This window comes from Brevibacillus sp. M2.1A, from assembly GCF_013284355.2.
Taxonomy (GTDB): Bacteria; Bacillota; Bacilli; order Brevibacillales; family Brevibacillaceae; genus Brevibacillus.
Genome location: NZ_JABSUY020000001.1, coordinates 2,733,300 through 2,790,970, shown reverse-complemented (window position 1 = coordinate 2,790,970; position 57,671 = coordinate 2,733,300). Strand labels below are relative to the sequence as shown.

Annotated in this window: 53 protein-coding genes, 1 riboswitch and 1 other annotated feature (2 of these 55 cut by a window edge); of the genes, 7 read left to right on the top strand and 46 right to left on the bottom strand. The window is 47.9% G+C overall.

Annotation, left to right across the window (positions count from 1 at the left end; genetic code table 11):
- The 10 genes from deoC to hemW form a co-directional block, all read right to left on the bottom strand.
- On the bottom strand, positions 1 to 480 hold the 5' portion of the coding sequence (deoC, locus tag HP567_RS13770) for a deoxyribose-phosphate aldolase (protein ID WP_048032270.1). It extends 186 nt beyond the left edge of the window; only the first 480 of its 666 coding nucleotides appear in the window; the start codon lies at positions 478 to 480; its stop codon lies off the left edge, out of view.
- Between the two features lie 4 nt (positions 481 to 484).
- Positions 485 to 913, bottom strand: a complete 429-nt coding sequence (locus HP567_RS13765; protein ID WP_017247721.1) for an NUDIX hydrolase — start codon at positions 911 to 913, stop codon at positions 485 to 487.
- Positions 910 to 2,268, bottom strand: a complete 1,359-nt coding sequence (mtaB, locus tag HP567_RS13760) for a tRNA (N(6)-L-threonylcarbamoyladenosine(37)-C(2))-methylthiotransferase MtaB (RefSeq protein ID WP_173611476.1) — start codon at positions 2,266 to 2,268, stop codon at positions 910 to 912. Before mtaB ends, HP567_RS13765 begins: the two co-directional genes overlap by 4 nt.
- A 107-nt stretch (positions 2,269 to 2,375) precedes the next feature.
- Complete coding sequence (locus HP567_RS13755) at positions 2,376 to 3,128, bottom strand: 16S rRNA (uracil(1498)-N(3))-methyltransferase (RefSeq protein WP_173611477.1); 753 nt, start codon at positions 3,126 to 3,128, stop codon at positions 2,376 to 2,378.
- A gap of 18 nt (positions 3,129 to 3,146) precedes the next feature.
- The gene (gene prmA, locus HP567_RS13750; RefSeq protein WP_173611478.1) at positions 3,147 to 4,088 is read right to left on the bottom strand and encodes a 50S ribosomal protein L11 methyltransferase; all 942 of its coding nucleotides are present in this window, start codon (positions 4,086 to 4,088) and stop codon (positions 3,147 to 3,149) included.
- 99 nt (positions 4,089 to 4,187) lie between these two features.
- On the bottom strand, positions 4,188 to 5,315 hold the full coding sequence (dnaJ, locus tag HP567_RS13745; protein ID WP_173611479.1) for a molecular chaperone DnaJ: 1,128 nt from the start codon (positions 5,313 to 5,315) through the stop codon (positions 4,188 to 4,190).
- A 150-nt stretch (positions 5,316 to 5,465) separates the two neighbouring features.
- Positions 5,466 to 7,295: a molecular chaperone DnaK gene (gene dnaK / locus HP567_RS13740; protein ID WP_173611480.1), complete on the bottom strand. Its 1,830-nt coding sequence runs from the start codon at positions 7,293 to 7,295 to the stop codon at positions 5,466 to 5,468.
- A 51-nt stretch (positions 7,296 to 7,346) separates the two neighbouring features.
- On the bottom strand, positions 7,347 to 7,889 hold the full coding sequence (grpE, locus tag HP567_RS13735) for a nucleotide exchange factor GrpE (protein WP_173611481.1): 543 nt from the start codon (positions 7,887 to 7,889) through the stop codon (positions 7,347 to 7,349).
- A 59-nt stretch (positions 7,890 to 7,948) separates the two neighbouring features.
- Positions 7,949 to 8,974, bottom strand: coding sequence for a heat-inducible transcriptional repressor HrcA (gene hrcA / locus HP567_RS13730; protein WP_088906868.1), 1,026 nt, complete (start codon positions 8,972 to 8,974; stop codon positions 7,949 to 7,951).
- 153 nt (positions 8,975 to 9,127) lie between these two features.
- Positions 9,128 to 10,270 (bottom strand): radical SAM family heme chaperone HemW, encoded by a 1,143-nt coding sequence (hemW, locus tag HP567_RS13725; protein WP_173611482.1) that lies wholly within the window; start codon positions 10,268 to 10,270, stop codon positions 9,128 to 9,130.
- A 379-nt stretch (positions 10,271 to 10,649) separates the two neighbouring features.
- Here hemW and ycaC point away from each other — a divergent pair, with 379 nt between their 5' ends.
- Positions 10,650 to 11,282, top strand: coding sequence for an isochorismate family cysteine hydrolase YcaC (gene ycaC, locus HP567_RS13720; protein WP_173611483.1), 633 nt, complete (start codon positions 10,650 to 10,652; stop codon positions 11,280 to 11,282).
- Between the two features lie 841 nt (positions 11,283 to 12,123).
- Here the strand turns inward: ycaC and HP567_RS13715 are convergent.
- The 7 genes from HP567_RS13715 to lepA form a co-directional block, all read right to left on the bottom strand.
- Complete coding sequence (locus HP567_RS13715; protein ID WP_173611484.1) at positions 12,124 to 12,669, bottom strand: hypothetical protein; 546 nt, start codon at positions 12,667 to 12,669, stop codon at positions 12,124 to 12,126.
- A gap of 319 nt (positions 12,670 to 12,988) precedes the next feature.
- Positions 12,989 to 13,189 carry a YolD-like family protein gene (locus tag HP567_RS13710; protein WP_229088021.1) on the bottom strand — a complete coding sequence of 67 codons (201 nt, stop codon included), beginning with the start codon at positions 13,187 to 13,189 and terminating at the stop codon, positions 12,989 to 12,991.
- Positions 13,190 to 13,731: 542 nt separating this feature from the next.
- On the bottom strand, positions 13,732 to 14,895 hold the full coding sequence (locus HP567_RS13705; protein WP_173611485.1) for a DUF3800 domain-containing protein: 1,164 nt from the start codon (positions 14,893 to 14,895) through the stop codon (positions 13,732 to 13,734).
- 163 nt (positions 14,896 to 15,058) lie between these two features.
- A complete protein-coding gene (locus HP567_RS13700) occupies positions 15,059 to 15,736 on the bottom strand; it encodes a virulence-associated E family protein (RefSeq protein WP_229088019.1) in 678 nt (225 codons plus the stop codon).
- 370 nt (positions 15,737 to 16,106) lie between these two features.
- Positions 16,107 to 16,451, bottom strand: coding sequence for a hypothetical protein (locus HP567_RS13695; RefSeq protein WP_229088017.1), 345 nt, complete (start codon positions 16,449 to 16,451; stop codon positions 16,107 to 16,109).
- A gap of 193 nt (positions 16,452 to 16,644) precedes the next feature.
- Positions 16,645 to 16,830, bottom strand: a complete 186-nt coding sequence (locus HP567_RS13690; protein WP_229088015.1) for a hypothetical protein — start codon at positions 16,828 to 16,830, stop codon at positions 16,645 to 16,647.
- Positions 16,831 to 17,996: 1,166 nt separating this feature from the next.
- A complete protein-coding gene (lepA, locus tag HP567_RS13685; RefSeq protein WP_173611486.1) occupies positions 17,997 to 19,814 on the bottom strand; it encodes a translation elongation factor 4 in 1,818 nt (605 codons plus the stop codon).
- Between the two features lie 237 nt (positions 19,815 to 20,051).
- Between lepA and HP567_RS13680 the strand changes: the two genes are divergently transcribed.
- Entirely contained in the window at positions 20,052 to 20,930 is an 879-nt protein-coding gene (locus tag HP567_RS13680; RefSeq protein ID WP_173611487.1) for a GNAT family N-acetyltransferase, read from the top strand.
- A 53-nt stretch (positions 20,931 to 20,983) separates the two neighbouring features.
- On the opposite strand, the gene HP567_RS13675 is transcribed toward HP567_RS13680, so the two are convergent.
- From HP567_RS13675 to HP567_RS13635, 9 genes are all read right to left on the bottom strand, one after another.
- Positions 20,984 to 21,988, bottom strand: coding sequence for a hypothetical protein (locus HP567_RS13675; protein WP_173611488.1), 1,005 nt, complete (start codon positions 21,986 to 21,988; stop codon positions 20,984 to 20,986).
- Entirely contained in the window at positions 21,958 to 22,506 is a 549-nt protein-coding gene (locus tag HP567_RS13670; RefSeq protein WP_173611489.1) for a sigma-70 family RNA polymerase sigma factor, read from the bottom strand. The genes HP567_RS13675 and HP567_RS13670 overlap by 31 nt, the downstream gene beginning before the upstream one ends.
- A 57-nt stretch (positions 22,507 to 22,563) precedes the next feature.
- Positions 22,564 to 23,577: a methyltransferase domain-containing protein gene (locus HP567_RS13665; RefSeq protein WP_173611490.1), complete on the bottom strand. Its 1,014-nt coding sequence runs from the start codon at positions 23,575 to 23,577 to the stop codon at positions 22,564 to 22,566.
- Between the two features lie 6 nt (positions 23,578 to 23,583).
- Entirely contained in the window at positions 23,584 to 25,758 is a 2,175-nt protein-coding gene (locus tag HP567_RS13660) for a CocE/NonD family hydrolase (protein WP_173611491.1), read from the bottom strand.
- A 24-nt stretch (positions 25,759 to 25,782) separates the two neighbouring features.
- Positions 25,783 to 26,826, bottom strand: a complete 1,044-nt coding sequence (locus HP567_RS13655) for a dipeptidase (protein WP_173611492.1) — start codon at positions 26,824 to 26,826, stop codon at positions 25,783 to 25,785.
- Between the two features lie 219 nt (positions 26,827 to 27,045).
- Complete coding sequence (locus tag HP567_RS13650) at positions 27,046 to 27,858, bottom strand: heme ABC transporter ATP-binding protein (protein WP_173611493.1); 813 nt, start codon at positions 27,856 to 27,858, stop codon at positions 27,046 to 27,048.
- Positions 27,855 to 28,868 carry a FecCD family ABC transporter permease gene (locus HP567_RS13645; RefSeq protein WP_173611639.1) on the bottom strand — a complete coding sequence of 338 codons (1,014 nt, stop codon included), beginning with the start codon at positions 28,866 to 28,868 and terminating at the stop codon, positions 27,855 to 27,857. The genes HP567_RS13650 and HP567_RS13645 overlap by 4 nt, the downstream gene beginning before the upstream one ends.
- A gap of 69 nt (positions 28,869 to 28,937) precedes the next feature.
- The gene (locus HP567_RS13640; RefSeq protein ID WP_173611640.1) at positions 28,938 to 29,957 is read right to left on the bottom strand and encodes an ABC transporter substrate-binding protein; all 1,020 of its coding nucleotides are present in this window, start codon (positions 29,955 to 29,957) and stop codon (positions 28,938 to 28,940) included.
- 169 nt (positions 29,958 to 30,126) lie between these two features.
- Positions 30,127 to 30,326, bottom strand: a riboswitch (cobalamin riboswitch).
- 16 nt (positions 30,327 to 30,342) lie between these two features.
- Entirely contained in the window at positions 30,343 to 31,434 is a 1,092-nt protein-coding gene (locus HP567_RS13635; RefSeq protein ID WP_229088212.1) for a M24 family metallopeptidase, read from the bottom strand.
- A 124-nt stretch (positions 31,435 to 31,558) separates the two neighbouring features.
- Between HP567_RS13635 and HP567_RS13630 the strand changes: the two genes are divergently transcribed.
- On the top strand, positions 31,559 to 32,329 hold the full coding sequence (locus tag HP567_RS13630) for an alpha/beta fold hydrolase (protein ID WP_173611642.1): 771 nt from the start codon (positions 31,559 to 31,561) through the stop codon (positions 32,327 to 32,329).
- A gap of 56 nt (positions 32,330 to 32,385) precedes the next feature.
- Here HP567_RS13630 and HP567_RS13625 read toward each other — a convergent pair whose 3' ends face one another.
- The 8 genes from HP567_RS13625 to gpr form a co-directional block, all read right to left on the bottom strand.
- A complete protein-coding gene (locus HP567_RS13625; RefSeq protein WP_173611494.1) occupies positions 32,386 to 33,291 on the bottom strand; it encodes an ABC transporter permease in 906 nt (301 codons plus the stop codon).
- 16 nt (positions 33,292 to 33,307) lie between these two features.
- Positions 33,308 to 34,318 carry an ABC transporter permease gene (locus tag HP567_RS13620; protein ID WP_370646706.1) on the bottom strand — a complete coding sequence of 337 codons (1,011 nt, stop codon included), beginning with the start codon at positions 34,316 to 34,318 and terminating at the stop codon, positions 33,308 to 33,310.
- Positions 34,319 to 34,410: 92 nt separating this feature from the next.
- Positions 34,411 to 36,066 (bottom strand): ABC transporter substrate-binding protein, encoded by a 1,656-nt coding sequence (locus HP567_RS13615; protein WP_173611495.1) that lies wholly within the window; start codon positions 36,064 to 36,066, stop codon positions 34,411 to 34,413.
- A 129-nt stretch (positions 36,067 to 36,195) separates the two neighbouring features.
- On the bottom strand, positions 36,196 to 37,167 hold the full coding sequence (locus HP567_RS13610; RefSeq protein WP_304502560.1) for an ABC transporter ATP-binding protein: 972 nt from the start codon (positions 37,165 to 37,167) through the stop codon (positions 36,196 to 36,198).
- An 18-nt stretch (positions 37,168 to 37,185) separates the two neighbouring features.
- Positions 37,186 to 38,154 carry an ABC transporter ATP-binding protein gene (locus HP567_RS13605; RefSeq protein ID WP_088906854.1) on the bottom strand — a complete coding sequence of 323 codons (969 nt, stop codon included), beginning with the start codon at positions 38,152 to 38,154 and terminating at the stop codon, positions 37,186 to 37,188.
- 313 nt (positions 38,155 to 38,467) lie between these two features.
- Positions 38,468 to 38,776, bottom strand: coding sequence for a YqxA family protein (locus HP567_RS13600; RefSeq protein ID WP_007727739.1), 309 nt, complete (start codon positions 38,774 to 38,776; stop codon positions 38,468 to 38,470).
- 5 nt (positions 38,777 to 38,781) lie between these two features.
- Positions 38,782 to 39,960 (bottom strand): stage II sporulation protein P, encoded by a 1,179-nt coding sequence (spoIIP, locus tag HP567_RS13595; protein ID WP_173611497.1) that lies wholly within the window; start codon positions 39,958 to 39,960, stop codon positions 38,782 to 38,784.
- Between the two features lie 140 nt (positions 39,961 to 40,100).
- On the bottom strand, positions 40,101 to 41,201 hold the full coding sequence (gpr, locus tag HP567_RS13590) for a GPR endopeptidase (protein ID WP_173611498.1): 1,101 nt from the start codon (positions 41,199 to 41,201) through the stop codon (positions 40,101 to 40,103).
- A gap of 178 nt (positions 41,202 to 41,379) precedes the next feature.
- On the opposite strand from gpr, the gene rpsT reads away from it, so the two are divergent.
- Positions 41,380 to 41,655, top strand: coding sequence for a 30S ribosomal protein S20 (gene rpsT, locus HP567_RS13585; RefSeq protein ID WP_005833151.1), 276 nt, complete (start codon positions 41,380 to 41,382; stop codon positions 41,653 to 41,655).
- A gap of 61 nt (positions 41,656 to 41,716) precedes the next feature.
- On the opposite strand, the gene holA is transcribed toward rpsT, so the two are convergent.
- The 4 genes from holA to HP567_RS13565 all read right to left on the bottom strand — a co-directional run bounded on the left by holA (position 41,717) and on the right by HP567_RS13565 (position 46,849).
- A complete protein-coding gene (holA, locus tag HP567_RS13580; RefSeq protein WP_173611499.1) occupies positions 41,717 to 42,754 on the bottom strand; it encodes a DNA polymerase III subunit delta in 1,038 nt (345 codons plus the stop codon).
- Positions 42,755 to 42,996: 242 nt separating this feature from the next.
- Positions 42,997 to 43,848 carry an anti-sigma factor family protein gene (locus HP567_RS13575; protein WP_173611500.1) on the bottom strand — a complete coding sequence of 284 codons (852 nt, stop codon included), beginning with the start codon at positions 43,846 to 43,848 and terminating at the stop codon, positions 42,997 to 42,999.
- Positions 43,848 to 44,393 carry an RNA polymerase sigma factor gene (locus tag HP567_RS13570; protein WP_012685711.1) on the bottom strand — a complete coding sequence of 182 codons (546 nt, stop codon included), beginning with the start codon at positions 44,391 to 44,393 and terminating at the stop codon, positions 43,848 to 43,850. Before HP567_RS13570 ends, HP567_RS13575 begins: the two co-directional genes overlap by 1 nt.
- 53 nt (positions 44,394 to 44,446) lie before the next feature.
- Positions 44,447 to 46,849: a DNA internalization-related competence protein ComEC/Rec2 gene (locus HP567_RS13565; RefSeq protein WP_173611644.1), complete on the bottom strand. Its 2,403-nt coding sequence runs from the start codon at positions 46,847 to 46,849 to the stop codon at positions 44,447 to 44,449.
- A 204-nt stretch (positions 46,850 to 47,053) separates the two neighbouring features.
- Here HP567_RS13565 and asnB point away from each other — a divergent pair, with 204 nt between their 5' ends.
- The 3 genes from asnB to comER all read left to right on the top strand — a co-directional run bounded on the left by asnB (position 47,054) and on the right by comER (position 50,704).
- Positions 47,054 to 48,979 (top strand): asparagine synthase (glutamine-hydrolyzing), encoded by a 1,926-nt coding sequence (asnB, locus tag HP567_RS13560; protein ID WP_173611501.1) that lies wholly within the window; start codon positions 47,054 to 47,056, stop codon positions 48,977 to 48,979.
- A 120-nt stretch (positions 48,980 to 49,099) separates the two neighbouring features.
- Positions 49,100 to 49,804, top strand: a complete 705-nt coding sequence (locus tag HP567_RS13555; RefSeq protein WP_173611502.1) for a ComEA family DNA-binding protein — start codon at positions 49,100 to 49,102, stop codon at positions 49,802 to 49,804.
- 66 nt (positions 49,805 to 49,870) lie between these two features.
- A complete protein-coding gene (gene comER, locus HP567_RS13550; protein ID WP_173611503.1) occupies positions 49,871 to 50,704 on the top strand; it encodes a late competence protein ComER in 834 nt (277 codons plus the stop codon).
- A 93-nt stretch (positions 50,705 to 50,797) separates the two neighbouring features.
- On the opposite strand, the gene leuS is transcribed toward comER, so the two are convergent.
- The 8 genes from leuS to yqeH form a co-directional block, all read right to left on the bottom strand.
- Entirely contained in the window at positions 50,798 to 53,215 is a 2,418-nt protein-coding gene (leuS, locus tag HP567_RS13545; RefSeq protein ID WP_173611504.1) for a leucine--tRNA ligase, read from the bottom strand.
- Positions 53,216 to 53,389: 174 nt separating this feature from the next.
- Positions 53,390 to 53,634, bottom strand: a binding site (T-box leader).
- Positions 53,635 to 53,673: 39 nt separating this feature from the next.
- Complete coding sequence (locus HP567_RS13540) at positions 53,674 to 54,423, bottom strand: class I SAM-dependent DNA methyltransferase (RefSeq protein ID WP_173611505.1); 750 nt, start codon at positions 54,421 to 54,423, stop codon at positions 53,674 to 53,676.
- A gap of 6 nt (positions 54,424 to 54,429) precedes the next feature.
- The gene (rsfS, locus tag HP567_RS13535; RefSeq protein ID WP_173611506.1) at positions 54,430 to 54,786 is read right to left on the bottom strand and encodes a ribosome silencing factor; all 357 of its coding nucleotides are present in this window, start codon (positions 54,784 to 54,786) and stop codon (positions 54,430 to 54,432) included.
- Positions 54,786 to 55,376: a bis(5'-nucleosyl)-tetraphosphatase (symmetrical) YqeK gene (yqeK, locus tag HP567_RS13530; protein WP_173611507.1), complete on the bottom strand. Its 591-nt coding sequence runs from the start codon at positions 55,374 to 55,376 to the stop codon at positions 54,786 to 54,788. The genes rsfS and yqeK overlap by 1 nt, the downstream gene beginning before the upstream one ends.
- Positions 55,360 to 55,953, bottom strand: a complete 594-nt coding sequence (locus tag HP567_RS13525; RefSeq protein ID WP_173611508.1) for a nicotinate-nucleotide adenylyltransferase — start codon at positions 55,951 to 55,953, stop codon at positions 55,360 to 55,362. Before HP567_RS13525 ends, yqeK begins: the two co-directional genes overlap by 17 nt.
- Before the next feature lie 14 nt (positions 55,954 to 55,967).
- Positions 55,968 to 56,258 carry a ribosome assembly RNA-binding protein YhbY gene (gene yhbY / locus HP567_RS13520; RefSeq protein WP_007727776.1) on the bottom strand — a complete coding sequence of 97 codons (291 nt, stop codon included), beginning with the start codon at positions 56,256 to 56,258 and terminating at the stop codon, positions 55,968 to 55,970.
- 29 nt (positions 56,259 to 56,287) lie between these two features.
- On the bottom strand, positions 56,288 to 57,139 hold the full coding sequence (locus tag HP567_RS13515) for a shikimate dehydrogenase (RefSeq protein ID WP_047072628.1): 852 nt from the start codon (positions 57,137 to 57,139) through the stop codon (positions 56,288 to 56,290).
- A 75-nt stretch (positions 57,140 to 57,214) separates the two neighbouring features.
- On the bottom strand, positions 57,215 to 57,671 hold the final stretch of the coding sequence (gene yqeH, locus HP567_RS13510; protein ID WP_173611509.1) for a ribosome biogenesis GTPase YqeH. The gene runs 665 nt beyond the window's last position; 457 of the gene's 1,122 nt are visible here — the last part of the coding sequence; its start codon lies off the right edge, out of view; it ends in the stop codon at positions 57,215 to 57,217.

The following is a 57,671-nucleotide window of genomic DNA, read 5'->3' as shown; positions in this document are numbered from 1 at the left end:
TCCACCTGTTGAGAATCCTGTGGAGGTTTTTACGTAATCAGCACCAGCCTCTACGGAGAGCTTGCACGCAACTACTTTTTCTTCTTCGGTCAAGAGGCAAGTTTCCAGAATCACTTTCAAGAGAATATCGCCAGCAGCTTGCTTCACAGCAGCGATGTCTTTTTTGACAGTTTCCAGGTCGCCGGATTTCAAGGCACCTACGTTCAGTACCATATCTACCTCAGTCGCTCCGTTTGCAATCGCATCGCGGGTTTCGGCTGCTTTGGACTCAATCGTGCTCGCTCCCAGAGGGAATCCGATAACTGTGCACACTTTCACATCGGAGCCTGCCAAGAGTTCAGCAGAGCGTTTTACCCAATAAGGGTTTACGCAAACAGACATGAAGTCGTGCTCTCTTGCTTCAGCGCACAGCTTGTCAATCATCTCTTGTGTAGCATCAGGCTTCAACAGCGTGTGGTCGATATATTTGTTCATGTTCATAGAACTACACCTCTATCCCTAATTGTTCGAATGCAAGGCGAAAAATGCTGTCATTGTTACGGTATCCTCGTTGCAGCTGCAAATCCCATGCTTCCTTTGCAGAATGCCAATGAACATCATTGATTTCTTCTAGCTGGACGGTGATCTCTGTGTTGTAGGCTTCCACCAAATAATAATGGACTTCTTTGTCGATGGATTCGCCCGTTACCGGATGCGTATACACGTAGGTGATCATGTCGAGCTTGGACCCCAATCGTCCTGCTACGCCTGTTTCTTCCAAAACCTCGCGCAGAGCCGTTTCTTCGATGGTCTCGCCCATCTCCTGCTTCCCTTTTGCGAGTGTTACTTTGCCATAGCGGTCTTCAATCAATAGGAGCATGTACTCTGTGTCTTGCTTCTGATATACAACGCCTCCTGCCGATATCTCCCTCATATAGCTCGCTCCTTCAGGTAAGGCAGCGCCTCTGTTTCCACTACACGAACAAAAGTTCCTTTGCAGTATTCCGAGCCTGGTTCATCCAGTCTGACCTTGCAAATCTTGCCGATCATGCTCTCATCGCCAGGGAAGACGACGTTCAGGTAGTTGTCCGAATAGCCCATCAGAAGACCGCTATCTGGTGCTTCTTTAAACGGACGCTCCGGAATGACTTCCAGTACATCTCCTACGAATTTTTTGGAGTATGCCAAGGTCAATTCCTGATTAAGCTCCAGGAGCTTCGCTACGCGCTCGTTCTTTTCCTCTTCCGGAATTTGATCCGTCATACGCGCTGCTGGTGTACCTGTACGCATAGAATACGGGAATACGTGCATCTCGGCAAAACCGATTTTCTTCATAAACTCGTATCCGTTCCAGAATTGCTCTTCGGTCTCACCTGGGAAGCCTACGATAACGTCTGTTGTAATCGCTGCTCCTGGCAATGCTTCGCGTACTTTGACCATTCTTTCGTAAAACTCAGCAGTGGTATACTTGCGGCGCATGCGCTTCAACACTTCATCATCGCCCGCTTGCAGCGGTACATGCAGATGGCGCACGACTCGATCGGAGTTGTTGATGACCTCGATCACTTCATCGGTGATTTGGCTCGCTTCGATTGAACTGATGCGGATGCGCTTGAGTCCCTCCACTTGGTGAAGGTCAAGCAACAGCTTGGCCAAATTGTAGTCTTCCAGATCCTCGCCGTAACCACCTGTATGAATCCCAGTTAAAACGATTTCCAGATAGCCCGCTTCCACCAGCTTTTGGGCCTGTTCGACGACGCTTTCCGGTTTGCGGGAACGCATCAGACCGCGTGCCCACGGAATAATACAAAACGTACAAAAGTTGTTGCAGCCTTCTTGAATCTTAAGGGAAGCACGTGTGCGATCCGTGAAGTTAGGAACATCCAGCTCTTCGAATTCGCGAGCTTTCATAATGTTGCCCACTGCGTTGATCGGCTTGCGTTCTGCACGAATTTGATCCACGTACTCGATCAGCTTCTCGCGTCCTTGTGTACCAACTACGATATCTACACCGGGAATTTGCGCAATCTCACTTGGAGAGGTTTGCGCATAGCAGCCAGTTACGGCTACGATCGCCTCAGGATTCCGGCGAATCGCACGACGAATCACTTGGCGGCTCTTCTTATCTCCGGTGTTCGTAACCGTACAAGTATTAATCACATAAACATCTGCATCATCTTGTTCAAAGTCGACTCTCTCATAGCCGTCTGCCTTGAACAATTGCCAGATGGCCTCTGTCTCATAGCTGTTTACTTTGCAGCCTAATGTATGAAAAGCAACGGTAGACATTGCCATTCCTCCTTTTCCGTGAAAAACGTCTCAACGTTTTTCATAAAAGTGGATGCGACCGCTTGCGGTCAACGAAACGATCATAACCGTTTCGTTCCTGCTCATCCTTAGCGAAGTGATGAAGCCTTTCGTTCAAATTGATAGGAAGCGCAGGCCAAGACGTACTGGCTTGCTGTTTCCGTGCGCAAAATACGCGGGCCGAGGGAAACCGTCAGGAACCCTTTGCTCTCTGCCTGAGCCACTTCCTCTGGAGAGAAGCCTCCCTCCGGTCCAACGAGGACGAGAAGTGAATCTCCCGCAGTCATCTCTTCTAGCACGTGATGAATCGTGGTACTGCCTTCTTTTTCATAGGCAATTGCGCAATGCGTATACGATTGGCCAGCTTCAAGTATCTCACGAAATGAAACAGGAGATAAAAGTTCTGGCAAAACAGCACGATGAGACTGTTCAGCAGCCTCCTTGACAATTTTGCGCCAACGCTCCAGTTTTTTCGCTTCTTTTTTGGCGTCTAGCTTTACAATGGTTCGCTCAGAAGAAAACGGGAAAAAGGAGTACGCCCCAAGTTCCGTCCCCTTTTGCAAAATCCACTCCAGCTTCTCGCCTTTTGGAAGCCCCTGACCAATTGTGACCCGGATCGGCAATTCTCGTTCTTCTTGAAGCATTTCCAATACTTCTGCCCGTACTTCCTTGGCAGAAAGATAGACCAGCTTGGCTCTTGCAGACCTGCCCGCTCCATCAGAAACAATGATTTCTTCGCCTTCCCGAGCACGCATTACATTTACGATATGGTGTACATCGTCTCCGACAATCGTTAGCTCATTCTCAGTAAAGGAATGTGGCTCGACAAAATATCGTTGCATCTCGCCAACCCCACTATTCTATCGTTTTTTTGCTACAATTGCTACCCAGTCATCGATGAAAATGGTTTCCACGACCTCAAGGCCTGAAGCCGCCAACGCCGCTTTCACATCCGCTTCGCGTGCAGCAATAATACCCGACGAGATGAAGGTTCCACCTGGCTTCAACACGCGGAATACATCGTCGGTGAAACGCACGATGACCTCTGCCAAAATGTTGGCCACGACCACTTCTACCTGCTCCTCGATGCCGTCAAGCAAGTTGTTTTGTCTCACGTTAATATGCTCGTGCACACCATTCAGTTCGGTATTGGCCTGCGCAGAACGAACGGCTACTTCATCCAAATCCATCGCCAGTACATCTTTTGCTCCGAGCTTGATGGCAGCAATACTCAAAATAGCTGTGCCTGTCCCAACATCATACACCTGATCGCCTTTGGCAAGATACTTCTCAAGTGCACGCAGACAAAGAATGGTCGTCGGATGTGTACCTGTTCCAAAAGCCATGCCTGGGTCCATCTCAATAATGATCTCATCTGGATGCTTTGGCTCGTACTCTTCCCATACTGGTTTGATGGTCATGCGTTCAGACACATGAACCGGTTTGTAGTATTTTTTCCAGGCGTGGGCCCATTCATCTTCATGGACATCGTTTACAGCAATCGATGCCTTGCCGATGTCCAAACCGTACTCGATCAACTGCGCCAATTGCTCTTTTAGCTCTTCTACAACGTCTAGCAGTTCGCTGCTGTCAACCGGCAGGTATGCTTTAACGAATACGCCCTCGGCCGGAAAATCATCAGGAGAAAGCTGGTAGATTTCGCCAAAAGGGGTATCCCACTCACGATAGAGCACCTCCGGGTCTTCAATTACGACACCATTTGCACCCAATTCATACAAGAGGCTTGATACCGCCTCCGTAGCCTCCGCTGTAGTATGGATACTGATTTCTGACCATTTCACGAATCTACCACTCCCCACATAAGCTCCCATTCGGGCTTTTCATTTAATCGACTTCGCTACATGAAACTTTAGGCAAAAAGCGGACAAAACCGCGACGGATTACTCGCCGCGGAATGCCCGTTTCATTTTTTCGAAAAAGCTTTCGTCTTCTCCTCCATGCTGTCCTGGCTTTTCTCCAGACAGTTCGGCGAGCTCACGCAACAATTCCTTTTGTTTATCGCTCAGCTTGGTCGGCGTAATGACCCGCACTTTCACATGCTGATCCCCACGGCCGTTTCCACGCAAATGCGGAACACCTTTTCCACGCAAGCGGAAGAATGTTTCTGTTTGGGTACCCGCTGGGATCTTCAACTTCACGCGACCATCGACAGTCGGCACTTCGATCTCATCTCCAAGTGCTGCCTGTGCGTAAGTAAGCGGAACCTCGCAGTAAATATCATTTCCTTCTCGCTCAAAAAACTCATGACTCTTCACGCGCAAAACGACGTACAAATCTCCAGGAGGTCCACCGTTTGCTCCCGGTTCACCTTCGCCTGTTACGCGCAATTGTGCTCCATCATCCACACCTGCTGGGATGTTGAGATGAATTTTGCGGCGTACCTTGACACGTCCACTTCCACGGCAAGTTGAACATTTTTCTTTGACAACTTTCCCTTTGCCTTCGCAAGTCGAGCAAACACGGCGATTGACGATTCGACCGAATGGCGTGTTCGCCACCACTTCTTGTTGTCCTGTACCATTACAAGTCTTACAAGTATCGACACCGGAACCAGGCTTTGCACCGGAACCAAGGCATGTATCACATTCTGCTTCTTTTGGAATTTCCACGTCCGTTTCTTTTCCAAAAATCGCGTCGATAAAGTCAATGCTGAGGCCAAATTGCAGATCAGATCCTTTGCGAGGTGCATTTGGATTCGAACGTCTGCCGCCACCACCGAAGAACATATCAAAAATATCTCCGAAGCCGCCCATGCCTGATCCATCAAAACCTCCGCCACCGAAGCCCTGATTCGGATCTTGATGACCAAAACGGTCATATTGCGCACGTTTTTGTGGCTCTGACAGGATGTCGTACGCATCCTTAACTTCTTTGAACTTTTCTTCCGCGTCAGCCTCTTTATTTACATCGGGATGGTACTGACGTGCCAGTTTGCGATACGCTTTTTTGATTTCATCAGCGTCCGCATCCTTTGCTACGCCCAGAACCTCGTATAAATCACGTTTCATCTCCTACATCACTCCCATGACAGTCAACTGTTATCATAGCATGTGACAGACTTGAAAAAAAGTCAAAGTCAGCATTCCGTGACTTTGACTTTCATGGGTCACATCGTGGGAAGTGAGGGAAGAAATCTCTCCCCTCACAATTCCAGCGTGTTACTTTTTATCGTCTACCACTTCGTAGTCAGCATCAACGACATTGTCTTTCTTCGGCTCTTGACCTTCAGCGCCGCCGCCTTGTGCTGCTTGCGCTTGAGCAGCCTGCTCATAGAGCTTCACCGAAATTTGTTGGATGATCTCGGACAGTTCATCTTTTGCTGTCTTGATCTCTTCGATGTTGCCACCCTCCAGAGCAGCTTTCACTTTATCTTTCGCAGCGTTAGCGCGATCGATTTCAGCCTGGTCGATCTTGCCTTCTACTTCTTTCAATGTTTTCTCGGTAGTGAACACGAGTTGGTCTGCTTCGTTGCGAACTTCTACTTGCTCTTTGCGTTGTTTGTCCGCTTCTGCATTCAACTCAGCATCTTTTACCATGCGATCGATCTCGTCGTCGGACAGACCGGAGTTAGAAGTGATCGTGATACGTTGTTCTTTACCTGTACCCAGGTCTTTTGCACGTACGTTTACGATACCGTTCGCGTCAATATCGAAGGATACTTCGATTTGCGGGATGCCGCGTGGCGCTGGCGGGATATCGGACAAGTTGAAGCGCCCGAGCGATTTGTTGTCGGCTGCCATTTGACGCTCCCCTTGGAGAACGTGAATTTCTACAGATGTTTGGTTGTCCGCAGCTGTAGAGAACACTTGGGATTTGCTTGTTGGGATCGTCGTGTTACGATCGATCAGCTTGGTGAATACGCCACCCAATGTCTCGATACCGAGGGACAGTGGCGTTACGTCGAGAAGAACGACGTCTTTTACGTCACCAGTCAGTACGCCCGCTTGAACAGCTGCTCCCAGTGCTACTACTTCGTCCGGGTTTACACCTTTATGTGGTTCTTTTCCTGTAAATTTCTTGATTGCTTCTTGTACCGCTGGGATACGAGTAGAACCACCCACCAGGATAACGCGATCCAGTTCGCTTGGAGTCAGACCAGCGTCTTTCAGTGCTTGACGAGTTGGGCCCATTGTACGCTCAACCAGCTCAGCAGACAACTCTTCGAATTTCGCACGAGTCAGGTTCATCTCCAAGTGCTTTGGACCTGTTGCATCTGCTGTAATGAACGGCAGGGAAATGGTCGTAGTCAATACACCAGAGAGGTCTTTCTTCGCTTTTTCCGCAGCATCTTTCAAACGTTGTTGAGCCATGCGATCCTTGGACAGGTCGATGCCATGCTCTTTTTTGAATTCGCTCACCAGGTAGTTCATGATGACATCGTCGAAGTCGTCTCCGCCCAGCTTGTTATCTCCGGAAGTCGCTTTTACTTCGAAGAAGCCATCGGACAATTCGAGAATGGATACGTCAAAGGTTCCGCCGCCCAAGTCGAATACGAGAACGGTTTGATCTTCTGTTTTCTCCATACCGTATGCAAGTGCAGCCGCGGTTGGTTCGTTCACGATACGCAGTACTTCCAAGCCAGCAATTTTACCCGCATCTTTTGTTGCTTGGCGTTGGCTGTCATTGAAGTAAGCTGGAACCGTAATCACTGCCTGCGTCACAGATTGACCAAGGTAGGCTTCAGCGTCTGCTTTCAGCTTTTGCAGGATCATAGCAGAGATTTGTTCAGGTGTGTACTGGTTGCCTTCCAGCGTTTCTTTATAGGTGCTACCCATGTGGCGCTTGATGGAGATTACGGTATTGTCTGGATTGGTGATCGCTTGGCGTTTTGCCGCTTCCCCAACGATGCGCTCGCCGTTTTTGAATGCTACCACGGATGGTGTGGTGCGGTTACCTTCCGCATTGGCAATAACGACTGGCTCGCCGCCTTCCATTACTGCTACACAAGAGTTGGTTGTTCCCAAGTCAATTCCGATTACGCGACTCATACAAAATGTCCTCCTAACACTTTACGTCTAGTGAATTTACGTTTTTTGAAATTACTCGTTCACTTGAACCATCGCCGGACGAACGACGCGGTCTTTGAACATATATCCTTTTTGCAGCTCGGCTACCACAACGCCTGATTCAAACTCAGGGTTTTGTGTTTGCATAACCGCTTGGTGGATGTGTGGGTCAAATGGTTTTCCTTGTGCTTCAATTGCAGCCAAGCCTTCTTTATCGAAAACTTGGACCATCTGACGATATACCATGTTTACCCCCTCTAAAAGAGAGTCTACTGTCATGGATTCCTTGTCAGCGGCAAGTGCTCGCTCGAAGTTATCGAGAACTGGCAGAAGCTCTTCCACGATTTTAAGTGAAGCGTACTTCGCCAGATCTTCCTGTTCTTTGCGAACACGGCGGCGGAGGTTATCCATATCAGCCATGGCGCGCAGCATGCGGTTTTGGTGATCCTCAGCCTGAGCCTTCCAGTGAGCAGCCTCTTGCTCCCAGTTCATCTCGGTTGCTTCCGCTTGGTCTGCATCCTTTGCTACTTGTTCTTCCTCGAGAGTCGGGTCTTGCGTTACTTTTTCCTCGCTCAACGTCACTACCTCCTGGCGGCATTTCCCCAGTCAAAAGACTGTTTAGCCATTCACTCCATTTATTTCTCAAACTGCGAAGTCAGCATGCGCGATAGTCCTTCCGCCAAATGGTTGAGCACAGTAATGACCTTGCCGTATTCCATCCGCGTCGGACCAAGTATCCCCACCATTCCTACCGGCTTGCCTCCAAGCGAATAAGAAGTGGTAATAATACTGCATTGCTTAATCGCGTCCAGCTGGTTTTCCTGGCCGATGCGTACCGTGAGACCATCACCTTGCATGCCGATCACATTCATCAATTGATCGTGCTGCTCTAATAGTTCGAGAATATCCTTGACCTTATCCACGTCTCGGAATTCCGGCTGGTTCATGATCTTGGTCGCACCGCGTAAGTATACCCGTTCTTCTTCTTGTGTCAGCGAGTTGTTGAGGAGCTGAAGGATTTCTTCATACTGCTCGGTATGACGTTGCATTTCACCGGAGATCTCTTGATAAAGACGTTGCCGAAGCTGCCATAGTGGCACGTCGGTCAGCTTTGCATTCAACAGATTGACGAGTCTCTCGATTTCCCCGGCTCCTATGCCTTCTGGAAGATCGATCAGCTTGTTCTCCACTCGTCCGGTATGTGTCACCACAATCGCGACAGCCTGTTCAGCATTGAGAGGAACGATTTGAATATGTTTTAACCGATGCTCAAAAATCTCTGGACCCAAGACAATCGCCGTGTAGTTTGTCAACTGAGAGAGAATTTGGGCGGTGTACTCTACCACTTGTTCTGCGTGGAGAATACGTTCGGCAAACAACTGTTTTAGTTTACCCAACTCAGCTTCCTCCAAAAGATGAGGCTGAATCAGGTTATCGACGTAGAAGCGATATCCTTTTGTAGAAGGAACACGTCCGGCCGATGTGTGGGGCTGTTCTAAGTATCCCAGCTCCTCCAAGTCAGACATCTCGTTGCGGATCGTTGCCGAAGAGAATCCGATGTCGTCCCGTTTGGAAATGGTTCGGGAGCCAACAGGTTCGGCAGAATGAATGTAATTATCGACAATCGCATTTAAAATCATTTGTTGACGGTCTGATAACATGGATGTCGCTCGCCTCCTGTTGGATTGTTAGCACTCATGCTTATCGAGTGCTAAATCTATATACTAAGGTATCAATAGTAGAAGGATTTGTCAACGAACTTGAGCTAGTTCCAGAGACAAAAAATCTCATTTTTCGCGAGTTTCGCTTTATCCTCAACGGAGAAAGCGCGCAAATACCTCATTTCCGAGCGGAAGCCCCTGCTTCGTCAGCTTCAAAAACCCGTCCTGTTCTTCCAGCATTCCTTTGGCTACCTCTTCTTCTATTATTGTCCCAAAAACATCATGAACAGTTGCGCCAAAACGGGAAGCAAACGCCGAAAGATCAACTCCTTCTCTCAACCGCAGTCCCAAAATCATCTGTTCCTCCATGGCATCCTCGCGCGGTACCTCGAATTGTTCTACACGCGGCAGCCCTTCCTTGCACTTCTGCAAGTAAATCGCAAGCGGGCCTGCATTCACGTGTCGGTGGCCGCACACATAGCCGTGGGCACCTGCACCCAACCCATAGTATTCACGATTGAGCCAATAGGTTTTATTATGTTTGCTCTCAAAGCCCGGTTTTGCAAAATTGCTGATTTCATACTGCTTGTACCCATGCCGCTCCATCTCTTCTATTAATACCATGTACATCTCGAGCTCCGTCTCTTCAGATGGCAGTGGCAGCTGATCCTTTTGGTAAAGGGTGTGGAACAGCGTGTTCTCCTCCACCTTGAGACTGTACGCGGAGAAATGGGTGGTGCCTAGCCCAAATGCCTTGTCCAATGTTTGACGGAAAATGTCGAGTGTCTGATCCGGCAATCCAAACATCAGGTCGATGCTGAAGTTGTCGAAGCCTACTTTTTTCGCATTGTCGATACTGCGGTACACGGCTTCCTGGTCATGGATTCGTCCTAGTCGTTTTAAGAGCGCGTCGTCAAAGGACTGCACACCAAAGCTCAGCCGATTGACACCCAGTTCACGCATGATCCGCAGCTTTTCCACGTCTGTCGTTCCCGGATTCGCTTCCATCGAAAACTCGATATCATCCGCCAAGTACTTGCCCAATTGCTTTTGTACCATTTCCAAAAACGCGCGCATTTGGGCATGATCGAGAAACGTAGGTGTCCCTCCGCCGACAAAAATCGTTTTCACCTGCTCGATCGGCTGCTGACTGAAGGTGATCTCCATTTCGCTTTTCAATGCGTCTAAGTAATCCCAAATGAGCTGCGGATTGTTCGTCACAAATGAGTTGAAGTCACAGTAGTAACATTTATTCGTACAAAAGGGAATGTGAATGTAAACCGATTGTGGCATCATGTCCCTTTCCCTCCTTATAAAATTGGGTTGTTCTAAAGAAGACTTTTTGACAACCTCTTTAATAGAAAAGACCTGACACAAGGTCAGGCATACTTCTTATCATCCATGCGTAAAACAGCCATATACGCCTTTGATCGACCTCGTTATTTTATTGTAACACAGTAAATGAGAGAATCGACTGCAAACATTGATACAGCAAGCATTTGTAACAGCTTGATTATCATAGTGTATTTTTCTATATCGAGTCAAACATGATAGGGAAGCGCAGGAATAAAACAAAATCTATCGTTTTAAGCAGTTTGTTCAAATTCGTGAATGAAACTTTTCATTTCGAATAGACATGTTAGAGTTGTTACTTGTTTTTGAGGAGGATTCTTAAATGACTGATCTCTATTCCCGTATTTCTAAAAATGATGCTGCTGTTCTTCTGATTGATCATCAAACCGGCCTTATCTCTGGACTTGTGCGTGATTACGGGGTTGATGAATTCAAGAACAATGTTCTGGCTTTAGCAAAGACCGCGAAATTTTTCAATTTGCCTGTCATTCTTACCACGAGCTTCGAGAGTGGTCCAAACGGTCCATTGATCAGGGAACTCGTCGAACTCTTTCCAGACGCGCCTAAGATTGCTCGTCCAGGACAGATCAATGCGTGGGATAATGAGGATTTTGTAAAAGCGATCCAGGCAACTGGCAAGAAGCAACTTATCATTGCTGGTGTGGTTACCGATGTCTGCGTAAGCTTCCCTGCACTTTCCGCTCTTCATGCAGGATATGAAGCATTTGTCGTCACCGACGCTTCTGGCACTTTCAGCAAACAGGTAGCGGAAGCCTCGTTAATGCGCATGGCACATGCAGGCGCGCAGCTTATGAACTGGTTTAGTGTAGCGTGCGAGCTACAACGGGATTGGCGCAACGACGTCGAAGGTTTTGGTGCTTTACTGGCTGCCCACCTTCCCGGCTATCAAAATGTAATCGAAAGTTATCAAGCGCAGAACGAACTTGTCAAATAGAACACACTTAGGGGTACCTCCATATTATTGGCGGTACCCCTTGCTATTACTTGCGTCCCTCATCCACCAAAAAGAAAGACGACAGAAGCAAATTTGAAAATTCTACCTGTATCGTCGCATTCTACATCCCAATTCATACCGTTAACCTTTGAATGACTTAGGTATGACGGTAAAAAAATCCCCCACCATTTTGCCAATGTGGTGGCAGTACGGTGGGGGGAGCTGCTACTTCTTATCATCCATGCGCAATGCAGCCATAAATGCTTCTTGTTGACCCAACGCATCATAATGCATCGTATCAAATCGAAGCGTATTCTGTAAACGTTGATGTGACAAGAATTTGTGAAAGCTTCAACATCATAGTGTATTTTTACATATCGAGTCAATCCGTCATCTATCCACCAGAAACGGTGGCTGTAGGGTGGATAGATATTTTCAGCTATACGATCTATATATAGATTAATGAAAACAACCCGCCCAGAAAAATGAGGCGGGTTGTTTGCTGCTATAATCCCTCTGTTCAGTTTATGCACGTCCGTTCGCCTGCTGCTTTGCACTGTATAGAAAATCGTTAAGCCTTACCTAACATTCAGCTTTTAAATGATGCACATTGTAGACGCACTCTTCCTACCGGCCTGGAACAGTCACAAGGACACGGTATAAAAAACCAACAGGGTGACTGTTGAGAGTGTATCTTGCCCCCGAACCGCCCGAACCAGCTCCGGTACTCATGGTGTTTCCGCTCTACCCACATCGAAACCATATCGAGCAGTATGCAAGTTGACGAGTTTGGTCAACAGTTCGTCAACAAATCGTCAACTTGCAACGAGCTCCTGCACACTTAACTGGCGCCTTTACTATGTTCACTAGTTAATGTTGTTTCATGCCTAATTTGCTCATCTTTTTTTACTACCTCTTCCGTGTTTTTCTTCTGTACTTTTTTTAACTCAAGCACTTGGTCAAAAGCTACAAGATGGGGGCCAATTTCTTTTTCATATTTCCTTTGAGGGGCACGCTTATAGAGTCCCCATCCAATTAGTGTTAGTATCCCTACCATTACCAGAATTGAAAAAGCAATCCTTACTGAGTTGTCCATTATAAGTTTATAAGCTTCATTTATCATCTTATAGTCTTTTGAGACATTAACAGACCATCCAAATGCCAATATAGTAGCAGTAACAAACCAGCCTGCCAGATTACTTACTGTGGTCAACAATCCACTCATTAAAAATGAAATATCGAGTTCAAAATTGGTTTCTTTCTTATATATGTAATGTGCGCGCATAACCCAAAATTCTTCCTGATTTCTGTCGTACATTTCACTGTACTTTGAGATTAACTCTCTAAAGGTTTCTTGGTTTACATTTTTTATTTTCTGATTGGTCACATTATCCCCCTATTGAATGTATCAGTCTTTTTAATTGTAATGTTATAGTAAATATAGATGCTTTTAACTATTATAAGTTCTTTCTCATTCTATTGGGTGGCTTGTTTGGTAATTTAATAAGGCGTCTTATTCAAATTTCGACCACTATTAAACGATTATAAAATTGTGATTTTTTCAATTACTTCATGCATTTACTTTTGTAATTCCATCAATAGAATCCACTTGCTATCTTCATCATTTACTAGTTTAATCCGCCCACCTTGCTGATCACTCCATTCCACTACTACCCACATGCTACAGGTGTTTCCGATCCCGCTTTTTACAGGCCCCACCCTGTTACTGTAATTGCGTAATCCTCTCGAGCGGAATCCCGGATAATATAATGAAAGGATTCCAACTCATCCTGCTCTATATCTGGCACAGAGATCAGTTTCTCATCCTCTTTCATCTGTAGATACAATTCCCGTTGTTCCGGCAATACAAACCTCATTGACAGCGGATTTTCTACCTTGTTTGCCATCTACCCGGCTCCTTTCTCTCCCATGCTTCAAGAACGGCCATGGTGTCAGGTTCAGAACGCTGCCCTTCAATGTAATCCTCTTTAGCTAGAACCTCCAACACAGTCATAAATCCCTCCGCGATTCCGTCCCGTCTTGGATGCACAATTCATCCACAGTTGGAGTCCTGCGCCGACCAGCCGAATAATTGGCGATTACACGCAAGATTTTTCGCTCGATATCAGACAGCCCGCTTCGGTCACCACCAGTTCAACAGCAATGATGTTTTCGATGGCAAAAACCCTTGGCGCTCTCCGGGTTAAACAATAAGCTATCAGCCGATCCTCTAAAATCTCCAGTGTAAGCAAGAGTTGTTTCGTTGCTTGGCCCTGGCTACCCAGGTAAATGATTTGGATGTTTTTCTGTTATGTTATAGCACGTTGTATCTCCCTAACCACTTCGTTCGCCTCTGAGACCAGAACGTTCGTTCTTGTTTTATATAGAAAGTAGCAACGTGCAAATAAAAAAACCTGGTTTGTCGTAAGCCAGGTCTGAATCATACAATTTATTCGAAGAAATGTACCATTGCGAAGTCTTGAGATTGGTCATTCTTAGCTCCCAAATCCAGCCGCAATAACTCTAAAACGTATTCTGCAAAGTGGTCTTTATGATTTCCCTCACCTTGCTTTGGATGGTTTAGTACCCGTGAAATACATCCAGTGTACAGGTCTGCCATCTGGATGTATACGTTTTGGAATGAGGGAACCGAGTTAAAGAGGTCAAGGGTTAGCTGATCATCGAATGCCAATCGAAACTGGGAATGCAAATGTTGCTTTAGTTTTGTTTCATATAATGCTTCTTGACCATCTTCTTCATCCTTGAAGAAGTTTACGATTCGCGGCAAAGCAAGACGGCCATTACTTACTTCATGTTCAATGCCTTGATGGACAACTTGGTAATGCAAGTCCATTATTATCTCATCAATCGGTCTTTTTATTTTCGTTTTATCTACAACAACAGCTTTAAAGCCTAGTGCGTCAGAGTTCTTTATCACCTCATCGAAGAACTCCTTATACAAGTCTAATTGATGCTTTTTCATTTCTGTAAAATGAAATTCATCTTTTGCAGAAAGACCTTTCTCGGTTTTCCATTTTGAGAAATGGTCCCTTACTTGTGTTTGCCTTGCCTTATTGATAACCCAAAGACTTCCGACAATAGCAAAATTGCCTGTTTTTCCACTTTCATCACAGTACATTGAAATAAGCGGAATTTCCGGTTTTGTTGCTAATTGCATTTCTTTTTCTGTTTCTTGTCTACTGCGACGAGATACTTGAACTTCTTCGTCAGCTAAGAACATTTTGAATTCGTTTTGGATTTTTGCTCGGGCTCTTGCAATTGATGTGAGCCTCTCAAGCTTATACATATCTTTTGGATCAATTACTGACCCGTTGTATATATCACTCTGGAATACTTCCCAGTACCGAGTTTGTAAAGTGATATCTGAATTCCGAGTTTCCTGGTAATGGTTTAATACGGAAGCAACCCGCGTAAGAAGATGATCCATATTACCTTGTGCCAGTTTCGAAACAAGGTGTTTCCTTTCTTTTTCTCGTTTTTCAAACTTTTTCTTCTCCTGTACACTTACCTTGTTGTCTTCACTGTGCGCTTCAACTTCTTGTTCAATCGGTTCCGCTAATGTTACATCATTTGGAGTAGATTCTTTGGTCAACTGGCACAGCCTCCAATCTGGTGTAAATACACAGTTTTACATATTATAGCACTATTTTCCTACAAGAAAAGACAAAAACTAATGATTGGGGGCTGTTGACAAAGACTGCTTGATAAATATTTATCTTTCTTTAATCTGGTTATAGAAAACCTACTTCATTATTTCAGGATGCCTGCGGTTTCTCGCAAATCATAAGCTGCGAAATGCGCCGTTCTACATGCGGGTCATCCTCCAAGTGAAGCCCTTGAATGCGTCCAACCTCGCGGTCAACCTCCGGTGATAGGACAAGCTCCTCACCAGATTTGTATGCCTGTAAAGCCTCCTCCCATATCTGGCCAATTTCATACTCAGTCAAATCGGCGAAGACGCTTTTTGTCCGCTTGTCCGGCTCCACGTTAACGGGCCAGAAGCGTCTATTCCCGGTCGGGTCCTTCAAGAAGTTCCAGTTATTTGTCGTTCCGAAAAACACGCACTTTCGCGGGAAATCCGCAATAACACGATCATAGGCAACCCGGTATTTATCGCTGCGCTTGGTAATGAACTGCTTGATCTCGTCTACCTCTGTTTTGTACATTCCGGCCAATTCCCCGAACTCAAACACGCATGCCGACTGTAGATGCTCTCCTGCCTCTTTGGTGTCAAAGGTTTTCAATGAGTCACTGAACCAGCGCAGCGCCAGCATTTGAATGATCGTGCTTTTACCGAATCCTTGGGGGCCAACCAAAACCAGCATAAAATCGAATTTGCACCCAGGTTCATACAAGCGCTTAACGGCTGCAATCATCATTTTGCGGGTCACTTCCCGCACATACGGCGTATCAGCAGACCCGAGGTACTCCACAAAAATCCGGTCAAGACGCGATACTCCGTCCCACTTCTACGCCTCCAAATATTCGATTATCGGATAGAAACGGTTGATATGCGCCACCTCTGTAAAAGCATTTTTCAATGTTGTACCTGACTTGATTTCATACGTTTTGCCGAATCAGTGTTCAAGCCGACGGTCATCGGCACCAAGCCATGGCTCATAGTCTTCATATGGCCGTTCCCGTCCTCGCCAGGGTAATGCCTTTCGGATGACCTCCGTATTACCGAAAGCGTAGTATGCCAGCACGCCTTTAAATGGGCCATGGCTCAGGATGATCTCCGCTTTCTTGGCCGTTGGCAACAGAAGTCCGGTCTTCTCATGAGTTTTCAGCTTTCCTATCCAATCAGCCTCCGGCTCCTTGTCGTTCTGCCTCTGTTCCAGCAAAATCGTCCGATAGCTCCGCCAAGCCCTCACGTTTTACTTGCGTATCCTGTGTGGCAAATGCGGTCATAGCTGTAAAACTCGGAAGCTTACTCACATTGGTTTTTTCACTGGCCTTGTCATCCAGCTTATCGAACTTGTGTAGCCTTACAAGGTCAAAAGCGTTTACCTCTCGACCACTACACGGGTCACTTTCATGGTGGGCTGGTTCGTATGCGTCTGTCAGAAAGGTTGCTATCGCCTCGCTGATCGAATAGCATCGGCAAAATGCTCCTATAACGCCTTGCTTTGATCGCGGGTCTTCCATCCGCTTTGCCGTCTGTCCCTGTGCCCTATCATCTTCACAGAGTGGTGATCACACCAATCGTCGTATTGAGCCAGCACGGCATCTACATTAACAGGATCGCCCTCGTAAACTTCTAATACTGCTTCAGCATCTATGGAACACGACGGTAGATACATCAAACGGTGGACATCAAACGTCGTCTTGTCGAAGTCTGCTAAGCCAGCTTGCGACTCACGGCAGCGTATTCGTCCGGACTCATTGCACGATCAACCAGTACAATCAAACGGTACTTTGGCTTTTTGGGCCGGTGGCTGTGTGTGGAGTAGACAACATAAGCTGAACCACCAAGCACGAGCTCCATAGTGAACAGAAAGTCCTCGTTGGCATGATCGACGTCCAATGTATCAGGCTGCGAGTGTCGACGTTCTCTTTTTTCCGATGACAGCCCCGGACAAGCCCGCCCACAAAAGCAGGCCCGTCTTTAATCTTGCCACGGTCAATGTTGTGCATCTTGTTGTACTGAGCCATCGTCTCAGACGTCCGGCGCACCTTTCGCAGACGGTCAACGAACTCTACCCACGTCAGGTATTCCGGCTTCCAAATTCGTGTCCGCACGATGCTTGCCGAATGATATATCAAGTTCGATGTCGTGCATTGGAGGTTCACCCTTTCTTGCAAATTATTTGAAACTGTTTTATTATTTAACTAGTACCAAGGTTGCCACCGGCGTTGGTTCGATTCCAGCACTCTCCTGCCTTGCGGCTCTAATGCAAAGCAAGTGGTTCCTCGCAAACTTTTATTCAGGTTTGCTCGGAGCTTCAATTGCAAACATCTTCTCTCTTTTACCAAAGAAAGGAATGGTGTTTATGAGCGCATTGATTACCTTGTTGTCCCTGGTGGCTTGTGGAGAGTTAGTGTAATTGGAAGCACGGGTTAACATAAGAAACTCAGGGGCAACACCAAACGCTATGCCGTCCATTATGGGCGGCTTATTTTTTTGTAACGCAGCAATTCGTCACAATAATGCTGACATTTCACTTCACATCAACTCCTTGATTGAAGATTGAAATATTTTAAAAAAATGAGTAATATTAGGTCGAAAGGAGTTGTCCAAATATGTCTTTACAGCCACTTTTTAATCCCGATTGTCAGGTAGTTCTGATTGTCACCAACCAATAATGATTCCCAACTTAGTTCTAACTGTCCACCAGATTGTAACTTACCGAATCCAGAATTCCCGCCATCGAATGAAGTCCCTCATCCCCCAACTCCTGTACCACTGCCCCCAATCAATCCACATCCACCAGCGATACCACCTGTAACCAATCATCCCTAACCACCACATCCTTGGTGATCACTCGATCCTCCCCAAGGTCGAGTTTTCATGTCACCAGAACGGAATATGCCAAAAAGAAAGACGACAAAAGCAGATTTGAAAATTCTGCCTGCGTCGTCGCATTTTATATCCCATTTCATGCCGTTAACCTTCGAGTAACTTATGTATGAAAAAAAAATAAATCCCCCACCATTTCGCCCATTGGTGGCTTTTTGGTGGGGGGAGAGCTGCTACTTCTTATCATCCATGCGCAATACAGCCATAAATGCTTCTTGCGGTACCTCTACGGAACCAACAGACTTCATGCGCTTCTTTCCTTCTTTTTGCTTTTCGAGCAGCTTACGTTTACGTGAGATGTCCCCGCCGTAACATTTAGCAAGAACGTTTTTACGCAACGCACTGATCGTTTCACGAGCAACAACCTTGTGTCCGATGGTCGCTTGAATCGGCACCTCGAATTGCTGACGCGGAATCAATTCCTTCAGCTTTTCGCAGATGACTTTTCCACGAGGATAAGCCGTGTCTTTGTGAACGATAAACGACAGAGCATCCACCACTTCGCCGTTGAGGAGAATATCCATTTTCACCAGCTTGGATGCTTTGTACCCACCTAGCTCGTAGTCAAAGGATGCGTAGCCTTTTGTACCCGACTTCAGCATGTCAAAGAAATCGTAAACGATCTCCGACAAAGGCATGTCGTACTTCAGCTGCACACGGTTCTCACCCATATACTGCATGTCAAGAAACTCACCGCGTTTACCTTGGCACAACTGCATAACATCACCGACGTATTCTTTCGGTACCATAACAGTCGCCGTAACGTAAGGCTCCTCGACCATTTCGATCTTTTGCGCTTCCGGCATTTTGGACGGGTTGTCGATTTCGAATACTTCGCCGTTCGTTTTGGTAATGCGGTAAATAACGCTCGGCGCGGTCGTAATCAAGTTAATGTTGAATTCCCGTTCGATGCGCTCTTGAATGATCTCCATATGCAGAAGACCCAAGAAACCGCAACGGAAACCAAAGCCAAGTGCTTGGGAAGTCTCCGGTTCAAACTGCAAGGACGCATCGTTTAGCTGAAGCTTTTCCAATGCATCGCGCAAATCATTGTACTCGTTCGTTTCGATTGGGTACAAACCGCAGAAAACCATCGGGTTGATTTTGCGATAACCTGGTAGCGGTTCAGGTGCAGGGCGATTTGCATCTGTAATGGTATCCCCCACACTGGTGTCTCCCACTGTTTTAATGGAAGCAGCTACGTAGCCTACATCTCCAACCGTTAATTCTTCTACTTGTGTTTGGCGTGGAGTCGATGTACCGATTTCGGTTACCTCGAACGACTTGCCTGTCGCCATCATCTTGATCTTCATACCTTTTTTCAAGGTTCCGTTAATGACACGAATGGAGGCAATAACGCCGCGATACGCATCAAAATAGGAGTCGAAAATCAAAGCTTGGAGAGGTGCATCCGGATCTCCCTCTGGAGCAGGTACTTTTTGCACAACAGCTTCCAGTACTTCCTTAATCCCGATACCCGCTTTGGCAGAAGTCAAAACCGCATCGCTGGCATCCAGACCGATCACGTCCTCAACCTCTTGCTTCACGCGCTCAGGCTCTGCGCTCGGCAGGTCGATCTTGTTAATAACTGGAATGATCTCCAGATTGCTGTCCAACGCTAAATACACGTTAGCCAATGTCTGGGCTTCGATCCCTTGTGCCGCATCCACGACGAGAATAGCCCCTTCACAGGCAGCCAAACTGCGGGATACTTCATACGTAAAGTCGACGTGCCCAGGAGTGTCAATCAGGTGGAGAATGTATTCCTCACCGTCATCTGCTTTATAGTTCAAACGCACGGCATTCAGCTTAATTGTAATCCCGCGCTCTTTTTCCAGCTCCATCGTGTCAAGAAACTGGGCTTCCATCTCACGTGCAGTCAAAGCACCGGTCAGCTCCAAAATGCGGTCTGCCAGCGTCGACTTTCCATGGTCAATGTGGGCGATGATGGAAAAATTTCGTATCCTTTTTTGTCTTTCACGACGATCCATGTGTTGTTCGTTCCCTCCCACGCGAATCCATTCAAACGTTCAGATTGCGCCTCGCAAAAAATACACTAACGGTAATTATAACAAACCGATGATATAAAGAGCAACCAAAGAGAATCAGGCATTTGCCTCCTTTTTCTCGAATCCAAACTTTCTCTGTGATAAAGTGGTAAAAGGTGGCGGAAGCATGAAACGATCTCTTTGGCAACACAGCCGCGAACACAAAGAAAGAAACGGAGAATGATCAAAGTGAACAGCGTTGACTCTGGCTTGCATTCCTTAACGATATCGGATATTCCCGGACTCATTGCCTTATCTGATTCCGTAGGCTGGGATTACGACGAAGCGGAAATTCACACAATTCTGTCTATCGGAACCGTTTTTGGTCACAAAGACGCGAGCGGCACCCTACTTTCATGTGCGGCGATCATCCCGTACGATGACAAGCTTGCGAGCATTGGCATGGTGATTGTCAATCCCTTGTCACAAGGCAAAGGCTATGGTCGCCAGCTCATGAAGGCGTGCATGGCGTCTGTTTCGACCGATACAACCATCATGCTCATTGCAACTCCAGAAGGAGAACCAATGTACAAAAATCTCGGGTTCCAGACAGTCGATCGTATTCGAAAGTTTATTGCTGAACGCTTTGTACCTAAAGCTCCTCCGCAAAACGAAGCCAATGATGAGTTTGCAATTGTGTCAATGGAGTTGGACGATTTCTCGAGTATGGTTGAATTGGACAAAGCAGCACTGGGTAGTAAACGCTCGCATTTTCTCGAGAAACGCATGAAACAAGCTAGTACCTGTCTGGTTGCCAAAAATCGCTCCGGCAAGGTCATCGGATATGGCTTTGCCGTTCAAGGCCCCGTCAACCTTATCGCTGGACCGATCGTCGCAGAAAATGCCGTCATAGCTAAACACATCCTGTACAAGCTGACACAATATCATACCGGACGCGTACGGATAGACGTACCGGATGAACAAGCAGCGTTTCACGCTTATTTGGAGCAAAACGGCTTCACTCAGGTTTCTCATCCCCCAGTGATGGTCGCAAATGCTAGTAACCTGCCCCGCCGCAATGGGACGTACTGGGCGATAGGTGCTCAAATATACGGATAGATATGAAAAGCGAAAAACGGACCTTTTTTAGGCTAAGGTCCGTTTTGTCATCCTTACTTTGTTTTTGATCGATTGTGAACTTGCTCGAGCACTTTAGATGGAAACAGTTTTTGCAGGCTGCTCTGGTAGTTGCTGCCTTCCTCGGGCATTTGGAAGTCCGTTACCCGATAATCATTCCCATTGTAGACGATTTGAAAGACCATCGGTGCACTGAGCGCGGAAGAATTGCTACCCGTTATTTTCACCCAAGCGTATACAATTCGCTTTGCAGCGTCTGGCGCTTCCACTCCCAGTAGCTCAACGTTCATCTCTCGATATTTTCCCAGCCACCCCAACTTATCGCTTTCCGTCTCCAAATACCGCTGAATGATAGACCCGACGAGCTGACGATTCGCAGGTGCTATCCCTTTTTTCACCTCAACAAAAACTTGTCCGAAATGTTTGCCTCCTGATCTTACTTCCAGCTTCCACTTTCCCGGTTCAGGCAACACGATCCCTGAAGGAAAATGACCATCTGCATCGTATAACGGGTCCATGACCTCGTAGCTGCCCAATGACAAACGGGCCCCATTGGCGTTGTAAGCAGAGATCTCTACTTTTTGTGTGTAATCCCCATTCAACAGCCATATCACCCGCTGCGTCTGTCCTTCATAGAAACCGTCCTGATCTGTCATGATCCGGACAGGTTTTTCTCCCAAATAAGAAAAGGACTGATTGTTGTAAGTGGAGGACAAAGAAGGCGACAGCTTCCACAAATCCGCTTCGACGATTTGTCCCCCTGGCAACAGGGAGGGTATACGTGCCTCTTGTTGTGGAGGTATCATCTCATGCTGTGCAGATTGTCTCTCCTCCTGAATGGGGAGCCCTAGCCACAATAGCAAGCCCACCGTCAGTACAATGCCCGGCAAGGCTAGCTTCCTCCGGCCAGTCATCCACCTAGTCCCAGATCTCACCCTCTGCTGTACATGCTCTTTCATCGATGCAGTAAACTGTACATCACGAAAAATGGTCTGATCTGCCCGTTCCTTTAAGCCCGTGAGCCATCGGTTTTCGTCCATTCCCAGTCCCTCCCCTCTCCCATACTCTGCCGTAGTTGCTGTCTGGCCCTATGCAACCGGGTTCTGACTGTCCCTTCCGTTACTCCTAGCACCTCTGCCACCTCTCCGATGGATAAATCCGCATAGTAATGAAGGGCAATCACTTGGCGATAGAGCGGAGGGAGCTGCAACACTTCTGCTACGAGTTGGTCCCTCTCGGCTCGATCGAGAACAAGACTTTCTGTAGAAAGCTCCCCATTCTGTCTCATCCACGAGCGGGGAAGGATATGACGGAACGACCAAGAACGCAAATAACCTTTGCACTCATTAACCGCGATTCGATATAACCACGTGTGCACACTGCTCTCCTGCCGAAAGCGAGGAAGATGCCGGTACACCTTAACGAATACATCTTGGGTAATGTCCTCCGCCAAGCTGCGATCCTTGACCAGAAAGGTGACGAGTCGAAGCACACGGGTCCCATATTCCCTCATGATTTGTTCAAACGCAGCATCAGTCGTCTGCTGCAATTTTTCCAAGGGCGCGACCTCCTTCACTCGCTATCATACTGGTTAGATGCAGCTACAAACTTTTTGTTACAAAGAGGAGGAAGAAATTTTTTTCGCCAAAATCGTCCAGCGGGTAGCTCCACCCGGTTTCCCGACAGGTTCAGCGAATGGATATCCCCCATGCTGCCAACGATCCATATCATAGCCCTCGTCCGCTTGACTCGACTCGAAGTCTTGCTTGTGGAAGACATTCTCTTTGCTATAGGTGACGCGAAAGCCTGATCCTTCCAGTAACAGCTCAAGCTCTGTAGGCAAAAGCAACGCCATCTCTCGCTCTACGCGATACCTCGGCTGCTCGATCTGATCAAGAAAAGTCTCATAAGTAAGCGTGTAGCGGAACTTTTGATCCAAGAGCGAGGTTTCACCTTCTACCTTTTGATATACCATTCGGTCTGGGAAAACGAATTTGCGTTGCATCGTTGTCCATTGATTTTTTACTGGCGGCAAGAGTAGATCAATTGCCACTGTTCCGTCCTCCATTATGTAATCGTGGATGACCGAAAGCAATTGACGTTGCTTGTCTCTACAGGTGGCCTGCTGAAAAATCCCTTCCGGAAGTAGCGCATGTGTAAATTGCCGATCAAGTTCCAGCTCCCACATATTTTGTTCTACCAGCTCCAACAGTTCTTCTTTCCCTTTTAACATGCGCCGTTTCTTTTTGGCGGCCATCGCAAGCATATCCGGGCTCCAATCAATCCCGCAGACGGACAAGCCATTCCGTGCCAGCTCAATGGCAATTCTCCCTGTTCCAACACCCAGCTCCAGCACCGAGACTGAAGATTGCTCCGCTTCCTGCAGCAACCAGTTTCGATAAAAAGCGATGCTAGCCTTCCCGGCAAACTGATCGTAATACGTTGCTTCTACGTTCGTGTACTTCGTTTCAGGAAGCGGCAAGTGCCGTCCTTCCTCATTCATCCCACAATCAGTACACACAGAACCTGCTAAATGAGGAAAAGGCACCCCGGGCGGGACGCCATTTTTCGTATCACCTAGCCACTCGTCGTAACGGAACTTGCATATTCTGCAACTATAAACAGTCATTATGATTTAGATACCTCCTGAAAATTGCTTGCTTCCCCCAGAATGCAAGAGAGGGAGTTTGATATGACTCGGATACTGGCTGTCATGATATATACGTTGCGAGGCAATGACCGTCTCGGTTTCCGTTGCCAGATCGTTGCCTGTATTCGGATTGGGGAACGAGAAGTTCTCGGCACCAGAAGTAACGGAGACGCGAATACGGTGACCTTTTCGGAAGACATTGGCGATCTTGGTCATGCGAATCTCATAGCGTTCGATGTGTTCTGGAACAAGTAGCTCTGGCTCCGCGAATGAGTGTCGGTAGCGTGCACAAATAATCCCGTCCGATAGACGAATCGAATTGCCTTCCTCGTCTACATCACATAGCCGGACCAGCCAATCAGTATCCCGCGCCGAGCTGGATGCGTAGATAATAGCCGAGATTTCTCCCGCGATGACGACTTCCTCTTCCAATGGCTCTGATGTGTAGACAAGTACATCTGCTCGTTCTTCCACATCACGATAGTTTTCCGGAACACTATTTTCATTTTCGGACAAATCCAACAGATACGGTGCTGCGTCTAGCGGATTATAACTGTATGTATCCACCGCTTGTTCATCCGGGATAGACAGGGTCAGTGTTCCATCTCCGCCGCTCGTATTGGCGTTTCCCCCACTGCTCAGATACAGATTCGTCAGCGTCGTCTCCGCTGGCGGCCAAGTCTGCGAGGTCTTCCATTCGTTTTCTCCCACCATGTAGTACTCAACCCGCGGCTCTTGATCGACGCCATTTTCCACTCCTTTTAGATAGCGGTCAAACCACCGTAGCTGCGTTATATCCAGATCGTAGCGGATGGCGTTGTTTCCAAAGGGCACATGATGGATTTCTCGTGTCGTATTCGCCTTGTGATACCATGGCCCCAAGATGAGTCTGGCGTGCTCTGGCACATTTCGGGAGACAACCTCCCATGATTCGCTCGTCCCCATCCCGTTGTCGTCATACCAGCCAGATACCAGAGTAGCAGGCACCTTTACCTGATCCGCATGCCGCTTCCAGTCCGACATGGTCCAGAACTCGTCACCATTCGGGTGTTCCATCCATTTTGTCCAAAACGGGATTTCTTTCCCCAGCACTTTTTGCGGGATGTCCTTGATCGGACGCACTTTGATGACCTCACTCCAGTCATCTCGGGAAAGAGCCGCGACATTTCGACGCTTCTCAGCCATCATGAAAATCCATGACAGGCCACCAAGAATCGTCCCCCCTTTGCGCGGGATGTCCACATAAGGTGTTCCTACTGTCACGTAGCTGAAAATCGCCTTCAGATGCGGATTTCCGCTTGCGGCCGCAGCCCATTGCACGTACCCCACATAGGAGCCGCCGAGCATCCCTACGTTGCCATCCGACCACTCCTGACTCGCGATCCAGTTGAGGCTGTCGTCTCCATCATTACGCTCATGAACGAGTGGAATCCACTCTCCTTCGGAATCTTCCCGTCCACGCGTATCCTGAACAACCAGCGCATATCCACGAGCTACAAAGGGCAACCGGCGAAAAATGCCATCCATCCGTCCATAGGGAGTGCGCATGAAAATCGTTGGAACCCGCTGTCCTTCCGCCAAGCCTGCGGGTAGCCATACCTCGGTAGCCAGCCGAACGCCATCTCTCATCGCTACATCATGCCTACCCAAATGATGTACGCCGTAGTTAACTTCAGACAGCGTAGGGTCTTGCCACATCGTAAGCGGAGTCAAATCTTCCCACCCTGTTTTCACCAATACGACACTATCACCACGACCTGTCAGCACCAACGCGATGACTTCGTTCTCACAAATGATCAAGTCAATTGGCTGCGCTGCTTCGCGCACCGCCCAGACCCAAGCTTGCTTTTGCCTTGTGGGCCCTGTTCCTTCGATGGATAGATGGCGTTGGTAGTGCCCTCCACTTCCCGGAAACACAACTGATTCGCTCTCCCAGTCAATTCGCTCCCATTCCGGAAGCTTCTGTGCCAGGGTAAGGAGTGGCAACTCGTAGGTTGCTTCCCCTTCAGCCAGTAGTAAAAACGGACCGTCAACCGCACCACCCGTATCCCAACCTGTGCTCCGATGCCAAACTTCCCCATCCTCAAAGCGTATATCAGCTACCTTGATGCCAGATTGATAATAGCCAAAAAAAGCTTGTTTGTGCCCAGTCTGTGCCACCCGTCATTCCTCCTGTTACCTGATCTACTTCCACACTTGCTGATACACTCTGAGGAAATTGCCACCCAAGATTCCTTCGATCTCTGCATCGGTGTATCTGCGCTTCAATAGCTCACGCGTAATTTCCGGCAGTGACGCATGGCCTTTTACTACGTCAAATGGCATCTCTTTCGTTTTGGCAATCTTGTCCAAGGGCAAATATTTCGTCAAATCATCGCACAGGTCTAAGCCAATACCGATGTACCTTGCTCCGACAAGCTTTTTCATATAGTCAACATGATCAATCAGTCTCTCGATAGTTGAGTCGGCACTGTTAGTCGCTGTAAACATGCTACACGCATTCAACCCGACGAGTCCGTCCTTTTCCGCAATTGCTTTGATCTGTTCATCTGTCAGATTGCGCATTGTCGGCACGATTGTTCGACTGTTGGAGTGAGAAGCGATCACCGGTTTTTCTGCGATCTCCATCACGTCCCAGAACCCTTCGTCATTCAAATGGCTCACATCGATGACGATACCCAGTTTTTCCGCTTCCTCGATAAGACGAACACCGAAATCGGTGATGCCTCCTTTTTTCCCTTCACGAACCGGTGCAAAAAAGCTGCCGTCCCCAGCAAAGTTGCGCCGACTCCAAACCAGCCCCATCATCCGTACTCCGAGCTCATAAAAGACACGCAAGAGACTCAAATCGTTATGCAGTGGCTCTGCCCCTTCCAACGACAGAATGAACGATACTTTTTGCTCCGCTCTTGCCCGTTGCAAATCACCCAGATTTTTGGCGATGACGATGTGCTCGGGAGACTCTGCCGCCTCTGCATGCAAAGCACTGATCTGGTTGAGCGCCTTGCGAAGACTCATCTCTGGTACAAAAGCATCCTCGACGAACACGGCTGCCACAATGGAATGCACGCCACCCTGCTGGAACCGTGGCAAGTACTCCGTCTCGATCATTTTGGTTCGACCATATCCACGCTGAATCTCCACATCCATCAGCAGATCAAAATGCCCATCCAAAACGTGAACACCGTCGTGAAATTTGCGCGCCTGTTCTCTCGTTACTTCCGTCATACGGGTCATCTCCCATCTTGTTCTATGAATTTTCTGATCGAAATAAATTTGGCTATATCCAACAAATTCGCGACGTATTGCACGGCTCCTCTGATCAATAAGAGACCCTTTCATCTAACTGGTGGAAAGATTGAATTTTCTGCCGTCGGCTTAACAAAAAAGGACGCCGACTAGGCATCCCCCTCTTATGAAAATCAAAGAAACTCAACTTGCACCTTATTAATTGGCTCCACTCATTACCTTCTGGATAGGTGGCTTTACACGGATCGCTTCCGAGTAGAAATACACATGCTTTTTTCCTGTAATAGGATGGGTCATCACTTCTGTTTCTACTCCGAAAACATCCCGGATCAGATTGGGTGTCAAGACCTCCTCTGGCGTTCCCGATGTAACGATTTCCCCCTCACAGATTACGTACAGCCGATCACAGTACATCGCTGCGATATTGAGATCATGCAGCGAAGACAAGACCGTAATCCCCAACGTTTTGACGAGATCCATGACCTGCAACTGGTATCGAACATCCAAATGATTCGTCGGCTCATCAAGAACAAGAAACTGCGCTTGCTGCACCAAAGCTCTGGCAATCAGCACCCGCTGCTTCTCCCCACCGGATAAACTGAAAAAGCTGCGATCAGCGTATGTATGCATCCCTACCCGTTGTAGTGCATCTTCACAAATCCGAACGTCTTCCGCGTTATCGGACTGAAATAGTCGCTTATGCGGGGCACGTCCCATATTCACGATTTCGGTCACCGAAAAATCGAATTCGACAGAGGTCTCCTGCCGTACTGCCGCCATTCGCTGAGCGTTTTGGCGTGAGGTTAGCTTGTATACGTCGTCGCCATCGAGTGAGATCCATCCCGAACGCGGCTTCAGTACGCGATAAATGCTTTTTAGCAACGTGGACTTCCCACTGCCATTCGGCCCGATCAGCCCCACAAACTCTCCAGAGCGCACCTCCAGACTGACGTTGTGCAGGATTCCCTTTTTCTCCAGTTCGACCGATATATTCTCAACCTGCAAATTCATCGTCCGCTACCTCCAAAGGAATAAGAACTCCGCAGCATCAACCAGATAAAGAATGGACCTCCACACAGTGCTGTCAAAATACCAATCGGCAGCTCTTCCGGTGCAAAGGCAAGCCTGGCAACTACATCAACCCAGATGAGAAAGATCGCGCCAAACAAAGCGCTGACAGGCAGAACACGTCTGTGATCTGATCCAACCATTACACGGACGATGTGGGGCATCATTAATCCGACAAAACCGATTGATCCCGCGATGGACACGATCACCCCCGTGAGCAGTGCCGTGATCACCAGGAGAAGCTTGCGGAATTGTACCGTATTCACCCCCAATGTCCCCGCTGACTCTTCGCCCATCAGCATCGCATTGAGCGAGCGGTATTGGGCCATTAAGACGATGAGACAGATGACGACAATCATTGTAGGGATCGTCAGGTATTCCCATTTCCCGCCAGCCAGACTGCCACTTAACCAAAACAGAACCGTCCCAATTCCATGCTCATTTGGCGCTGAAAAAACAAGCAGACTGGTAATGGCCGACAAGATCGCAGATATCGCAATTCCAGCCATGAGCAGGCGTACCGTCGAGTTTTGTCCACCAATACGGGATAGCGTAAAAATAAGAATGATGGACACAAGGGAGCCTGTAAAAGCGCCAAAGGATAGCGCATACTGCCCGTACATGCTGAATGCTCCAAAAATAATTACCGAGGTAGCGCCAACCGAAGCACCTGAAGATACGCCTAACACATACGGGTCAGCCAGGGAGTTGCGAACCAACGATTGAATCGCTACTCCCACGACAGACAGACCTGCGCCGACGATTGCCCCCAAGAGTACACGAGGAAAGCGAATATCCCAAATAATCGTTTGCTCACCTTTGGACCAATCCACTTCGATCCATTGGGTCAACATCGGAATTTTTGATAAGGCGATTTTCCATACCGTAGTCGGCTTAATCTCTACTGATCCCAGGGTAACTGCGAACGTAATCGAGAGGAAAAGTCCGACCAGTAAAGTAATGATGATATAAGGTAACTTGATCTGTTGCAGTGCTATTCCCTCCCTTAAAAGGGGCGTACTCTATTTGAATTTATCCGGGTAGAGTCCTTCCGCCAAAATTTTCAGCGCAATCGGTGCTCGAACACCTTCAGAAGCTGCGGACAAAGGCAATACCATTAGTCGTTGATTTTTAATCGCAGGGATATCCGCCAATTCTTTTTTACTCAAAAGGAAATTGCGTTTTTGCTCGACGGTTCTATCCCCGTAATCTACGATAATAATCACGTCTGGATTGCGACTTACTACTTGTTCCCAACTTACCTCTGCCCAACCCTTTTGAATATCGTCAAAAATATTCTTACCGCCTGCATTCTTGATTAAGGATGTCATGTAGTTGTTGGCTGCTGTGAATGGTTTATCTTCCCCGTTGTCGTACACGAACACTTTTAGTGGCTCGTCAATCTTGCCAATTTTACTCATTGTTTGATCCATTTCACTCTTCATTTTATGGATCAAATCATTGGCTTTGTCCTCCACACGGAAAATGCGTCCAATGTTCGTAATGTCCGCAAACACATCGTCGATAGTCGGGCCAGGCATGCTAGATGACGCTTGCAGATACGATTTGATGCCAACCTTTTCCAAATCTTGCATCGATCCTACGCCCTTTTCGCCGAATCCACTTTTCCATCCGGCGTATACAAAGTCTGGGTTCGCTGCCAGCAGCACTTCTTTCGTAGGATACTTGTCAGACAGTACCGGAATCTTGTCGTAATCTGCTTTTAACTCAGGAAGGATTTCATCATCCAGGTAAGCAGTTCCGACCATTTTATCAGCAAGGCCCAATGCCAGCATGATTTCGGTGACGTGCTGGTTCAAAGTCACTGCACGCTCAGGTGCTGTTGGATAAGTCATTTCGATACCATTATTGGTTAGTGTTACTGGCTTGCCTTCTGCTGCTGGAGCAGCTGTTTGTTCTGTTTTGGCTGGAGCCTGTGTTGTCGTAGTGGAGCCGCATGCCGAAACCAAAAGCATGGCAGCTGTCATAATACCGAAAGCTAGTCCTTTTATTACTGTATGCGTTTTGTTTGCCTTCATCATCTGTAATCCTCTTTTCTGTTTGGAAATGATGGCTTGAACCAAATCCTCCACAAAAAAGCACCCCCCATTTCAATCGGGAGGTGCATGACAAACGTAGATATAACTATAAGCAGGCATAAAGGCGCCCTTTCATAGACTGCTTCCACATCTGCCCCATCCTCGTGGGTCGATTGTATAGGATCGCATGGCAGGTCTCCTGGCTTACGGATCAACACACCCAGCTACCTTCCCATTTTTTGTCTTCCAAAAAACAGTGGCTATTTGCTAGGCACTCCTCGTTACAGTGGCGGGACCGCGCCGGTTTCTCACCGGACTTCCCTTTTAAGCTGACGGCATATGCCATCCAGCACCATTCGATACGTATTCAATTTTTATGATTTCTTCATTAGTTGATGGAAGTCAGTTTTTTCGGGAACTGCGTGAGTATTTCAACTCCCGTTTCCGTAACCAATACATCGTCTTCAATCCGCACGCCGCCTACACCTGGCAAATAGATGCCCGGCTCGATCGTAAAAACCATCCCTGGTCGAAGCACTTCTTGGTTCTGGCTGTGAACAGACGGATATTCATGTACATCCATCCCAAGTCCGTGCCCAAGACGGTGCATGAAGTATTCACCGTAGCCTTTTGCAGTGATGACATCGCGAGCGGTTTTATCCAAATGCGCAAAGGTCACACCCGGACGAATCTCAGCAATTGCCGCTTCGTTGGCCGCCAATACCGTCTCGTAAATCTCTTGCAGCTGGGCACTGATCTCGCCTACAGCAAAGGTACGAGTAATATCGGATACATATCCGTTTGCAGCTACTCCGATATCAAACAAAAGCAAGTCGCCTTCTTGCACCTGGCGGGTTCCTGGCTTTCCGTGTGGAAGTGCCGACTTCTCCCCTGCCAATACCATGGACGTAAAGGATGGGCCTTCTGCGCCCAAGCGCTTCATCTGGAATTCCAGCTCAGCTACGATTTCTGTCTCGGTCATGCCTTTCTGAACTTTCTTCAGGGTCTCCCGCAAGGAATCCTCGACCAACTGAACAGCGTATTTCAGACGATCCACTTCATCCACGGATTTGATCAAACGCATTTCACGGAGTGGCTCTTCCACGTCCACATAGCTTGACGCCAGAACAACTTGTCCAAGTGCTTCATAGCGCTCGACAGTCATATGACTTTTCTCAATACCGAGCTTCGCCAAGTTCGCTGGCAACACTTGCTTGAGAATTTCATACGGGTTTTGGATATCCGTATGTGTATGGATATCTTGAACGAACGAAGCTTCTGCCGCTGCTTCACGATCAAGAGCAGGTACAATCAAGGAAGGCTTTCCCTCAGCAGGAATAACAAGACCCATAAAACGTTCATGCGGGTCTGTAAAAAATCCGGTCAAATAGTAGACGTGCTTGGGAGAGGTAATCAACACCGCGTTCAGCTCTTGCTCTGTCAAAAACGTGTGGAGCTTCGAAATGCGCTCTTGAAACAACTTCTTCACCCTGCTTTCACCAATTATTCTATTGCGAGAATACCACTTCCCCATCAAAAAAAGAAGAGTTCAATTGAAAAATCTCCCTTGGATCGGACAACCTATAAGTGGGGTGAAAATGAAAATGGAACAAATACTCGTCCATCAGGATGGCAAACAGTTTGCTTTTCACATATCAGGAAAAGGCCAGCCGTTATTGTGTATCCATGCGCCATGTATCGGCTCTATCAATTTTGTTTATCAGCAAACACTCGCAGATACATATCAGCTCATTGTCCCTGATTTACCCGGACATGGCGACAGTTCTCCGATGGAGAAGCCCTTTTCCATTGGGGAGTTGGCAGAACGGCTCCATAAGCTGATCCCGGCACTCGGCATTGAGCGTCCCTTTATTTTGGGCTACTCCCAAGGTGCCTCTATCGCCCTTGAATATTGTCTTCGCTATCCTGATCATGCACAAGGCGGTATACTCGTGAGCGGATTTTCCGAAGTGAATGACCTGTATTTACATGGACGATTTTGGATGGCCCAGGCGTTGTCGATGCTTCACGGAGTTCCTCTTCTTGCCCGTTCCATTGCTTCCTCACATGTCGATAACCCAGAAATGCGCGAAAAATGGACGGCACACGCCTCCAAAACAGATCCTACTAGCGTGAAATACCTTTACGCTGCCGGACATCGATATCAATGTACAGAGCGCCTGAGCAACATCCAGCTTCCGATTTTACTTGCCTATGGCGAACGTGATCAACGGATGCACCATTATGCGCAGACGCTTAGCATGAAATTGCCAAAAGCAAGACTCGAAATGATCCCGAACGTAAAGCATCAAGTCATCACGAAAGCTGCTCCTGCTTTCAATCAGTTGTGCCGCACCTTCATGGAAGAAGAATAAACAAGAAAAGACAGAAGGACGGCATCACATTCCCTTCTGTCTTTTTTGCGATTGGACTAGCTTTTCATCCGCGGGTCAAGTGCATCGCGCAGGCCGTCCCCAATCAAGTTAAAGCCGAGAACGGTCAGCATGATAGAGAGCCCCGGAAAAATAACGGTCCATGGTGCTTTCTGAATGTACTGACGTGAATCAGCGAGCATTTTTCCCCATTCTGGTTCTGGCGCTTGTGCTCCCAGTCCAAGAAAGCCAAGTGCAGCTGCTTCGATAATCGCTGTTGCGATCCCCATTGTCCCGGTCACAATGATTGGTGCGAGACTGTTCGGCAAAATATGCTGCATGATAATCCGGGAATTTTTCATTCCGATTGCCCGTGCCGCCATGACGAATTCTTCTTCCTTCAAACTCAATACACGGGCACGTACTAGCCGTCCAAATGTCGGAATGTTAATAATCGCAATGGCAATCAAGGCGTTTTGCAAAGAAGGCCCCAAGATGGCAACGACAGCGATTGCCAAAAGAATACTTGGAAATGCAAGCATAATATCAAAGAGACGCGAAATGATCGTATCAATCCATCTGCCATAATATCCTGCCAAAAGACCGAGCAAGGTCCCTGCGAGAACGGAGCCAATGACAGAGAACGTCCCTACCCACAAGGAGATTTGCGCCCCATAAATAACGCGACTAAATACATCACGACCATTGTAATCTGTTCCAAACCAATGCTCTTCGGAAGGGGGCTTGTTTTTCATTACGAGCTGACCTTCGTCGTACGGATACGGAGCAATCCATGGAGCTAATACCGCCACAACAATGAAAAACAAAATAATCCCGAAGCCCACCAACGCCAGCTTGTTTTTTCGTAGTGTCCTCCATGCATCCTTCCAAGGAGAGACTACTTCTTCTTGCTTCACTTTTAAAGGTACTACCTGATCTTGTGGTTGTAATTGTGGTTGTGCCATGTCTCTTCGTCCCTCCTTAGCGATATTTGATGCGAGGATCGATATAGGCATACAGAAGGTCGACCAAGAGATTGATCAGGACGAAAATCGTCGCGATCACAAGGATACCGGATTGGATAACCGGATAGTCACGGTTTCCAATGGCGGTCACAATATAACGACCGACACCTGGCCATCCGAAGATCGTCTCTGTCAAAACAGCTCCACCCAGCAGCAACCCTGTTTGCAAACCAATTACCGTCAAAACAGGGATCATTGCATTTTTCAGCGCATGCTTGTACACGACCCAAAACTGTGTCAGCCCTTTTGCACGAGCGGTTCTGACGTAGTCGGCACGCATGACTTCCAGCATGCTCGAACGAGTGATACGTGCAATGATCGCCATCGGGATCGTACCTAATGCAATGCCTGGCAGGATCAAATGCTTGATAACTTCCCATAGCTGATCCCAGCGACCAGCCATCATCGTATCCAGTATATAAAAGTGCGTAATGGCCTCTACGGGATTACGCGAATCGTCGCGACCAACTGATGGCAGCCATTTCAGCTCTTGGGCAAACACCCACTGCTCCATCAAACCTAGCCAAAAAATTGGCATGGATACACCAACCAAGGCGATCAACATCGCACAGTAGTCAAACCAGGAGTTTTGCTTCCACGCAGAAAGAATCCCTGCATTTACACCGATAAACACCGCAATCAGCATACTCACAATCGTAAGTTCAGTCGTCGCCGCCAAATAAGGCATGATTTCATCTGAAATCGGCGCATTCGTTTGTAACGATTCCCCAAGATTTCCGCTCAAAATATCTTTCATATAATCGAAATACTGTATGTACCACGGATTATTCAATCCCAACGCTTCTCGTATGTCTGCAATCGCTTGTGGTGTTGCCTTTTCTCCCAAAATCGTCAAAGCCGGATCACCAGGGATGGCACGAATAATGGAAAAAACGATGATTGACATGCCCACTAAGACAGGAATGAGCATTAAAATTCTTCGAATGCTGTAAGCTAGCAATGCCATCTCCTCGCCTTCCTGCATAAAATAATCGCCAAATAATGAAAGAAGGGTAAGAAGAGGTATGCACTCCTCTTACCCTTTTACGATGAATCAGCTTACTTGAAATCTACCTTTTCCAAACTTTCAGACCCTTTTGGATGCGGGTTGTAATCTATGATATTCGCTTTTCCTGCCAATGCTGGTGTAGAGTGTGCCAGCGGAACCATTGGCACATCTTTGAAGATGATCTCTTGTACTTGTTTGTACATTTTTTCGCGCTCTGCTTGGTCTGGAGTGGACTGTGCTTTCATCATCAATTGATGTGCTTCTTCGTTTGCCCAGCGTGTATAGTTGTTGCTTCCGATGTTATTTTTGTCGAGCAAGACAGCCAGGAAGTTGTCAGGGTCGCCATTGTCACCTGTCCAACCAAGCATGAACATTTCTTGCTCACCCAAACGAGTCTTTTCCAAATACGTTGCCCATTCCATCGTCACGATCTCAGCATCAACCCCGATTTTCTTCAGGTCTTGCTGGATTGCTTCTGCAATCTTCACACCCTCTGGCATGTACGGACGTGGAACTGGCATTGCCCAAAACTTGATTTTAAAACCGTTTGGATGTCCTGCTTCGGCCAGCAATTGTTTTGCTTTATCGAGGTTGAACTCACGATCTTTAATATCGTTGTTATGTCCCCACATTGTTTTTGGCATTGGGTTGACTGCTGGTTCTCCAACCCCATCGAAGAAGGCAGTTACGATTTCAGGTTTGTTAATCGCATAAGCAATAGCTTCACGAACTTTTGGATTGTCGAGTGGCTTCTTCTCTACGTTAAAGCCGATGTATCCAATGTTATTAGTAGGACGAAGGAAGAGTTGCAAGTCTTTATTGTCTTTTACTGCCGGGATATCGTCTGTGTTTAGACCATCCATCAAGTCAATTTCACCAGATGCCAATGCAGTCAGACGTGCAGTGTTTTCTGGGATGACCTTGAACACCAATTTATCCAGCTTCGGATATCCTGGGTTCCAGTAATCAGGGTTTTTCTCGAGTGTGATGGTGTCGTTGCGCTTCCACTCTACGAATTTGAAAGGTCCTGTACCGATTGGATGCTCATTAAATTTCTTAACATCCTTTTTCAATGCCTCAGGCGAGCCAATCGCGAAAGGAGACATTGCCAGGTTGGCAAGGAATGGAGCCAGTGGACGATTCAACGTGAATTTTACAGTGGTCGGATCGACTGCTTCCACGGATTTGATGATATGAGTCGCGTCACCCTTGTAACCACCAAATTGGCTTACGTAGTACTCGAAGCCCTCTGGTGAATGCTGTGGATGGCTCTTGTCACTCCAGCGTTCAAAGTTGTATTTGACCGCCTCTGCATTGAAATCAGTTCCATCGTGGAATTTCACGCCTGATCTCAGTTTCAGCGTATAAACGAGACCATCAGGAGTTACTTCCCATTTCTCAGCCAACGATGGAGCGAGCTCTGTTGAGCCATCCGCAAAGCCAATCAATGTATCCATAACGTTCTCGGTTACCTTAAATGTCTCACCATCTGTTTGCGTGATTGGGTCAAGCCCTTTTGTGTCTGCACCGCGACCGACGATTAATTGCTTCGGTCCAGTTTTTGCAGGCTCAGTTGCAGGTGCCGGAGTTTCTGTCTTTGGTTGTTCTGCCGGCGCTTGTGTCGTAGAAGTGCTAGAGCATCCTGCAATCAGCATGGCCAGCGCCACTAGGCTAGTCATGGTTGCGGAGAGAACCCTCTTCTTCATGAAAACATCCCCCTTTTTCTAATGAATGGTCGCATGTTCCTTTTTGGTTGATGGTCGATACAATACCTCCTGCTTTGCATCCCCCCTTTACAAGACTTCCTATTCGGCAGGCAAACTCCCTTTTGTCGATTAGGACTTGTATAAGTGACAAGCAACAAAGTGACCATCGCCTGTGTCCGCAAATTCTGGGCGCACAGTACGACACTCCTCTGTCACATGGGGACACCTCGTATGGAAGGTACAGCCACTGGGAGGTTTTGCAGGGCTCGGCACATCTCCCTGGAGGATCACTCTATCTCGTACCGCATCAGGGTCTGGCGAAGGTACCGCCGACAGCAGTGCTTTCGTGTACGGATGGAGCGGATTGGAGTACAATTGGCTACTCGTCGTCAGCTCGACAATTCTGCCAAGGTACATCACGCCTACCCGATCACTGATATGACGCACAACACTCAAATCGTGAGCAATGAACAAATATGTAAGGCCGAATTCGCGTTGCAAATCCTGCATGAGGTTGAGCACCTGCGACTGAATGGACACGTCTAGTGCAGACACAGGCTCATCCGCAACGATCAATTTGGGTTTGAGCATCAGTGCTCTCGCAATGCCGATCCGCTGCCTCTGTCCTCCACTGAATTGATGCGGATAGCGGCTCGCGTGATAGCTGCTCAGACCAACGATCTCCAGCATTTCCTGCACGCGCTTTTTTCGCTCTGCCGAAGAACCCAAACCATGTACAATCAGAGGCTCTTCCAATATCTTCTCAATATTATGTCTAGGATTAAGTGAAGCAAACGGATCCTGAAAGACAATTTGCATGTCACGTCTCATCTTTCTCATTGCATCTGTGGAAAGTGACATGACATCTGTCCCGTCAAAGTTGATTTCACCTGAGGTCGGTTCTATCAGTCGCAGCAAGGAACGCCCCGTCGTGGACTTTCCACAGCCGCTCTCCCCTACCAGCCCCAAAGTTTCGCCACTCTTAACGGTAAACGATACGTCATCTACCGCCTTTACTACACCTATTTCCCCTCCAAGAACACCGCCTGTGATTGGATAGTATTTTTTTAAATTTTTTACAATCAGAAGATCTTCAGCCACCTGCATGCTCCTCTCGGGTTATTCGGTCAGCCAGCAACGGGAAAGGTGATTGTCCCCTACCACTTTTAATTCTGGCATCTCACTGCGGCATCGGTCTGATACTTTATCGCATCTTGGTGCAAAACGGCATCCGACAGTAAGAGAACCCGGAATCGGGACGTTGCCTGGAATCGAATAGAGACGCTCCTGTGATCCTTCCAGCTTCGGCAACGAATTCAACAAGCCGATCGTATAAGGATGCTTCGGATTTTTTAAAATCGTACGAACATCTCCTTGTTCAATCACGTTCCCTGCGTACATCACCACGACGCGGTGACACATTTCCGCGACGACCCCAAGATCGTGGGTGATGAGGAGAATGGCTGTGTCAGCTTCTCGGTTGAGTTGACGCATCAGGTCCAAAATCTGCGCTTGAATCGTCACGTCGAGCGCAGTAGTAGGCTCGTCTGCAATCAGAAGCGCTGGATTGCAGGCCATTGCCATCGCAATCATGACACGCTGCCGCATGCCTCCGGAAAGCTGGTGCGGGTATTCATCGACAATCGCTTCCGCTCGAGGAATTCCGACTTTTTTCAACATCTCAATAGCACGTGCTCTTGCGTCCTTTTTGCTCGCCTTCGTATGTAATCGGACTGATTCTCCTATCTGGTCTCCAATCGTAAACACCGGATTTAAAGACGTCATCGGCTCCTGGAAGATCATCGCAATTTCATTTCCGCGGATGTCTCTCATTCGCTTTTCGTCAACAGATACGAGGTCCTCCCCCTTGAATTTAATCGAGCCTCCCACGATTCTCCCTGGGGGGTTGGGTACTAGCTTCATAACGGAAAGGGAGGTAACGCTCTTTCCGCAGCCGGATTCGCCTACGATACCGACTACTTCTCCTTTTTGTACCGTGATCGTCACGCCATCAACGGCAGGGATTTGGCCGCGGTCCGTGAAAAAGTGCGTTTGCAGGTTTTCGATTTGCAGGACAGGATGTGACACGTGGCTCACCTCTCTCACCGATATATACTTCCAAAATAGCCCTATCAATAGACATTATGACATTTATTCAATTTTTTCGCAACACAATAAATTCAAACTATTAGCTCTTTACTGACTAAAAAGAATATTTTGCTTGCACTAAAAAATGATCTAGGGGAATTTTATGATAGCCCTTTCATTGTTGATGTAGCCTCACTTGCACTGTTTTAGCAGATCGTATGATGTATCTGTGGTCACATGCAAAAGACCCGCCTGTACGGGTCTTTTGTCACTGGGGCTTTCTGCACCCCTTCTTTTTGCGCATAAACCATTTTCACGGTTCAAAAAAACTCCCGACCCAATCGACAAAACTCTGCGCCCCACTTTTAATGCTTCCGCCCAAAGTCAAACCGATCCGACTGACGTAGTTGACCATTTCCTTCGGATTAGCAGTCTGAACCTGCTTTCCCATTACCGCAATCTCCACTTGACCTTGGTCCACTTTTTTGATGGAAAAGGTTTGCGCTTGCCCCTCAGGCACTCCACTCACCTTGGATATTCCGCGCTCAGCCGTTTGCAATCCCAAAACTACCCCGACCAGCAAGATGATTAACAGTCCAGTCAGCTTCATCGTCACGTTCATGCCCGTCACCTCTTTGCAGGCTCGTCAGAAACTGTTTTGCCTACTTTTTCAGCTTGCTGATAATAGGCTGCGAAAACGTCAGCCAGTGCCTCTGCCGTATTCTTGCTTTCTTGCACGCTGTTTTCCGTACCACCTATTTCTATTAACAGGCTTCCCGGGGAGAGGGACTGATTATACTCGCCATGATCCGTTTTTGCGCCTTTTTCCATTACGCCACGCGAAAGCTCTGGGTACATTTTTTCCATCAACTCATGTAGTTCAGTCGCAAATGCCTCATTTTTCTCGTAGCTTTTGTTCCTTTTTCCGATGACAAACAATACTCTTCCATACGTTTTTCCTTTGATTGTGACCGTCGTACGCTCTCGTGGCGCTGTGTCTCGATGCAAATCAAAGAAGTAGTACAGTTCCTTGTTTTTCTCCGTTGCGGCTTTGACCACTTGCAAAGATTCCGCGTAGGAGAAAGAGTAATGCATTTTTTTGTTCAACAGCTGCTGATAGATGTCGTCGGTGCTCACATCGGAACCAATTCCTCTGTCATTCAACGCTTCTGATAAATGCTTGCTGATTAACGATATATTTCTCGTAGGATGATCGACCGAGGTTCCCACTGACTTCGTCTCACTAAACCACGATTCCCGGTTGTGCGAGTTGTAGATGTACACGATTTTCTTGCCATCCGTGATTGAATTGGGAACAGGTGCTGGCTTTGCTTCGCCTGACTTTGTGGTATCCTCCGGCTTTGGCTCTACGATTGGAACTACTTGCGATTGATCTGCTACCTGTCTCGGATAGGCGGGATACTCCAAGTAAAAATCTGCGAGAGAAGCTCCCTTTCCCTGTACGACAAATCTGGCATCCTCTGTCGTCACCATCCCAGGCAATTCCCTGCCTAACAGGCTACGCAAGTCTCCCGGCTGTATATTGGTTGCCAAGCGAAAGAGAAAACCGGTTACGCTATTCGTGCGATCATCGGCCTGTGCTTGCACGGTTTCGGACAAAACCGGAATCTCCTGCCCCATCCATCCCAAAATCGCCAGACTGGAAATATGAGAAGCGGCCTGTTGAATGGCTGAGGACGAAATTGCGATTCGGTTACCGCCGAGCGAAAGCACTCCTGTCATGACAAACAGGAAGGCGGTTATAAATGAAAGAACAACGAATTGGCGTTGAATGAGAGTCGCCATCTGTCTCACTCCTCTAGCTGTAGCATGGTTGCACGTCGGGAGAACTTTCCCTCGCGCTTGTCTATGCTTTAGCTTATGAGGCTCATAGAGACGATAGAACCCTTTTCTAGCTTTTCTCTCTCACTCTAGCTTTTCACGGCTTAGTGGGTATACGAGCCGCTATTTTCTGCATTTACAGCACTGTGCAAGGCGCGATTCAGACCTGTTGCGATCACATTCGCCACGCCTTCAATAAAATCATCAATTTCTTTTGGGGTGACGACCAGATCCTGTCCCAGCGGTCGGAGGACCTCATGAATCAGTTGCCGTTTCTCTTCTTCCGGCAGTGAACCTACCAATCCCATGAATGTCTTGCGGGATTCCAAGTCAGGCAAATCCTCTTCCGTATACGGTTCCTTCCGCTCGGGCAGCGTACTCAATGCCAGTTTGTTAAACGCCCGCTTGCTCTCCACCATCGATTGTCCAAAATGCCCCAGCAAATATGTAATCGCATCATTTACAATCGTGGAGGCAAAAACAACCGTAGGGACTCCTATCGCAATCACAGGCACACCAAGTGTCTTCTGATCAATCGCTTTGCGCTTGTTTCCGACCCCTGATCCGGGATGAATCCCTGTATCCGATATTTGAATCGTCGTGTTGACCCGGTGCAAGGCGCGGGACGCAAGAGCATCGATACAGATGACAAAATCGGGTTTGCTTTTTTCCACGACACCAAAAATAATCTCACTCGTTTCTATACCTGTTATCCCAAGGACACCCGGTGATAGCGCACTGACTTCCCGATACCCTTCTCCAACGGTTTCAGGCGCCAGCGTGTATAGATGGCGTGTAATCAACAAATTTTCTACAACCATTGGTCCAAGCGCATCGGGAGTCACATTCCAGTTACCCAAACCAACGACGAGAGCCTTTTTGTCTGGGGTGATTCCCAGTTGCTTGAGGAACATTGCAAATTCGACGGAGAATCGCTTGGCCACCTGCTCCTCGATCGATGTATCGTTATCCCGCAGCTTGGGCACTTCAATCGTAAGGTAATGCCCCGGGAGCTTGCCGATTTCCTTCCCCGCTTCCTCTGTTTCCACATGCAATCTCGTTACTTTCACATTCGGCTCGCTGTCGTCAGCTTGCAGCCAAATCCCCTCAATATCACTCTGGTTTTGCTGCTGGGCAAGCTCGTGGGCCTCCAAAGCCAGATCCGTTCGAATGGAATAACCAGACAAGTCAATGTTATGTGCCATGTTCTTCAGCTCCTTTGATCCGAAGTGAAAAAAGTACTGACCATTTTGTTCCTGCTACTAGCTTGCTTGAATCCTTCATTTTTATTCCGAATCCTTTCTTGCAAATGGGTTCGCCCCATGCTAGAATTACTTTGTTGTATGACTGTATGTCTATGGTCGTATTAAGGAGGTGACACACATGCCAAACATTAAATCCGCGATTAAACGCACCAAAACAATCGAAAAGCGTCGCGCACACCGTGCTTCTCAAAAGTCTGATCTGCGTACTTCCATCAAGAGCTTTGAGAAAGCTGTCGCTGCTTCCGATGTAGCATTAGCGAAATCTACTCTTCTGGTGGCTGTGAAAAAGCTGGACAAGGCCGCTTCGAAAGGTCTCATTCATAAAAACGCAGCAAACCGTCAAAAGTCTCGTTTGATGAAAAAGCTTAACGTTCTGAGCGCTCCTGTAGCGTAAGAGACCAAGCGCAAAAAACCCCGCGAACATCTAGTTCTAGGGGTTTTTTACTGTAAAAATATCACGACCGTTTTGTTCGTTCGTCGTGTGCACGTGCAACGAATAATTCGAGGGCGAGACGCTTGTCCACTTGCCCCGACTTCATCCGAAAATCTTCTTCTGCCAGAATGCCCAACAGCTTTTTCAACGACTCCTCGGAAAAATGACGCGCTTGCTCCATTGCTTTTTTCACCGCGTAAGGATGCATTTTAATCATGCCTGCCATTTGTTGCTGCGAATAACCTCGTGGAGCCAATTGCTTAACATGCAACAGCATGCGGAACTGTCTCGCCAAGAGTGCCAGCAGCTTGATCGGCTCCTCTCCTGTTTTCATGCAGTCGTACATCATCCGGAGTGCCTTGTCCAATCTCCCCGAAGCGACCTGTTCAATCAGGGCGAATACATCCTGCTCCAGCGTACGTGCCCCGAGCAGCTCGATGACGTCGTCCGTGATGCTTTCACCCACCCCGACAAACAGAGCCATCTTTTCGATTTCCTTGTCCAGAAGACGCAGCTCGGCTCCCACTCGCTCCACAAGCTTCATGGCTTGCTGACGATCGATTTTCGCCTGGTATTTACCTGCTTGCCTCTCCACCCAGCCGTACAAATCTCCGTCTTTTAGCAACGGAAATGGGATCACTTTCGCCTTTTGTTGCAGTGTTTTGACCAGCTTTTTTCTTTCATCGAGCTTGTCAGCTTCTGTATGTAGAATAAGTGTGGTATACGGAGGTGGATTTTGCAAATAATCGAGCAGAGCATCCGGATCGCTTTCTACCTTGGTCGAAGGCTTACTTCCTGTTAAAAAGTAGGCTTGTCTGGCAATCACCAATCGATGCTCACCCATAAACGGCAAGGTCTCCGCATCCTGCAAAATTTCACTCAATCCTGTTTCCGTACAATCGTACACACTCAAATTCAAATCCGTAAATTCTGGATCAATCATTTCTTTGCGAGCCAACGCCAATAAATCTTCGGCCATAAAAGACTCTGGACCGTATAAGACGTAGATCGGCGAGAATTGTTTTTGCCGTATTTCGCGAATAGCCGATAGGAGTGGCATACGTTTTCTCCCCTTTCCTTCCTTCTTACCTGCGTTATTATAGCACATGTTGATCAGGGCAAAGCGAAAAAAAACCGCCACCAGTGAATCAGTAGCGGTTTTTTCATCCGTTGGCACCTCTATGTAAACGTTTAGGGAAAAGCCCCGGGATTCCTCCTCCCCAAACGGTAAGCAGGGGGTGCTTGATAATGTACTATACGCAAAATCCCCGCAAGCGGTGCCGGTCCATACGCGGAAAAAAGTCAGTCATTATCTTTATTTTTTTTCTTCTCTTTATTTTTTCCCTTGTCTTTCTCCTCTTGCTTGTCCCCGCCGTCGTCCTTATCGTCATTAGCAGGTTCTTTGTCTTCTCTGTCCGGATTCTCGTCCAGTCCGATCGGCCATCCCGTTGGTTGATCCTCTGTAACTACTGGAGTTGGAGGTACAGCTTTCTTTGGTGGTGGTGTCGGATTCGTTTTCTTCGGTGGCTGTGTTTGCTTTTGAACGTTCTTTGCCGGTGGCTTTTTACTCTTTGTCTGAGTAGCCGCTCCAGTAGACTTTTTGGCCTTGCCCTCTTCCTCTTTTGGATTTGAAGGTATTGGATTATTGCTTTGAGGAGTAGGATCGACTGGAACTTTGGGTTGTTCCACGACCGCTGGCGTCATGTCCGTTCCGTTCTGGAACGAATCGACTTCATGCTTCTTACCATCACCGCCCGAAAACAGCACGCCAACCAATAAGCTAGCAGCGACGGCCGTACTACCAAGACTGGCCATCCACACTTTCATCCGCTTCCACTTTTTTGATTCCGGCAGCGAAGACGACTCGCGCTTAACTTCCAGAGTGGGCAGGATTTCCTCGTTCACCGTAGATTTCACCGCAACAGGCTTTGCAGCGGCTAACTCCAGCTTGGGCAGGATAGAATCTACGATGCTGATCGGAGGTACGACAGGGGGCAGATGTTCTAATTGTTGTGACACATCTTTCAAACGGTTGTACATAAGCTGCAGATCAGCATCTTTCTGGATCAAACGTAGGAGCAGTTCTTGCTCGGACTCCGACAGATCTCCATCCAGATCCCGCTGCATGAGTTCAAAAATCTCTTCGTTGGTCATCAACCGATCCCCCCTTTCTGGTAGTCGTACAACAGCTCCTGTAACTGTTGCCTAGCCCGAAATAAGTACGACTTTACCGTGTTAAGCGGCAAATCTAGCGCCTCCGCTATTTCTTGATAGGACAAATCCTCCAGATAGCGGAGTACTACAACCATCCGATATTGCTTTGGCAATCTTCCGATGGCTTCCTGAATGTCATTCGACAGCCCGGTGAGAAGGATTTCTTCTTCTACGTTGTTACGATCAGGAATGATCAACTCGTGCTCGTCAATTGAGACCGTTTCCTTCTTCGCGCGAAATTTATCCATACAGACGTTGCTGACAATGCGTTGTACCCAGGTAGAGAACTTTGCTTTTTCCTGATAGGTGTCCAACTTTCGATAAATTCGAATGAGGACTTCCTGGGAGGCATCAAGCGCGTCTTGTTCGTTCCCTAGAATATAATAAGCGCTTCGGTAAACGGAGGTCTCAATAGATCGAAGCAGTTCGACTAGCGCGTCATGATCCCCGGATTGCGCCATCCTGATCAACTCTGCCTCATGCATATTCGCTTCTCCCCCCTACAGACGGTTCGCTCATTGAAAAAGTTGCAAACAGATTATGTATCCATTATTTGGGTCTGCCAATACAATCCCGCAGGTGTAATAACCAGCGTAATCGCTCCATGAGCATCCGTTCTGTACACAGCAGAACCCGATTTTTTTAAGCGAAGCAGCACTTCGGACGAAGGATGCCCGTATCGATTTTTCACCCCGGCAGAGATGACAGCAGCTTTTGGTGCTATGACTGCAAGGAGCTCTTCGGTACTCGATGTATTGCTTCCATGATGAGCTACTTTCAAAACATCCACAGAAGTCAAACCGTTTTGAACAAGCTGACTTTCTCCATCCTTTTCAATGTCACCCGTAAACAATACAGACTTGTTGAAAGCAGTCAGCTGGAGTACTACGGATGCATCATTTCCTGAGAAGGTCGATTCGCCTGGGTGCAGCCACTTCCACTCGATTCCCGGTCCATCTGACCATGATTGACCCGGAAGCCCGGTTAGTATCGGAACTCCTTCCTGTTGGAAAAGCCGGACAATCTCGCCCTCCAATTTCGAAGGTACTGTTCCATTCACCAATACCTCTCCAAAAGAAAAATGAGGAACAAGCGATTTGAATCCCCCGATGTGATCCAGATCGCCATGCGTCATGATGACACGATCGATTTTCTCGATTCCTCTGGCCATCAAAAACGGCAGAACGACGTCTTTCCCCACCTCAAATGGGTCACGCTTTTCCATCCATGGTTCAGCCGCTGGGAACCGCATTGTCCCACCCGCATCCATTAAGTATACCTTCTTATCACCAATTTCGACAACGATGGAATCCCCTTGTCCGACATCAAGGAAGGTAATTCGCACTTCTTCGACTCCTGAAAACGGCTGTCTGGCCACTACTATGAACGAGAGAAATATAACGAAAGTAAGCATTATATCACGCTTTCGATGATAGCCCAACCTCCATGCAATGGGCAGTACCCCCAAAAAACAGGTATACAAAGCAAGCCACCACCACGAAGGATGCGGCCAATAAGTGAAGGGGAGCCTTATTTTTTCAATAGCAAACAACGGGAGATGAATCCATTTCAACATTGCCGTCGATATCCAAACAGGGAGCACCGCCAAAAACGGGTGGACGAAATCGAGGACAACCGCGATATACCCGAATGGTAGCGCTATGGCCGAAAGAATCGGTGTCACCACCAAATTGACCAGCCATGACACAGGTGAAAACAGATGAAAATGGTAGATGAGAAACGGAAAAGAAACGAGCTGGGCTGACAAAGTAACCGCCACAAGTGTACGAATCCAGACGGGTACCCGGATAAACACATGCAAGCTATATGGAACAAAAATAATCAGACCAAGTGTCACCGCAAAAGAAAGCTGAAAACCGACATGCCACAGCTGATACGGATTTACCACCAGCATCAGAATAAGTGCCCCAGCCCAAACGTCCTTGCCATCCAACCTCTTTCCAATTACTTGACAGAGAAGACCTACACTTCCCATCAATCCAGATCGAATCGCGGACGCGCTTGCTCCCACCAGGAGAACATACCCGATCAAGAACAAAATCGTTACGACAAATGCCAGTCTGCGTCTGATTCCAATCCGCTCCAAACACCACATAAACATGGAACTGACCAATGTCACATGCAAACCGGAAATCGCGAGGATATGACTTAAGCCCAAATTCGAATACATCGCCGCAAGCTCAGGGTTCACCTCTTGTCCAAGACCAAGCAGGAGCGACTTCATGTAACCCGCCGTTTCTGTATCTGTAAATAATGATTCAATTCGCTTGGCACCCGAGTCCTGCCATTCTTGGAAGCTCGCCCACACGGAAAAAGCAGGTGTCATCGCTACCGCTTGATAGCTTGTTTCCCCTGTGACATGGACACCTTGCCAATACAAGTAGCTAGCGTAGTCGAACGCATAAGGATTGCGCGCGGGAGCCGGTAAGGATAGTCGAATCGGTGCCACGACAACACTGCCACGACTCCACTGCTCTATTTGTACAGCTTCCTGGAAAGAAGATAGTTTAACACGAAGCGCGATTTTTTCGAAAGACCGATGCTCATTTTGATCACGCTCGTTTTCACCCCAAGATGTTATCGTGACAAAAAAACGTGCTACATCCCCGTCCCGTCTCACAGGAGAATCAATGACTCCTTCTATCCAGATGCTCTGCTCCCTTTCTGCCAATGGTTTCACTTCAGAGCTGTGGAGATTCTCGTACCCATAAAAAAAGAGACCTGCTAGAATAGAAATCAGTGAGTAGTATGCGACGTATTTGCGGTATGGTAACGGGATACATGCAACGAGTGCCCATGATACGCCCGCAGCCAACAGCAGCCAAGCAGGATGCAAATAGGCGGACAGAATAAGACCGATCATCATCGCTAGGCTTGCTATCCATACTGACACTGCAATCCCCCCGTCCTGTTCTTTCATGAACCGTTTTGTCGAACGATTCATGGTCTCCTCAGGGAGTATATCTAACCGAATGGGGACAAAAATAGAAAAGAAGAAAGGCTAATTCCCTTGTAGAATCAGCGTTTTCGAGGTCAATCACTGGCACTCATAAGAGATTGCGCTGATGGTCGATACATGATAGAGTTAGCAGGAGCAATCCAGTGAGAGGAAGAGTCATTTCTTATGTGCGGAATCGTATCACTCTATAACAAGCGGCAAAAGCCTGTTCAACAAGAAGCGATTAGTGCAATGACGGGTGTCATCCTGCACCGTGGTCCAGATGACGATGGTTTTCACCTTGAAGACAACATCGCCCTGGGCTTTCGTCGTTTAAGCATCATTGACGTGGAAGGCGGACATCAACCGCTGTTTAACGAAACACGTGACATCTGGATTATTGGTAACGGCGAAATCTACAATTACAAAGAGTTACAGCAATGGTTAAAGGACATCGGTCACGTTTTCCATACCGATTCTGATATTGAAACCATCCTCCACCTTTATGAAGAGGTAGGAACAGATGCACCTAAGCATTTACGCGGGATGTTTGGCTTTACAATCTACGACTCCCGTAAAAAACGTCTGTTTGGGGCACGCGACCATTTTGGAATCAAGCCTCTCTACTATGTCGAGACGAATGATTCGATCGGAGTTGCCAGCGAGATTAAGAGTTTACTGGAGCTCCCAGGATTCAAGCGTGAAGTGAATCCAACCGCTTTTTATCACTATTTGACGTTCCAATATGTACCTGATCCTGAAACGATGTTTGCTGGCATTTACCGTATACCGCCTGCACACTCGTTCGTAATTGAAAATGACCTGATCAAGCTGGAAAGGTACTGGGATGTAGAATTCAAGCCTGATGAAAGCAAGCCGTTCTCTTATTTTGTGGAGGGTACGCGCAGTGTCATGCTCGAATCTGTCGACAAACACCGGATTAGCGAAGTTTCTCGTGGTGCTTTCTTGTCTAGTGGTGTTGACTCTAGCAGTATCGTTGGGATGCTGCGTACATTCGAGCCAGTCAAATCTTTTTCTGTCGGCTCAGATATTCCTGGTTATAGCGAGCTCGATTATGCGAAGCGAACCGCAGCATATTTGGGATCGGAGCATTTCGAGCGCGTGATAAACGCCAAGCAGTACATGGATGAATTGCCACGACTGATCTGGCATCAAGACGAACCGGTAGCGGACCCATCTGCCATCCTGCTCTATTTCGTAGCACAGATGGCGAGTGAACACGTAACCGTCGTATTGTCCGGTGAAGGTGCAGATGAATTTTTTGGCGGATACAATATTTACAGAGAGCCTCATTCTCTCAAAATGTTTTCCGGGATGCCGGGCTGGATGCGTCAATCCATCGGATACATGGCAGAACGCCTCCCCGATCAGGTAAAAGGGAAAAACTTCCTCATCCGTGGATCGAAAACGGTTGAACAACGCTTCTTCGGAAACGCACTGATTTTCAGCGAAGAGATGAAAAAGCGTGTCGTCATGGAAGATATTACCCGTTCGGAATCGTATGTATCTCCTTTCACCATTACTGAAGAGATTTACAAACGCGCTTCTGAATACGACGATGTGACCAAGATGCAATACTTGGACATTCATACATGGCTCAGAGGCAACATTTTGATGAAGGCCGACAAGATGACCATGGCCAATTCTTTGGAGTTGCGAGTGCCTTTCATTGATCTGAAGGTGTTTGAATTCGCCGCTACCATTCCAACAAAGTACAAAATTGCCAACGGCACGACCAAGCACGTGCTTCGTGAAGCGATGAAAGACTTCTTGCCACCTGAGATCCAAACGAGAAAGAAACTGGGCTTCCCTGTTCCGACTCGTCATTGGCTCAAAAACGAATTTTACAAATGGGCAAAAGAGATCATTTTCGAATCCAAGGTGGATAATTTGATCAATAAGGCCTATGTGCTGTACATGCTCGATGAACACCGCGAAGGCAATGCGGATTACAGCCGCAAAATCTGGACGATCCTGGTCTTCATGCTGTGGCATCAAATCTTCATTGAGCAAAAGCACAATTTTGAGCCTTATGTCAGCCCGAATGTAGACCTTCGTCGCAAGAAAAATTCGCTGCAGCATATCGGCTAAACAGCGCAAACACAATAAATAAATTTGCAGACCCTCTCTTACTTTTCGTAGCATCGTTAATAGAGAACAAGTTCTCTCTATGCACGTATTGCTATGTGAAGGACGGGAGGTTTTTTTGTTATGGTGCTGGAGTGGTGGGAGCGTTATCGTCGTTTCATCTTGTTGACTTCGGCTGTTCTGTTTGTCGGTTGTAGCTTTTGGTTATATCAACGCGACCAATCGCATAAGACTGGCGAACTACCGTTGCATTCTCCTGCTTATGCGGCATCGGATGTTGAAACAAAAGAAGGGACTGATGATTCAGCAACTGCTCAACCTGCCAAGCCTGTAAAAACGACACCGGAAACAGATAAGGATAAGAAACAACTCTCCCCTCCTCTCTTTGTCGATGTGAAAGGGCGAGTAAAAAATCCCGGTTTGTACCAATTTGAACCAGGTACACGTGTCGCAAATGCCATCGAAAAAGCAGGAGGAGCACTACCTGATGCTGACCTTGTCCAGATCAATTTGGCAGCGCCGCTCACAGATGGAGCAGCTCTTGTCATCCCGGCTAAAGGGGCAAGCGAGCCAGTCTCTACATCCATTGGCCTTGTACAATCTGCTGCCAGCGTATCCACCACTGGTGCCTCCTCAGCCATTAATCTCAACACGGCAACTGCAGAAGAGCTCATGAGCCTTCCCGGCATTGGAGAAGCGCGTGCCAAGGCAATCGTGGATTACCGGTCAAAACAAGGTCCATTTCGTTCGGCGGATGACCTGAAACAGATTGAAGGAATTGGCGACAAGATGTTTACACGGATAAAGGATCGGCTGGTGGTACAATGAGATCTGGTCATGATCATAGACACTCCTACATAGAATGGGAAAAGAATATTGGAGGGAGGTATGCCCATGAATAGAATTGGGTTCATTGGTACGGGCAGCATGGGCAGTATCTTGATTGAATCATTGCTGTCGGCCAAGGCGCTTAGTCCTGGTCATATCATTATCAGCAACAGAACCCCTGCGAAGGCGCAGCAACTGGCAGAAAAACATCCCGGGCTCATTGTCGCGCACAGTAATGCCGATTTGGTCAAAGAAGCTGCTACAATCGTTCTGTGCGTCAAGCCACTGGAATATAGCGTGATGCTCGAACAAATTGCTCCCGCACTAACGCCGGAACACCTGTTGATTACGATCACCAGTCCGATCAAGCTGGCCGATTTGGAGTCTCAAGTTCCTTGTGCCGTTGCCAGAGTTGTTCCTTCAATAACAAATGCTGTAATGAGCGGAGTCAGCTTATGTGAATTTGGATCACGTATCCAAGAGGAACAACGTCATTTTATACGAAGTCTGTTTGCCCACATTAGCTCCCCTGTAGAGATTTCGGAGCCATTTTTACGAATTACTTCTGACATTGTCAGTTGTGGTCCTGCGTTTATCAGCTATATTTTGCAGCAAATGATTCAAGAAGCTGTTGAAGAAACTGGCATTTCCGCAGAAGCTGCTACTTACATGACCACGCAAATGCTAATTGGAATGGCAGATCTTTTACGCGAAGAAGCATTCACCCTCCCTACTTTGCAAAAGAGGGTCTGCGTGCCCGGTGGAATTACGGGGGAAGGTCTGATTCCTTTGCAAGACGGGATTCCCGGGCTTTTCGCCCAAGTGTTTCGCCGCACACAAGCGAAGTTTGCCGAGGATCAGGAACTGGTTGCACGAAATTTAAACAATCAGCCGCATTAGCGCAAAACGAAGAAGCGATATTTACAAAAAAAGGAGTGGATACCTGTCACTCGCAGGCCCCACTCCTCTTCTTATTTCCGTGCCGTCCTTTTCTTAACGAACGACGATATTCACCAGTTTGCCTGGAACAGCGATGACTTTGACGATCGTTTTTCCTTCAATCAGCTCTTTAATCATCTCGTTGTTTTTCGCCATCTCTTCCATCTGTTCTTTGGTCGAATCAGAAGCGATGAGCAGCTTCTCTTTGTTTTTACCGTTAATTTGCAGGACGATTTCTACCTCGTCTTCAACCAGCTTCGCTTCGTCATACGTAGGCCATGCTGCGTAAGCCAGACTCTCGCTGTGACCGAGTTTTTCCCATAGCTCTTCACCCAAGTGCGGAGCGATAGGAGACAGCATTTTCACAAAGTCCTCCATGAATTTCTTCGGCAGAACTTCCGCTTTGTATGCTTCGTTGACGAATACCATCAACTGAGAGATACCTGTATTGAATCGCAGGCCCTCGTAGTCTTCTGTTACTTTTTTCACAGTTTGGTGGTACACGCGCTCCATGCCAGCCACGTTGGAGGTTTCCACGATTTTTTCGTTCAGTTCACCGTTGTCGCCCACAAACAGACGATATACACGATCCAAGAAGCGGCGTGCACCATCCAAGCCTTTTGTCGACCAAGCGATCGAAGCATCCAGTGGTCCCATGAACATTTCGTACATGCGCAGTGTGTCGGCACCATGGCTGTTGATGATATCGTCAGGATTTACGACGTTGCCTTTGGATTTACTCATTTTCTCGTTGTTTTCACCCAAGATCATCCCTTGGTTAAACAGCTTTTGGAATGGTTCCTTGGTTGGTACGACACCGATATCGTACAGGAACTTGTGCCAGAAGCGAGAGTAGAGCAAGTGCAGTACCGCGTGCTCTGCACCACCAATGTAAATGTCGATTGGCAGCCATTCTTTCAGTTTGTCTGGATCAGCCAATGCCTTGTCGTTGTGTGGATCGATGAAGCGCAGGAAGTACCAGCAGCTACCCGCCCATTGCGGCATCGTGTTTGTCTCACGACGTGCTTTCATGCCTGTTTCCGGATCGATAGTGTTAACCCACTCCGAGATGTTTGCCAATGGCGATTCACCTGTACCGGATGGTTTGATTTCTTTTGTTTTTGGCAACATGATTGGCAGTTCGGATTCCGGAACGACTTTCATCGTGCCGTCTTCCAGATGGAGAATCGGAATTGGCTCACCCCAGTAGCGTTGACGGCTGAACAGCCAGTCGCGCAGTCGGTACGTTACCTTGCGATTTCCTTTGCCTTCCGCTTCCAGCCACTCGATCATTTTGCTGATAGCCTGTTCTTTGTTCAAACCATCGAGCATGCCGGAGTTGATGTGCTCTCCGTCGCCAGTATATGCTTCCTTGGAGATATCACCACCAGCGATTACTTGCTTGATTGGCAGATCAAACGTTTTCGCGAACTCATAGTCGCGTTCATCGTGCGCTGGAACTGCCATGATGGAGCCTGTTCCGTAGCTGATCAGCACATAATCTGCAATCCAGATTGGCAGACGCTCGCCGTTAACCGGGTTGATCGCATACGCTCCGGTAAATACTCCTGTCTTTTCTTTCGCCAGATCAGTACGCTCCAGATCGCTCTTGCGTTTCGCTTGATCCAGGTACGCTTCCACTGCTTCTTTTTGAGTTGGTACGGTAATTTGCTCAACCAGCTTGTGCTCAGGAGCCAGTACCGCATAAGTTGCTCCGTAGAGAGTGTCTGGACGAGTCGTAAAGACGGTAAAGGTTTCGTCATGACCTTCGATACCAAAGGTTACTTCTGCCCCTTCAGAACGACCGATCCAGTTGCGTTGCATTTCCTTGATGCTCTCTGGCCAATCCAGTTCATCCAGGTCAGCGAGCAGTCTTTCCGCATATGCAGTAATTTTCAGGACCCATTGCTTCATTGGGCGGCGTTCTACTGGGTGTCCGCCACGCTCACTTTTTCCGTCAATGACTTCTTCGTTTGCCAAAACCGTTCCCAAAGCAGGGCACCAGTTTACAGCTACTTCGTCAATATAAGCCAAGCCGTGCTCATACAGCTTCGTAAAAATCCACTGTGTCCACTTGTAGTAGTTCGGATCGGTCGTATTGATTTCGCGATCCCAGTCGTAGGAAAATCCGAGCGACTTAATTTGGCGGCGGAAGGTGTTAATATTGTGCTCGGTGAATTCCGCTGGATCGTTTCCTGTATCGAGCGCGTATTGCTCCGCTGGCAAACCAAACGCATCCCAGCCCATTGGATGGAGAACGTTATATCCTTGCATCCGCTTCATGCGGGACAAAATATCAGTAGCCGTATAGCCCTCTGGATGTCCTACGTGCAGGCCAGCTCCAGATGGATACGGGAACATGTCGAGTGCGTAAAACTTTTTCTTGCCTTCATCCTCGGAGGTTTTGAAGGTCTTGTTCTGCTCCCAATATTGCTGCCACTTCTTTTCGACATTTTGATGACTGAATACCATGGTAAAGCACTCCCATCTTAAAATAGGTGAAAATAAGAAAACCTCTATCGAGGATTGCTCAAGGTTGAGCGATCGCGTATGAGCGGAATGTTTTCCGTAATATCGGGAAGAAACCCAAAGAAGAATATACTTTCCGATATTATAAAAAAACCTCACATCCCAGATCGCTCTTGCGAAAGGGACGAGAGGTTGTTTACATTCCCGCGGTACCACCCAGATTGGCAAATGACAAGCATTCACCCACTTGTTTCATCCGTATCGGGGATAAGCCGCTCACCCTTACACAATCATGGCGTAAATGACCTTGGGGGCAAGTGCTGGGAGGTGAGTTCAGATAGATTCGGGTTGACTTGCACCATCCGTCAACTCTCTGTGAGTGCTCGAATCCTATACCTACTATTCCTCTTAAACGCGTCGAAATCTGTAGTTATAACGCCATTATAGTCAATCCGAACCAATCATGTCAAACTTTTCGGCTTGCGGGCTGAGAAAAATAGGCGCTCACTCGCTTCTTGTGGCGGCATATCCGAGTAATCAGCAGTGATGACGATGTCTGTGAAGCCGGCATCTGTCAGCCAGCGCAACAGTTGGACAGGCTGATAAGCCCGTTGCCAATGCTCTTCTTCCATCCGCTCGTACAATCCGTTTGGCTGACGAATGAAAAACGTTAACTGATGCTCTACCTCGAGACGCAGTGGGTCGCAAAAACATTGCCAAATGTACGAAACTTCATCTTCTACATGTGTGAACGTCTCGTCTCCGAAAATGTGCAGCATCTTGTACGGACTGTGCACATCAAACAGAAAGCTCCCACCAGGCGCGAGATGAGCGAAAACGCGCTTGAACGTTTCCTGCACATCCGCTTCCTCTGTAAGATAGCTCAATGAATCACACAAGGAGATGACCGCATCCGCTTCCGGCAAGGACAGCTCCCGCATATCCTGCTCCACCCACGCTACATCCACTTGCTCCTGCCTCATTTTGTCATAGGCAATCGCAAGCATTTCTGTAGAGAGATCCACTCCAGTAACGCGGTATCCCCGCTTGGCGAGTGGGATCGCAATCGTGCCCGTCCCACAACCAAGATCAATGACCCGCACAGGCTTCTCTCCCTTTGCCCAATGACGCTCGACCCAGTCGAGCCACTGGTCATAAGGAGTATCCGCCATCAGCCTGTCATATACAGCGGCCATGTGTGCGTATGCCATCTGACCTTACCCTTGCTCGCTGAAGGAAACTTCCTCTGCGTCCTTCCACAGGCGCTCCAGGTTGTAAAACTCGCGATCTTCGCGATGGAAAACATGAATGACGATATCGCCCAGATCAACCAGTACCCAGCGACCTTCATCCGCTCCCTCGATACCGCGGACGTCAAAGCCGTTTTTGTGGGCTTGGTCACGGATTTCGCGAACAATTGCCTGTACTTGACGCTCGTTGTTTCCGTGGCAAATCATGAAATAGTCTGCGATCACGGACAGCTTTTTAATATCGAGCACCTTCAAGTTCTCTGCTTTCTTGTCCTCCGCTGCCTTCACAACCAATTGGGCCAAATCTTCTACTGTTTTAACCATCAAAACCCTCCTTCTCTCCCTTTGCGGGAAACCAAATCGTTATATGCCGTCAATGTCAACGGGAAAACCGTCTTTTGCTTCTCTATCAAAAATTGAATCGTGCCTCCCAAGGCGAGGGCCAGGGCGGCATCCAAATCATACATGGCTTTGGCGCGAATAAAATCGACACCAGGGTAAACTCGGCTCGGTTCTATATAGTCTGCCACACAAACGACTTTTTCTAACAGGGACATGCCAGCCCGACCCGTTGTATGGTAGCGAACGGCTTGTAAAATATCTGCATCCGTTACGCCTAGATCTGTCTGGATCACAATCGCTGCTGCAAAGGCGTGCCACAGCTCTTTTTCCCCTTCCAAAAGCTCTGTAGGCATATCGTGGCGAACGAGTATCTCAAACATTTTTTCCACTGGCCAGCACTTACAGTAATCGTGCAACAGTCCAGCAAGCTCGGCTTTGTCGGGATCAGCCCCGAATCTCTCAGCCAGTTCGCGAGCCGACGCAGCGACCCCTAGCGTGTGCTTGTAGCGTTTTTCATGCATTTGTTGCCGTACGCGAACGAGAAGCTCTTCCCGATTATCCAAAAGTTTCATAGATTCGGTTCTCCTTTATATAGCGCTCCACGGCATCAGGTACAAGATAACGGATGCTTTTCCTGGCAGCTACCTTCTCGCGAATCATCGTGGAGGAAATGTCCCAAACAGGCATCTCCACAAATGTGACGTCCTCGCTCGATTTCAGGTCCAGTTCGGTTCCTGGCCTCGCCAGACCTATAAAGCGTACCATATGAATCAGCTCTTGGTACTGGTACCATTTGGGCAAGATTTTTACCATATCTCCCCCCATGATAAAGGAAAACCGGCAATCCGGGAACTGCCTGATGAGCTGAGCCATCGTATCATACGTGTACGATGGGCCTTTTCTTTCGAACTCCACATCTGTTACACGAAAGACTTCATAATCAGACACGGCAAGCTGAACCATTTGCAAGCGGTGATGCGCCAGCGTCAGACTCTCTCTCTTTTTGTGCGGTGGAACGTGTGTAGGCATAAACCAGACTTCATCCAGCCCCGCTTGCTCTCTGGCTTGTTCAGCCGCCAGCAAGTGCCCGCAATGAATCGGGTCAAACGTTCCTCCCATGATCCCTACTTGCTTGATTGGCTGTCTCATCGCATGCAGGTCACTTATGGCAGCTTGATCGTCTTGTTCTCCCGGGACTCTTTGTACAAGACAACTGTATGGCCAATCAACTGCACAAGCTCTGCTCCAGCACCTGCTGCCAGATCTTCTGCCACTTGATGTTTATCGTCATTATTGTTTTGCAAAATCGCTACCTTGATCAATTCACGTACTTCTAACGCTTCTTTGATCTGCGTGATCATGTTTTCATTTACGCCGCCTTTTCCAACTTGGAAAATAGGGGTGAGATGATGTGCTTCTGCGCGCAAAAAGCGCTTTTGCTTGCCAGTCAACATCGGCAATGCCTCCTTTTACATCCTGCCAATCAGGTTGTTTTCTTTAATTGTTGCAAGACGACCTCACGCATAACCCCAGTCGGTGCTCGTTCGCCCGTCCACAGTTCGAATGCCAGTGCACCTTGATTCACGAACATGCCGATTCCGGAATGAACAGTGGCTCCGATGGCACGCGCTTCTTTGAGCAGACGTGTTTCGAGCGGGTTATAAATCAGATCGCTAACAGTTAAACCAGAATGAAGCCATTCTGCTGGCACAGGGGTCTCCTGTACGTTTGGCAGCATTCCGATCGATGTCGTATTGATCAACAGCGATGAGTCCGCGATAGCTGCTTCCCCTTCGCCCTGTTCTACGATTTTCGTAGGTACAATCGTTCCGACATGCTCAGCCAATACCGCGGCTCTTTCCCTGGAACGATTGATGATGCGAATTTCCTTGACTCCTTGTTCAGCCAAGGTAAACGCGACTGCACGGGCAGCGCCACCAGCCCCTACCATGGTTACCACTTGCTTTTCAAGAACGATTCCCGTCTCTTCCACAAGCGAACGAACATAGCCCATACCATCTGTGTTGTAGCCGATCAAGCGTCCATCACGAGAAACGACGGTATTGACGGCACCGATTCGCTTGGCAAGCGGATCGATTTCATCCAGCATCGGCATGATCGCAACCTTGTGGGGGATCGTGACGTTAATCCCTTTCAAGCCTAACGCGCGAATACCCGCGACTGCATCTTCCAGATTTTCCGGTTCTACATCGAACGCAGCATAGGCAAACCCCAACCCGGTCTCGGAAAAAGCTGTATTGTGCATCATCGGTGATTGCGAGTGGGAAACTGGATGCCCAAACAGGCCAACCAGTTGTGTTTTGCTTGTAATCATGGAGCTCTTCCTCCCCGGACGTCTCTCTATAGCATATGGCAAGGGGCAAGGCTATCTCGACTTTTCTTGTGTAAGCTAGATCAGCCCTTTGCGTATCCCAACACTTACGCCTTTAGGTGCATGCACGACAACACTCGCTTCGTGTTTTCCTTGGATGCTGACCCAGCCCAAACCGGAAATTACGATGTCAGTCGTCGTAGTGGACTTGTTGATTTTAAAGGTGTGCTTCACAAATGGCGGAAGTGCTTTCGCAGCTTCCTCCCCTGTTGGCGGTACCAGCAAGGTTCCATGGTGCTTTTGCATTACTTCGTCTGCTTTCTCCAGCTTCGTCCGGTGAATGTACAGATCGTTGTCCACATAGATGATGAACGGCTGTCTCTCCCCACGTACGAAGTCGATACGGGCCAAACCACCCAAAAAGAGTGATTGTCCATTATCGAGCTGATACACTTTGGAGTTGATCCGGCTAGTCGGGGTAATCTTTCTCAGATCAGTTGGGGATACCATATGTCCAATCTGGTCGCGATTAATA

Excerpts from the sequence above, each read along its gene's own strand:
- HP567_RS13765 (WP_017247721.1), bottom strand. The coding sequence starts at position 913 with ATGAGGGAGATATCGGCAGGAGGCGTTGTATATCAGAAGCAAGACACA.
- mtaB (WP_173611476.1), bottom strand. The coding sequence starts at position 2,268 with ATGTCTACCGTTGCTTTTCATACATTAGGCTGCAAAGTAAACAGCTAT.
- HP567_RS13755 (WP_173611477.1), bottom strand. The coding sequence starts at position 3,128 with ATGCAACGATATTTTGTCGAGCCACATTCCTTTACTGAGAATGAGCTA.
- dnaJ (WP_173611479.1), bottom strand. The coding sequence starts at position 5,315 with ATGAAACGTGATTTATACGAGGTTCTGGGCGTAGCAAAGGATGCGGAC.
- dnaK (WP_173611480.1), bottom strand. The coding sequence starts at position 7,295 with ATGAGTCGCGTAATCGGAATTGACTTGGGAACAACCAACTCTTGTGTA.
- hrcA (WP_088906868.1), bottom strand. The coding sequence starts at position 8,974 with ATGTTATCAGACCGTCAACAAATGATTTTAAATGCGATTGTCGATAAT.
- hemW (WP_173611482.1), bottom strand. The coding sequence starts at position 10,270 with ATGATGCCACAATCGGTTTACATTCACATTCCCTTTTGTACGAATAAA.
- ycaC (WP_173611483.1), top strand. The coding sequence starts at position 10,650 with ATGACTGATCTCTATTCCCGTATTTCTAAAAATGATGCTGCTGTTCTT.
- HP567_RS13710 (WP_229088021.1), bottom strand. The coding sequence starts at position 13,189 with ATGGCAAACAAGGTAGAAAATCCGCTGTCAATGAGGTTTGTATTGCCG.
- HP567_RS13695 (WP_229088017.1), bottom strand. The coding sequence starts at position 16,451 with ATGGAAGACCCGCGATCAAAGCAAGGCGTTATAGGAGCATTTTGCCGA.
- lepA (WP_173611486.1), bottom strand. The coding sequence starts at position 19,814 with ATGGATCGTCGTGAAAGACAAAAAAGGATACGAAATTTTTCCATCATC.
- HP567_RS13680 (WP_173611487.1), top strand. The coding sequence starts at position 20,052 with ATGATCAAAGTGAACAGCGTTGACTCTGGCTTGCATTCCTTAACGATA.
- HP567_RS13675 (WP_173611488.1), bottom strand. The coding sequence starts at position 21,988 with ATGGACGAAAACCGATGGCTCACGGGCTTAAAGGAACGGGCAGATCAG.
- HP567_RS13665 (WP_173611490.1), bottom strand. The coding sequence starts at position 23,577 with ATGACTGTTTATAGTTGCAGAATATGCAAGTTCCGTTACGACGAGTGG.
- HP567_RS13655 (WP_173611492.1), bottom strand. The coding sequence starts at position 26,826 with ATGACGGAAGTAACGAGAGAACAGGCGCGCAAATTTCACGACGGTGTT.
- HP567_RS13650 (WP_173611493.1), bottom strand. The coding sequence starts at position 27,858 with ATGAATTTGCAGGTTGAGAATATATCGGTCGAACTGGAGAAAAAGGGA.
- HP567_RS13640 (WP_173611640.1), bottom strand. The coding sequence starts at position 29,957 with ATGATGAAGGCAAACAAAACGCATACAGTAATAAAAGGACTAGCTTTC.
- HP567_RS13630 (WP_173611642.1), top strand. The coding sequence starts at position 31,559 with ATGGAACAAATACTCGTCCATCAGGATGGCAAACAGTTTGCTTTTCAC.
- HP567_RS13625 (WP_173611494.1), bottom strand. The coding sequence starts at position 33,291 with ATGGCACAACCACAATTACAACCACAAGATCAGGTAGTACCTTTAAAA.
- HP567_RS13620 (WP_370646706.1), bottom strand. The coding sequence starts at position 34,318 with ATGGCATTGCTAGCTTACAGCATTCGAAGAATTTTAATGCTCATTCCT.
- HP567_RS13615 (WP_173611495.1), bottom strand. The coding sequence starts at position 36,066 with ATGAAGAAGAGGGTTCTCTCCGCAACCATGACTAGCCTAGTGGCGCTG.
- HP567_RS13600 (WP_007727739.1), bottom strand. The coding sequence starts at position 38,776 with ATGAACGTGACGATGAAGCTGACTGGACTGTTAATCATCTTGCTGGTC.
- spoIIP (WP_173611497.1), bottom strand. The coding sequence starts at position 39,960 with ATGGCGACTCTCATTCAACGCCAATTCGTTGTTCTTTCATTTATAACC.
- gpr (WP_173611498.1), bottom strand. The coding sequence starts at position 41,201 with ATGGCACATAACATTGACTTGTCTGGTTATTCCATTCGAACGGATCTG.
- rpsT (WP_005833151.1), top strand. The coding sequence starts at position 41,380 with ATGCCAAACATTAAATCCGCGATTAAACGCACCAAAACAATCGAAAAG.
- holA (WP_173611499.1), bottom strand. The coding sequence starts at position 42,754 with ATGCCACTCCTATCGGCTATTCGCGAAATACGGCAAAAACAATTCTCG.
- HP567_RS13575 (WP_173611500.1), bottom strand. The coding sequence starts at position 43,848 with ATGACCAACGAAGAGATTTTTGAACTCATGCAGCGGGATCTGGATGGA.
- HP567_RS13570 (WP_012685711.1), bottom strand. The coding sequence starts at position 44,393 with ATGCATGAGGCAGAGTTGATCAGGATGGCGCAATCCGGGGATCATGAC.
- HP567_RS13565 (WP_173611644.1), bottom strand. The coding sequence starts at position 46,849 with ATGAAAGAACAGGACGGGGGGATTGCAGTGTCAGTATGGATAGCAAGC.
- asnB (WP_173611501.1), top strand. The coding sequence starts at position 47,054 with ATGTGCGGAATCGTATCACTCTATAACAAGCGGCAAAAGCCTGTTCAA.
- HP567_RS13555 (WP_173611502.1), top strand. The coding sequence starts at position 49,100 with ATGGTGCTGGAGTGGTGGGAGCGTTATCGTCGTTTCATCTTGTTGACT.
- comER (WP_173611503.1), top strand. The coding sequence starts at position 49,871 with ATGAATAGAATTGGGTTCATTGGTACGGGCAGCATGGGCAGTATCTTG.
- leuS (WP_173611504.1), bottom strand. The coding sequence starts at position 53,215 with ATGGTATTCAGTCATCAAAATGTCGAAAAGAAGTGGCAGCAATATTGG.
- HP567_RS13540 (WP_173611505.1), bottom strand. The coding sequence starts at position 54,423 with ATGGCATACGCACACATGGCCGCTGTATATGACAGGCTGATGGCGGAT.
- rsfS (WP_173611506.1), bottom strand. The coding sequence starts at position 54,786 with ATGGTTAAAACAGTAGAAGATTTGGCCCAATTGGTTGTGAAGGCAGCG.
- yqeK (WP_173611507.1), bottom strand. The coding sequence starts at position 55,376 with ATGAAACTTTTGGATAATCGGGAAGAGCTTCTCGTTCGCGTACGGCAA.
- HP567_RS13525 (WP_173611508.1), bottom strand. The coding sequence starts at position 55,953 with ATGAGACAGCCAATCAAGCAAGTAGGGATCATGGGAGGAACGTTTGAC.
- yhbY (WP_007727776.1), bottom strand. The coding sequence starts at position 56,258 with ATGTTGACTGGCAAGCAAAAGCGCTTTTTGCGCGCAGAAGCACATCAT.
- HP567_RS13515 (WP_047072628.1), bottom strand. The coding sequence starts at position 57,139 with ATGATTACAAGCAAAACACAACTGGTTGGCCTGTTTGGGCATCCAGTT.